63 protein-coding genes, 1 tRNA gene, 1 pseudogene and 1 riboswitch (2 of these 66 running past the window's edge) are annotated in these 53616 nt (G+C 66.7%); of the genes and pseudogenes, 43 read left to right on the top strand and 22 right to left on the bottom strand.

Annotation, left to right across the window (positions count from 1 at the left end; genetic code table 11):
- The 3 genes from fdnG to JCM7685_RS01115 form a co-directional block, all read right to left on the bottom strand.
- On the bottom strand, positions 1-449 hold the beginning of the coding sequence (fdnG, locus tag JCM7685_RS01130) for a formate dehydrogenase-N subunit alpha (RefSeq protein WP_139218096.1). 2635 nt of this gene lie to the left of the window's left edge; 449 of the gene's 3084 nt are visible here — the first part of the coding sequence; it begins with the start codon at positions 447-449; its stop codon lies off the left edge, out of view.
- Between the two features lie 154 nt (positions 450-603).
- Positions 604-1680, bottom strand: a complete 1077-nt coding sequence (locus JCM7685_RS01120) for a hybrid-cluster NAD(P)-dependent oxidoreductase (RefSeq protein WP_074968568.1) — start codon at positions 1678-1680, stop codon at positions 604-606.
- Positions 1680-2918 (bottom strand): aromatic ring-hydroxylating oxygenase subunit alpha, encoded by a 1239-nt coding sequence (locus JCM7685_RS01115; protein WP_074968566.1) that lies wholly within the window; start codon positions 2916-2918, stop codon positions 1680-1682. The genes JCM7685_RS01120 and JCM7685_RS01115 overlap by 1 nt, the downstream gene beginning before the upstream one ends.
- A gap of 217 nt (positions 2919-3135) precedes the next feature.
- Between JCM7685_RS01115 and JCM7685_RS01110 the strand changes: the two are divergent.
- The 8 genes and pseudogenes from JCM7685_RS01110 (at position 3136) to JCM7685_RS01075 (ending at position 11763) form a co-directional block, all read left to right on the top strand.
- Positions 3136-4151, top strand: a pseudogene (locus tag JCM7685_RS01110) (TAXI family TRAP transporter solute-binding subunit).
- A 396-nt stretch (positions 4152-4547) separates the two neighbouring features.
- On the top strand, positions 4548-4994 hold the full coding sequence (locus JCM7685_RS01105; protein WP_074968564.1) for a CopD family protein: 447 nt from the start codon (positions 4548-4550) through the stop codon (positions 4992-4994).
- A gap of 121 nt (positions 4995-5115) precedes the next feature.
- Positions 5116-6387, top strand: a complete 1272-nt coding sequence (gene rho, locus JCM7685_RS01100) for a transcription termination factor Rho (RefSeq protein WP_074968562.1) — start codon at positions 5116-5118, stop codon at positions 6385-6387.
- Positions 6388-6403: 16 nt separating this feature from the next.
- Positions 6404-7663, top strand: coding sequence for a tRNA uridine-5-carboxymethylaminomethyl(34) synthesis GTPase MnmE (gene mnmE / locus JCM7685_RS01095; RefSeq protein ID WP_074968560.1), 1260 nt, complete (start codon positions 6404-6406; stop codon positions 7661-7663).
- A gap of 8 nt (positions 7664-7671) precedes the next feature.
- Positions 7672-9531 carry a tRNA uridine-5-carboxymethylaminomethyl(34) synthesis enzyme MnmG gene (mnmG, locus tag JCM7685_RS01090; protein ID WP_074968558.1) on the top strand — a complete coding sequence of 620 codons (1860 nt, stop codon included), beginning with the start codon at positions 7672-7674 and terminating at the stop codon, positions 9529-9531.
- On the top strand, positions 9531-10109 hold the full coding sequence (rsmG, locus tag JCM7685_RS01085) for a 16S rRNA (guanine(527)-N(7))-methyltransferase RsmG (protein ID WP_074968556.1): 579 nt from the start codon (positions 9531-9533) through the stop codon (positions 10107-10109). The genes mnmG and rsmG overlap by 1 nt, the downstream gene beginning before the upstream one ends.
- The gene (locus JCM7685_RS01080) at positions 10102-10878 is read left to right on the top strand and encodes a ParA family protein (RefSeq protein ID WP_074968554.1); all 777 of its coding nucleotides are present in this window, start codon (positions 10102-10104) and stop codon (positions 10876-10878) included. Before rsmG ends, JCM7685_RS01080 begins: the two co-directional genes overlap by 8 nt.
- Positions 10879-10887: 9 nt before the next feature.
- Positions 10888-11763, top strand: a complete 876-nt coding sequence (locus JCM7685_RS01075; RefSeq protein WP_074968552.1) for a ParB/RepB/Spo0J family partition protein — start codon at positions 10888-10890, stop codon at positions 11761-11763.
- A 94-nt stretch (positions 11764-11857) separates the two neighbouring features.
- Here JCM7685_RS01075 and JCM7685_RS01070 read toward each other — a convergent pair whose 3' ends face one another.
- Together JCM7685_RS01070 and hrcA are read right to left on the bottom strand one after the other, a co-directional pair.
- Complete coding sequence (locus JCM7685_RS01070; protein WP_074968550.1) at positions 11858-12400, bottom strand: nucleotide exchange factor GrpE; 543 nt, start codon at positions 12398-12400, stop codon at positions 11858-11860.
- 7 nt (positions 12401-12407) lie between these two features.
- Positions 12408-13463: a heat-inducible transcriptional repressor HrcA gene (hrcA, locus tag JCM7685_RS01065; RefSeq protein ID WP_074968548.1), complete on the bottom strand. Its 1056-nt coding sequence runs from the start codon at positions 13461-13463 to the stop codon at positions 12408-12410.
- Between the two features lie 83 nt (positions 13464-13546).
- Here hrcA and rph point away from each other — a divergent pair, with 83 nt between their 5' ends.
- From rph to JCM7685_RS00995, 14 genes are all read left to right on the top strand, one after another.
- On the top strand, positions 13547-14260 hold the full coding sequence (gene rph / locus JCM7685_RS01060; RefSeq protein ID WP_074968546.1) for a ribonuclease PH: 714 nt from the start codon (positions 13547-13549) through the stop codon (positions 14258-14260).
- The gene (gene rdgB / locus JCM7685_RS01055; protein ID WP_074968544.1) at positions 14257-14862 is read left to right on the top strand and encodes an RdgB/HAM1 family non-canonical purine NTP pyrophosphatase; all 606 of its coding nucleotides are present in this window, start codon (positions 14257-14259) and stop codon (positions 14860-14862) included. The genes rph and rdgB overlap by 4 nt, the downstream gene beginning before the upstream one ends.
- Positions 14855-15229: a RidA family protein gene (locus JCM7685_RS01050; RefSeq protein WP_074968542.1), complete on the top strand. Its 375-nt coding sequence runs from the start codon at positions 14855-14857 to the stop codon at positions 15227-15229. Before rdgB ends, JCM7685_RS01050 begins: the two co-directional genes overlap by 8 nt.
- On the top strand, positions 15226-16419 hold the full coding sequence (gene hemW, locus JCM7685_RS01045; RefSeq protein ID WP_074968541.1) for a radical SAM family heme chaperone HemW: 1194 nt from the start codon (positions 15226-15228) through the stop codon (positions 16417-16419). The genes JCM7685_RS01050 and hemW overlap by 4 nt, the downstream gene beginning before the upstream one ends.
- A gap of 1 nt (position 16420) precedes the next feature.
- Positions 16421-16774 carry a YbaN family protein gene (locus JCM7685_RS01040; protein WP_074968539.1) on the top strand — a complete coding sequence of 118 codons (354 nt, stop codon included), beginning with the start codon at positions 16421-16423 and terminating at the stop codon, positions 16772-16774.
- A gap of 92 nt (positions 16775-16866) precedes the next feature.
- Positions 16867-17451 (top strand): S-(hydroxymethyl)glutathione synthase, encoded by a 585-nt coding sequence (gene gfa, locus JCM7685_RS01035; protein WP_074968538.1) that lies wholly within the window; start codon positions 16867-16869, stop codon positions 17449-17451.
- Between the two features lie 101 nt (positions 17452-17552).
- Positions 17553-18680: an S-(hydroxymethyl)glutathione dehydrogenase/class III alcohol dehydrogenase gene (locus JCM7685_RS01030; protein ID WP_074968537.1), complete on the top strand. Its 1128-nt coding sequence runs from the start codon at positions 17553-17555 to the stop codon at positions 18678-18680.
- Positions 18681-18755: 75 nt separating this feature from the next.
- Positions 18756-19385 carry an ATP-dependent Clp protease proteolytic subunit gene (locus tag JCM7685_RS01025; RefSeq protein ID WP_074968536.1) on the top strand — a complete coding sequence of 210 codons (630 nt, stop codon included), beginning with the start codon at positions 18756-18758 and terminating at the stop codon, positions 19383-19385.
- Positions 19382-19894, top strand: coding sequence for a GNAT family N-acetyltransferase (locus JCM7685_RS01020; protein ID WP_074968535.1), 513 nt, complete (start codon positions 19382-19384; stop codon positions 19892-19894). The genes JCM7685_RS01025 and JCM7685_RS01020 overlap by 4 nt, the downstream gene beginning before the upstream one ends.
- The gene (gene fghA, locus JCM7685_RS01015) at positions 19891-20730 is read left to right on the top strand and encodes an S-formylglutathione hydrolase (RefSeq protein ID WP_074968534.1); all 840 of its coding nucleotides are present in this window, start codon (positions 19891-19893) and stop codon (positions 20728-20730) included. Before JCM7685_RS01020 ends, fghA begins: the two co-directional genes overlap by 4 nt.
- A gap of 176 nt (positions 20731-20906) precedes the next feature.
- Positions 20907-22709, top strand: coding sequence for a methanol/ethanol family PQQ-dependent dehydrogenase (locus JCM7685_RS01010; RefSeq protein WP_074968533.1), 1803 nt, complete (start codon positions 20907-20909; stop codon positions 22707-22709).
- Positions 22710-22812: 103 nt separating this feature from the next.
- A complete protein-coding gene (locus JCM7685_RS20130) occupies positions 22813-23505 on the top strand; it encodes a c-type cytochrome, methanol metabolism-related (RefSeq protein WP_074968532.1) in 693 nt (230 codons plus the stop codon).
- On the top strand, positions 23502-24314 hold the full coding sequence (locus JCM7685_RS01000; RefSeq protein ID WP_074968531.1) for a substrate-binding domain-containing protein: 813 nt from the start codon (positions 23502-23504) through the stop codon (positions 24312-24314). Before JCM7685_RS20130 ends, JCM7685_RS01000 begins: the two co-directional genes overlap by 4 nt.
- Complete coding sequence (locus tag JCM7685_RS00995) at positions 24311-24847, top strand: PQQ-dependent catabolism-associated CXXCW motif protein (RefSeq protein WP_231964670.1); 537 nt, start codon at positions 24311-24313, stop codon at positions 24845-24847. Before JCM7685_RS01000 ends, JCM7685_RS00995 begins: the two co-directional genes overlap by 4 nt.
- Here the strand turns inward: JCM7685_RS00995 and JCM7685_RS00990 are convergent.
- Positions 24828-25742 (bottom strand): YncE family protein, encoded by a 915-nt coding sequence (locus JCM7685_RS00990; protein ID WP_074968530.1) that lies wholly within the window; start codon positions 25740-25742, stop codon positions 24828-24830. The two genes, JCM7685_RS00995 and JCM7685_RS00990, sit on opposite strands and share 20 nt — an antisense overlap.
- On the bottom strand, positions 25739-26290 hold the full coding sequence (locus tag JCM7685_RS00985; RefSeq protein ID WP_074968529.1) for an SRPBCC family protein: 552 nt from the start codon (positions 26288-26290) through the stop codon (positions 25739-25741). The genes JCM7685_RS00990 and JCM7685_RS00985 overlap by 4 nt, the downstream gene beginning before the upstream one ends.
- A 191-nt stretch (positions 26291-26481) precedes the next feature.
- On the opposite strand from JCM7685_RS00985, the gene JCM7685_RS00980 reads away from it, so the two are divergent.
- Genes JCM7685_RS00980 through mobA form a run of 8 tightly spaced genes read left to right on the top strand, consistent with a single transcriptional unit; the run spans position 26482 to position 32299 of the window.
- Positions 26482-27675 (top strand): ABC transporter substrate-binding protein, encoded by a 1194-nt coding sequence (locus JCM7685_RS00980; RefSeq protein ID WP_074968521.1) that lies wholly within the window; start codon positions 26482-26484, stop codon positions 27673-27675.
- Positions 27676-27683: 8 nt separating this feature from the next.
- On the top strand, positions 27684-28655 hold the full coding sequence (locus tag JCM7685_RS00975) for a YVTN family beta-propeller repeat protein (protein ID WP_074968518.1): 972 nt from the start codon (positions 27684-27686) through the stop codon (positions 28653-28655).
- Between the two features lie 23 nt (positions 28656-28678).
- Positions 28679-29248, top strand: coding sequence for a cupredoxin domain-containing protein (locus JCM7685_RS00970; protein WP_074968517.1), 570 nt, complete (start codon positions 28679-28681; stop codon positions 29246-29248).
- Between the two features lie 9 nt (positions 29249-29257).
- On the top strand, positions 29258-29524 hold the full coding sequence (locus JCM7685_RS00965) for a hypothetical protein (RefSeq protein WP_074968515.1): 267 nt from the start codon (positions 29258-29260) through the stop codon (positions 29522-29524).
- A gap of 39 nt (positions 29525-29563) precedes the next feature.
- Complete coding sequence (locus JCM7685_RS00960) at positions 29564-30280, top strand: ABC transporter ATP-binding protein (RefSeq protein ID WP_074968513.1); 717 nt, start codon at positions 29564-29566, stop codon at positions 30278-30280.
- Positions 30277-31113 (top strand): ABC transporter permease, encoded by an 837-nt coding sequence (locus tag JCM7685_RS00955; RefSeq protein WP_074968511.1) that lies wholly within the window; start codon positions 30277-30279, stop codon positions 31111-31113. Before JCM7685_RS00960 ends, JCM7685_RS00955 begins: the two co-directional genes overlap by 4 nt.
- The gene (locus tag JCM7685_RS00950) at positions 31110-31700 is read left to right on the top strand and encodes a hypothetical protein (RefSeq protein WP_074968509.1); all 591 of its coding nucleotides are present in this window, start codon (positions 31110-31112) and stop codon (positions 31698-31700) included. Before JCM7685_RS00955 ends, JCM7685_RS00950 begins: the two co-directional genes overlap by 4 nt.
- Positions 31697-32299 carry a molybdenum cofactor guanylyltransferase MobA gene (gene mobA, locus JCM7685_RS00945; RefSeq protein ID WP_074968505.1) on the top strand — a complete coding sequence of 201 codons (603 nt, stop codon included), beginning with the start codon at positions 31697-31699 and terminating at the stop codon, positions 32297-32299. The genes JCM7685_RS00950 and mobA overlap by 4 nt, the downstream gene beginning before the upstream one ends.
- Here the strand turns inward: mobA and JCM7685_RS00940 are convergent.
- The 11 genes from JCM7685_RS00940 to JCM7685_RS00890 form a co-directional block, all read right to left on the bottom strand.
- Entirely contained in the window at positions 32296-33027 is a 732-nt protein-coding gene (locus tag JCM7685_RS00940; RefSeq protein ID WP_074968504.1) for an ABC transporter permease, read from the bottom strand. The two genes, mobA and JCM7685_RS00940, sit on opposite strands and share 4 nt — an antisense overlap.
- Positions 33024-33809, bottom strand: coding sequence for an ABC transporter ATP-binding protein (locus tag JCM7685_RS00935; protein WP_074968503.1), 786 nt, complete (start codon positions 33807-33809; stop codon positions 33024-33026). Before JCM7685_RS00935 ends, JCM7685_RS00940 begins: the two co-directional genes overlap by 4 nt.
- Positions 33806-34474 carry a TenA family protein gene (locus JCM7685_RS00930; protein ID WP_074968502.1) on the bottom strand — a complete coding sequence of 223 codons (669 nt, stop codon included), beginning with the start codon at positions 34472-34474 and terminating at the stop codon, positions 33806-33808. The genes JCM7685_RS00935 and JCM7685_RS00930 overlap by 4 nt, the downstream gene beginning before the upstream one ends.
- Positions 34471-35412 carry an ABC transporter substrate-binding protein gene (locus JCM7685_RS00925; RefSeq protein WP_074968501.1) on the bottom strand — a complete coding sequence of 314 codons (942 nt, stop codon included), beginning with the start codon at positions 35410-35412 and terminating at the stop codon, positions 34471-34473. The genes JCM7685_RS00930 and JCM7685_RS00925 overlap by 4 nt, the downstream gene beginning before the upstream one ends.
- Complete coding sequence (locus tag JCM7685_RS00920; protein ID WP_074968500.1) at positions 35412-36386, bottom strand: HesA/MoeB/ThiF family protein; 975 nt, start codon at positions 36384-36386, stop codon at positions 35412-35414. Before JCM7685_RS00920 ends, JCM7685_RS00925 begins: the two co-directional genes overlap by 1 nt.
- Positions 36383-36979: a thiamine phosphate synthase gene (locus JCM7685_RS00915; protein WP_074968493.1), complete on the bottom strand. Its 597-nt coding sequence runs from the start codon at positions 36977-36979 to the stop codon at positions 36383-36385. The genes JCM7685_RS00920 and JCM7685_RS00915 overlap by 4 nt, the downstream gene beginning before the upstream one ends.
- Positions 36976-37740 carry a thiazole synthase gene (locus JCM7685_RS00910; RefSeq protein WP_074968491.1) on the bottom strand — a complete coding sequence of 255 codons (765 nt, stop codon included), beginning with the start codon at positions 37738-37740 and terminating at the stop codon, positions 36976-36978. Before JCM7685_RS00910 ends, JCM7685_RS00915 begins: the two co-directional genes overlap by 4 nt.
- A gap of 1 nt (position 37741) precedes the next feature.
- On the bottom strand, positions 37742-37939 hold the full coding sequence (thiS, locus tag JCM7685_RS00905) for a sulfur carrier protein ThiS (protein ID WP_074968490.1): 198 nt from the start codon (positions 37937-37939) through the stop codon (positions 37742-37744).
- Positions 37923-38900, bottom strand: a complete 978-nt coding sequence (locus JCM7685_RS00900) for an FAD-dependent oxidoreductase (RefSeq protein ID WP_074968489.1) — start codon at positions 38898-38900, stop codon at positions 37923-37925. Before JCM7685_RS00900 ends, thiS begins: the two co-directional genes overlap by 17 nt.
- On the bottom strand, positions 38897-39718 hold the full coding sequence (gene thiD, locus JCM7685_RS00895; RefSeq protein WP_074968488.1) for a bifunctional hydroxymethylpyrimidine kinase/phosphomethylpyrimidine kinase: 822 nt from the start codon (positions 39716-39718) through the stop codon (positions 38897-38899). The genes JCM7685_RS00900 and thiD overlap by 4 nt, the downstream gene beginning before the upstream one ends.
- A gap of 70 nt (positions 39719-39788) precedes the next feature.
- Positions 39789-39892: riboswitch (TPP riboswitch) on the bottom strand.
- Between the two features lie 46 nt (positions 39893-39938).
- Entirely contained in the window at positions 39939-41105 is a 1167-nt protein-coding gene (locus JCM7685_RS00890) for a nucleotide sugar dehydrogenase (protein ID WP_074968487.1), read from the bottom strand.
- 159 nt (positions 41106-41264) lie between these two features.
- On the opposite strand from JCM7685_RS00890, the gene JCM7685_RS00885 reads away from it, so the two are divergent.
- Positions 41265-41867 (top strand): HAD family hydrolase, encoded by a 603-nt coding sequence (locus tag JCM7685_RS00885; RefSeq protein ID WP_074968486.1) that lies wholly within the window; start codon positions 41265-41267, stop codon positions 41865-41867.
- A 146-nt stretch (positions 41868-42013) separates the two neighbouring features.
- Complete coding sequence (locus JCM7685_RS00880) at positions 42014-42817, top strand: hypothetical protein (protein ID WP_083412780.1); 804 nt, start codon at positions 42014-42016, stop codon at positions 42815-42817.
- On the opposite strand, the gene aroQ is transcribed toward JCM7685_RS00880, so the two are convergent.
- Positions 42814-43248 carry a type II 3-dehydroquinate dehydratase gene (gene aroQ, locus JCM7685_RS00875; RefSeq protein ID WP_074968481.1) on the bottom strand — a complete coding sequence of 145 codons (435 nt, stop codon included), beginning with the start codon at positions 43246-43248 and terminating at the stop codon, positions 42814-42816. The genes JCM7685_RS00880 and aroQ overlap by 4 nt on opposite strands.
- Before the next feature lie 58 nt (positions 43249-43306).
- Here aroQ and JCM7685_RS19765 point away from each other — a divergent pair, with 58 nt between their 5' ends.
- Genes JCM7685_RS19765 through JCM7685_RS00865 form a run of 3 tightly spaced genes read left to right on the top strand, consistent with a single transcriptional unit; the run spans position 43307 to position 45725 of the window.
- The gene (locus JCM7685_RS19765) at positions 43307-43540 is read left to right on the top strand and encodes a hypothetical protein (protein ID WP_172413067.1); all 234 of its coding nucleotides are present in this window, start codon (positions 43307-43309) and stop codon (positions 43538-43540) included.
- Complete coding sequence (locus JCM7685_RS00870; RefSeq protein WP_074968479.1) at positions 43522-45261, top strand: peptidoglycan-binding protein; 1740 nt, start codon at positions 43522-43524, stop codon at positions 45259-45261. The genes JCM7685_RS19765 and JCM7685_RS00870 overlap by 19 nt, the downstream gene beginning before the upstream one ends.
- 20 nt (positions 45262-45281) lie before the next feature.
- Positions 45282-45725 (top strand): DMT family transporter, encoded by a 444-nt coding sequence (locus tag JCM7685_RS00865; protein WP_074968477.1) that lies wholly within the window; start codon positions 45282-45284, stop codon positions 45723-45725.
- A 136-nt stretch (positions 45726-45861) separates the two neighbouring features.
- Here JCM7685_RS00865 and ykgO read toward each other — a convergent pair whose 3' ends face one another.
- Complete coding sequence (gene ykgO / locus JCM7685_RS00860; RefSeq protein ID WP_011746405.1) at positions 45862-45987, bottom strand: type B 50S ribosomal protein L36; 126 nt, start codon at positions 45985-45987, stop codon at positions 45862-45864.
- Positions 45988-46071: 84 nt separating this feature from the next.
- A tRNA-Val gene (locus JCM7685_RS00855) sits at positions 46072-46146 on the bottom strand.
- A 180-nt stretch (positions 46147-46326) separates the two neighbouring features.
- On the opposite strand from JCM7685_RS00855, the gene JCM7685_RS00850 reads away from it, so the two are divergent.
- From JCM7685_RS00850 to JCM7685_RS00830, 6 genes are all read left to right on the top strand, one after another.
- Positions 46327-47190, top strand: a complete 864-nt coding sequence (locus tag JCM7685_RS00850; RefSeq protein ID WP_074968475.1) for an N-formylglutamate amidohydrolase — start codon at positions 46327-46329, stop codon at positions 47188-47190.
- Positions 47191-47204: 14 nt separating this feature from the next.
- Entirely contained in the window at positions 47205-48095 is an 891-nt protein-coding gene (locus JCM7685_RS00845; protein WP_074968473.1) for an SPFH domain-containing protein, read from the top strand.
- Positions 48092-48358 carry a hypothetical protein gene (locus JCM7685_RS00840; protein ID WP_074968471.1) on the top strand — a complete coding sequence of 89 codons (267 nt, stop codon included), beginning with the start codon at positions 48092-48094 and terminating at the stop codon, positions 48356-48358. The genes JCM7685_RS00845 and JCM7685_RS00840 overlap by 4 nt, the downstream gene beginning before the upstream one ends.
- Positions 48359-48378: 20 nt before the next feature.
- A complete protein-coding gene (locus JCM7685_RS00835; RefSeq protein WP_083412776.1) occupies positions 48379-48774 on the top strand; it encodes an NUDIX hydrolase in 396 nt (131 codons plus the stop codon).
- Positions 48775-48838: 64 nt separating this feature from the next.
- Positions 48839-48979: a hypothetical protein gene (locus tag JCM7685_RS20125; RefSeq protein WP_231964669.1), complete on the top strand. Its 141-nt coding sequence runs from the start codon at positions 48839-48841 to the stop codon at positions 48977-48979.
- 55 nt (positions 48980-49034) lie between these two features.
- Positions 49035-49556: a glutathione S-transferase family protein gene (locus JCM7685_RS00830; protein ID WP_231964668.1), complete on the top strand. Its 522-nt coding sequence runs from the start codon at positions 49035-49037 to the stop codon at positions 49554-49556.
- On the opposite strand, the gene pyrF is transcribed toward JCM7685_RS00830, so the two are convergent.
- Positions 49469-50161: an orotidine-5'-phosphate decarboxylase gene (pyrF, locus tag JCM7685_RS00825; protein WP_074968470.1), complete on the bottom strand. Its 693-nt coding sequence runs from the start codon at positions 50159-50161 to the stop codon at positions 49469-49471. The genes JCM7685_RS00830 and pyrF overlap by 88 nt on opposite strands.
- A gap of 152 nt (positions 50162-50313) precedes the next feature.
- Between pyrF and clpB the strand changes: the two genes are divergently transcribed.
- Together clpB and msrP are read left to right on the top strand one after the other, a co-directional pair.
- The gene (gene clpB / locus JCM7685_RS00820; RefSeq protein ID WP_074968468.1) at positions 50314-52941 is read left to right on the top strand and encodes an ATP-dependent chaperone ClpB; all 2628 of its coding nucleotides are present in this window, start codon (positions 50314-50316) and stop codon (positions 52939-52941) included.
- Positions 52942-53052: 111 nt separating this feature from the next.
- A protein-coding gene (msrP, locus tag JCM7685_RS00815; RefSeq protein WP_074968467.1) for a protein-methionine-sulfoxide reductase catalytic subunit MsrP crosses the window boundary here: on the top strand, positions 53053-53616 show its 5' portion. The gene runs 333 nt beyond the window's last position; 564 of the gene's 897 nt are visible here — the first part of the coding sequence; it begins with the start codon at positions 53053-53055; the stop codon falls past the right edge of the window.

Below are 53616 nucleotides of genomic sequence, written 5' to 3'. Positions count from 1 at the left end.
ACCATGTTGGCGTCGCGGTCATCCTTCAGCGCGCGGGCGATCTTGTCCAGCGCCTCGTCCCAGCCGATGTCCTGGAAGCCGTCGGCGCCGGGGCGGCGGATGCGCGGCGTGGTCAGGCGGGTCTCGGAATGGACGATGTCCTTCAGCGCCGCGCCTTTCGGGCACAGCGTACCGCGGTTGGTCGGGTGGTCGGCGTCGCCCTCGATATGGATGATCTCGGCCTGTTCGCCGGCGGCCACGTCGCCCTTGGAATAGATCAGGATGCCGCAGGCGACCGAGCAATAGGTGCAGGTGTTCCGGGTCTCGGTCATCGAGGCCAGCTTGAAGGCGCGCACATGCGCCTGCTCTGCCGCCTCGGCCTCGCCGAAGCCCATGGCCCCCAGCGACGTTGCCGCGACACCCGCGCCCGCCAGCTTCAGGAAGCCGCGCCGCGAGAGGTCGATGTTCATCGTTCCCTCCTGTTGCCTGTCGAATGGATAGGTACGCAAACAGGATCACCCCGTATGGTAGCTATGTCAAGCGCACGACAGAAGGCGCGCCCCGCAGGGAGCGCGCCTTTGAGAGGGTATCGTTCGTTATGTATATCCGAACACAACGGTCCTGTCAAACCTCGACGGCGACAGCCCCGATCGGATGCGAGCAGCAGGCGAGGATATAGCCTTCGGCGATGTCGTCTTCGGTGATGCCGCCGTTGTGGACCATGTGCACCTCGCCCGAGGTCTTGCGGACCTTGCAGGTGCCGCACAGGCCGAAGGTGCAGCCCGAGGGGATGTTCAGCCCGTTGGCCTTGGCCACTGCCAGCACGGTGTCGGTCTCGTGGCAGTTCGCGGTGATGCCCGAGGATTCGAAGGTGATCTGCGCCCCGGATTGCTCGTCCGGAATCACGTCATGCAGGACCGGCGCATCGGCTTCGGTCTTGACCGGCGCACCGAAGCTTTCCTGATGGTAATGATCCATGTCGTAGCCGAGCGCGATCAGCATGTCGCGCACGGCCTGCATGAAGGGCTCGGGACCGCAGCAGAACACCTCGCGTTCCAGATAGTCCGGCGCCATCAGGCCCAGCATGATCTGGTTCAGCCGGCCGCGATAGCCGTGCCAGGTGCGGAAGGGGTCATCCTGTTCGACCGTGAAGCGCAGCTGCAGGCCGGGCACGCGGTCGGCCATGTTCTCCAGCTGCTGGCGGAAGATAATCTCGCTGGGCGCGCGGGCGGCATGCACGAACACGATGTCCGGCATCTCGCCCGAATCCCAGGCCCAGGTGGTCATCGACATCACCGGGGTGATGCCCGAGCCGGCCGAAATGAACAGGTACTTCGGCGCCTCATGGTTGATGAAGGTAAAGATGCCGTTCGCACCATAGGCCTTGAGCTTCATCCCGGGCCGCAGGTGGTCCAGCATCCAGCGCGTGCCGATGCTGTCCGGACCCGCCTTGACCGTGACCGAGATCGACAGCGGCCGCGACGGCGAGGACGAGATCGTATAGGTCCGCTGCACGTTGCCGCCGGGGACCGGCAGATCGAGCGTCAGGAACTGGCCGGGCTTGAAGTCGAAGAACGCCCCGGACGGCGCCCGGAAGGTGAAGGTGGCGGTGTCCGAGACCTCGGGCACCACCATCACGCATTCCAGCAACTCGTCGTCCTTCCACGACTTGTCGCCGAAGTTCTTGACCAGAACCGCCATTATTCGGCCGCCATCGCCGGGGTGGGCGAAAGCCGGTCGATCATCGTGCCGGCATACCAGTCGATGAACTGCACCACGCCTTCTTCCTGGATCGAGGAATAGGGGCCGGGCTCATAGGCGGGCGACAGGATGCCCTTCTGGTTTTCCTCGACCACCTGGCGGTCCTCGTCGTTGGTGTTCAGCCAGACGCGGGTCAGGGTCTCGATGTCGTAGTCCACGCCTTCCACGGCGTCCTTGTGCACCAGCCAGTTGGTCGTCACCTGGGTTTCGGTGGGGCTGATCGGCAGGGTGCGGAACACGATGGCGTGGTCGGCCAGGAAGTGGTTCCAGGTGTTCGGATAGTGGAAGAACAGCAGGCTCCCGGCGTCGTTGAAGGGCATGCTGCCCATCCGCTTGGCGACCGCGGCCTTGGTCGAAAGCGTGTAGCTTTCGGCGTTGTTCAGCAGCGGGATGCGGGCCAGGCGCCATTGCATCTTGGGGTGGTTCACGAAGCGCGAGGGCAGGCCGGCCTCTTCGCAACGCTTCCAATGGGCCAGGATGTCGGGGCTGGCGCTGTCGGGGCCTTCCATCGCGGTCATGCGCGGGTTGTCGGAATAGGTCCGGCACAGCGAGGGGTGCGCACCGCCGCAGTGATAGCACTCGCGGTTGTTCTCGATCACCAGCTTCCAGTTGCCGTTCTCGATGATGGTCGAGCTGAAGGCCACTTTCGCGTCGTTCAGCGCGCCGGGGGCCAGGTAGCCGGCCAGCTGCTTGGCCAGGTCGCCGATCGCCGGCGGCACTTCTGCCAGGCAGACGAAGACCATGCCGTTCAGCTCGACGCAATGCACCGTCTTCAGGCCGAATTTCGAGGCGTCGAAATCGTCGCCCATGTCGCGGGCATAGAGCAGCTTGCCGTCCAGCTCATAGGTCCACTGGTGATAGGGGCAGACCAGTTTCGGGGTCGAGCCGTTCGGCTTGGAGCACAGGCGCTGGCCGCGGTGGCGGCAGACGTTGTGGAAGGCGCGGATCTTGCCGTCGCCGCCGCGCACGATCAGAAGCGGATAGGCGCCGACCTGCATGGTGGCATAGTTGCCGGTCTTGGGGACTTCGCAGGCCGGGATGGCGTACAGCCATTCCTTGTACCAGATGTTCTCGAGATCGGCCTGAAACACGCCTTGGTCGCAATACAGATCGCGGGGCAGCGCGAAGTTTTTCTTGCGATTGACGAGCTGGTTCAGAATTTCGGCCGTATTCAGCATGGCTGGGCTCCGCTGGCTGTGGGGGTCGTGCTGTGTTCAGGAATGCACCTGTTTTCACGGGCGGCGTTCTTCAAATGCGACGCATGAATGACGGAAACGAACCTCACCGGCGGCGTTTTCCGCAGCCTGCCCGGAAATCCGCAAGAAAGGCGGTTGTCAGGGCGATCCAGCCGTCGCTAGCTGTGAATCAGGATCACCAGCGAAAACCGGAGGCGCCATGCTTTTCCGACGCATTCTTGCCGCCGCTGCGGCGGCGCTGATCCTGGGCGGAGCGGCCCTCGCGCAGGATGGCCAGGATGCGGGTCCGCGGTTCTTTCGCATCGGCACCGGCAGCACCGCCGGAACCTATTATCCCATAGGCAGCCTGCTGGCCGATGCGATCTCGGCCCCGCCCGGGGCGCGGGCCTGCAAGACCGGCCAAGCCTGCGGGGTGCCGGGGCTGGTGGCCTCGGCCCAGGCCACCAACGGTTCGGTGGCCAATGCGGTCGCGATCCAGGCGGGCGCCCTGGAATCGGGCTTCGTCCAGGGCGACATCGCCGCCTGGGCCTATTCCGGCACCGGCATCTGGCAGGACCGGCCCCCGGCCGACAAGCTGCGCGCCATCGCCAATCTCTATCCCGAATCGATCCATCTGGTCGCGCGCAGGCCGCCGGCATCGCCTCGGTCGCCGATCTTAGAGGCAAGCGGGTGTCGCTGGACGAGCCGGGCTCGGGCACGCTGGTCGATACGCAGATCATCCTGGCCGGCGCCGGACTGTCCGAACAGGACATCCTCGCCCAGTATCTGCCCCTGAGCCGTGCCGTCGAGGAAATGGGTCAGGGCCGGTTGGATGCGCTGTTTTTCGTCGGCGGGTATCCCGCCGGCGCCATCGCGGAACTGGCCAGCCAGCAGGACCTGGCGATCCTGCCCATCGACGGCGCCCTGGCCGAGGCGCTGATCGCCCGGCACGGGTTCCTTGCCCGCAGCATCATCCCTGCCGGCACCTACCAGGGTCAGGAGGCCGAGGTGCATACGATCTCGGTCGGGGCGGAATGGGTCACTTCGGCCGACCAGCCCGAGGCGCTGATCCACGACATTACCCGGGCGCTGTGGAACGACCGCACCCGCCGCCTGCTGGAAGCCGGACATGCCCGCGGCCGCGACATCTTGGCCGAACGCGCGCTGGAGGGCCTTGCCATCCCGCTGCACCCGGGCGCCGCGCGATATTACCGCGAGGCGGGGCTGCTGAAATAGGCCGACTTGGCACAAGTCTGTGGATAAGACCCTACGACTCGGCGGGCATGGGCTGTGGAGAGCGTCGCCCGGTCTTGCGCCCTGTGCATGGACGGGCCGAAGGCAGCGTGAACGAACCGTGTTTCTCCACATGTCCAGAACTGGCGGCAAGCGATCAACAGGCTGTGGAAAAGAAAAATTTTCACAAACTTATCCACAGAGGCTTCGTCTTTATTTCTTTGTTCTAAAATGAAAAAATTATTAACGAATGATTAACGCCCAAGTTTTCCCCAGAGGCCTGCGGCTGGGGGTTTCCGTCCCGGACCCAGGATTTCCCGCTGTCCACAGGCCCAACAACTACATCATCTTCTTTATCTTCTTCTTCTTTTGATAGAGGAGAAGACGCGGAGGTGACCGATGACCGATCTGCTGGCTCTTGCTTATCCCTGGACCAAAGCGCTGCATGTGATGGCGGTGATTTCCTGGATGGCGGGGCTGTTCTACCTGCCGCGGCTGTTCGTCTATCATGCCGAACGCGGCCAGCAGGGGCCGGAGCCGGTGCAATCCTTCCGGATCATGGAAGAGAAACTTCTGCGCATGATCATGAACCCGGCCATGGTGGTCAGCTGGGTCGCCGGACTGGCGCTGGTGCTGACGCCGGGGATCGTCGATTGGACGATGGTCTGGCCCTGGACCAAGGCGGCGGGGGTGCTGGGCATGACCTGGTTTCACATGTGGCTGGCCGGCCAGCGCAAGGCGCTGCTGGCCGGGCACGGGCTGACCGGGCGGCGCTATCGGATGATGAACGAACTGCCGACGCTGCTCATGGCGCTGATCGTGCTCTCGGTGATCGTGAAGTTCTGAAGAATTGACTCGCCGCCACATTGTGCCTATGTGACGCCTGTCCGCCGTCCGGCGGAATCTTTCCAGATACAGTTTTCCGCGCGGACCGATTCCTGTCGGTCATGGCGCATATAGGCGAGCGATGACCGAAGAACGTCTTAACCTGTCCGATCTCAAGGCCAAGAGTCCGGCCGACCTGCTGTCCATGGCCGAGGAATGGGAGATCGAGAACGCCTCGACCATGCGCAAGGGCGAGATGATGTTCTCGCTGCTCAAGGAACATGCCGAGGACGGTTGGGACATCGGCGGCGACGGCGTGCTCGAGGTGGTGCAGGACGGTTTCGGTTTCCTGCGCTCGACCGAGGCGAACTACCTGCCCGGCCCGGACGACATCTATGTCAGCCCCGAGATGATCCGGCAGCACAGCCTGCGCACCGGCGATACCGTCGAAGGCGTGATTCGCGCCCCGGGCGAGAACGAGCGCTATTTCGCCCTGACCAAGGTCGAGCGGATCAATTTCGAGCATCCCGAGAAGGCGCGCCACAAGGTTGCCTTCGACAACCTGACGCCGCTTTATCCGAACGATCGGCTGAAAATGGAGATCGAGGACCCGACGATCAAGGACCGCTCGGCCCGGATCATCGATCTGGTCGCGCCCATCGGCAAGGGCCAGCGTTCGCTGATCGTGGCACCGCCGCGCACCGGCAAGACCGTGCTGCTGCAGAACATTGCCCATTCTATCGCCAACAACCATCCTGAATGCTACCTGATCGTGCTGCTGATCGACGAGCGACCGGAAGAGGTGACGGACATGCAGCGCTCGGTCAAGGGAGAGGTGGTATCGTCAACCTTTGATGAACCGGCCAGCCGGCATGTCGCCGTTTCGGAAATGGTCATCGAAAAGGCAAAACGTTTGGTCGAACACAAACGAGATGTTGTGATTCTGTTAGATTCGATAACAAGGCTTGGTAGGGCATTCAATACTGTGGTGCCGAGCTCGGGCAAGGTCCTGACCGGCGGTGTGGACGCGAACGCGTTGCAGCGTCCGAAACGCTTCTTCGGCGCCGCCCGGAATATCGAGGAAGGCGGCTCGCTGACCATTATCGCCACGGCCCTGATCGACACCGGCTCGCGCATGGATGAAGTGATTTTCGAGGAATTCAAGGGTACCGGCAACAGCGAGATCGTCCTGGATCGCAAAGTGGCGGACAAGCGGGTCTTCCCGGCGATGGACATCCTGAAATCCGGTACCCGCAAGGAAGAGCTGCTGGTCGATGCCAAGGATCTGCAAAAGACCTATCTGCTGCGGCGCATCCTGAACCCGATGGGCACCACGGACGCGATCGAATTCCTGATCTCGAAGCTGAAGCAGACCAAGACCAACGGCGAATTCTTCGATTCGATGAACGCCTGACGGCGCGGAGGATGCGGTGGACACGATCTTTGCCGAGGCGACGCCTCCCGGTCGGGGGGGCGTTTCCGTCGTTCGCCTGAGCGGGCCGCTGGCGCGGACCACGCTGGAATCGCTTGCCGGACCCCTGCCGGAACCCCGCCGAACCACGCTTCGGGCGTTGCGGGACGGTGGCGATCTGATCGACCGCGCCTTGGTGGTCTGGTTCGAGGAAGGCGGCAGCTTCACCGGCGAAGAAACCGCCGAATTGCATCTGCATGGTGCCCCGGTCATTGCCAATCGACTGTCTCATGCTCTCCTGGCGCGGGGATTGCGCCGGGCCGAGGCCGGAGAGTTCAGTCGACGGGCCTTCCTGAACGGCCGCATGGATTTGGCCGAAGCGGAAGGGCTGGCGGATCTGCTCTCAGCCGAGACCGAAGCGCAACGGCGCCTGGCCATGCGCGCTGCCGAGGGCGAATTGGGTGAAAAGTCCGATGCCTTGCGCGTCAAACTGATCCGCGCCGGCGCCTTGGTCGAGGCGAGCATCGATTTTGCCGATGAAGACGTTCCTGAAGACGTTCCTGCCGAGGTTTTCGCGCTTATCGAAGGGGTGAAAAACGATATCCGGCAGTTGCTTGCGGCTTATCCTGCCACCGAGCGCTTGCGGCAGGGCTACGAGGTTGCCATTATCGGACCACCGAATGCCGGAAAGTCGACACTTCTGAATCGTATCGGCCAACGTGAGATCGCGCTAGTGTCGGACATTGCCGGTACGACGCGCGATACTCTGGAATTGCGCACCGATCTGCGAGGCCTGCCTGTCACTTTCCTTGACACGGCGGGATTGCGCGAGAGTCGAGATCCAGTCGAAGCAATGGGCATTGCCCGGGCGCGCAAGCGTGCAGCAGAAGCCGATCTGCGGATCTATCTCTCGGAAGACGGCCGCCCTGTCGAAGTCCAGGACGATGAAGATATTTCATTGCGTTCCAAGGCTGATCTGGGAAACGCGACTGGTCCGGCTATTTCGGCCTTGACCGGGGAAGGGGTCGCGGAACTTCTCGATCTGGTCTATGATCGACTGCGAGTTAGGGCCGCTGATTCCGGCTTGGTCGGCCATAAGCGTCAGGCTGAGGCATTAGAGCGAGTGTTGCGGGCGTTGGAGATCGACAACAGCTTGGCGCCGGAGTTTCTGGCCGAATCGCTGCGGCACGCCTCGCATGCCCTCGCGATGATGGTGGGCCGGGTCGGAGCAGAGGATTATCTGGACGAAATCTTCAGCTCGTTTTGCATCGGAAAGTAAGGTTTCACGTGAAACAATTCGACGTAATCGTGGTGGGCGGGGGTCATGCAGGCGTTGAGGCTGCAATGGCTGCGGCCCGGATGGGCGGAGATACCGCCTTGGTCACGTTGACCGAACAGGATCTGGGGACAATGTCCTGCAATCCTGCGATCGGCGGACTGGGAAAAGGCCACTTGGTGCGAGAAATCGATGCCCTGGACGGGGTAATGGGGCGAATGGCAGACGCCGCTGGGATACAGTTCCGGCTGCTGAATCGGCGCAAGGGCCCGGCAGTTCAAGGACCCCGCGCGCAGGCAGATCGCAGCCTCTACCGCGCAGCGACTACAGCGGCGGTGAAGGCGCAGGAAGGCTTGCAACTCATCTTAGGCGAGGCCGCCGCGATTTTGCATGAGAAGGGCCGGGTGACAGGCCTGCGGCTGGCCGATGGCGAAGAGTTCGCAACAGAGCAATTGGTGCTGACGACAGGCACCTTTCTGAACGGCCTTATCCATATCGGAGAAGTAACACGGCAAGCGGGTCGCTGGGGCGGAACCGCCTCCCGATCCTTGGCGGCTTCACTGCAGCCGCTGGGTCTGCCGCTGGGCCGGCTGAAAACCGGTACCCCGCCGCGGATCGAGCGCGCAAGCATTGACTGGGACAGTCTGGACCAGCAGCCGGGCGACGACGACCCGGCGATGTTTTCCTATCTCAATTCCGTGCCTTGCGTGCCGCAGATCAGCTGTGCCATCACCCATACAAATGCTCAAACGCATCGCATTATCCGTGATAATCTTTCTCGTTCTGCCATGTATAGTGGCAGGATCGACGGGGTGGGGCCGCGCTATTGTCCCTCCATCGAGGATAAGATCTTGCGTTTTTCCGAGAAGGAATCTCACCAGATCTTTTTGGAACCGGAAGGATTGGATAGCCCGCTGGTTTATCCGAACGGGATTTCGACTTCGCTCCCGGAAGAGGTCCAACTTGCCTATGTGCACTCGATCCTCGGTCTTGAGCATGCCCGGATCGTTCAGCCGGGTTATGCCGTCGAATATGACTATGTCGACCCGCGCGCACTGACCCCCTCTCTGGAGGTGAAGACCCTGTCGGGTCTTTTCCTAGCAGGGCAGATCAATGGTACGACCGGATATGAAGAGGCCGCTGCGCAAGGTCTGGTGGCCGGTCTGAACGCTGCTTTGAAGGCTCAGCGCCGTGCTCCAATTCATTTCAGCCGCTCGGAAAGCTATATTGGCGTGATGATAGACGATTTGGTAAGCCGCGGTGTGAGTGAGCCCTATCGCATGTTTACGTCCAGGGCAGAGTTCCGCTTGTCGCTTCGTGCGGACAATGCGGATCAAAGGCTGACACCGCTGGGCATCGAAATCGGTTGTGTCAGCACTGCGCGCAGGAATAGCTTCAACGAGAAGATCCGTCGATACTCCACTGCCCGGACGCGTGCGGAAAGCATCAGTTTTACGCCGACCGAATTGTCGCGGCTCGGAATCGACGTGCGGCAGGACGGAACAAGGCGAAGTTTGTTCGCTTTGCTGGCGCAACAGGATATTGAATTGGAACAAGTGCTTGCTTTGGATTCGGAACTGGCTGGATACGATGCGCGGACGGTTCGGCAACTGGCGATCGACGCGCTTTATCGGCAGTATACGGATCGGCAGGAGAGAGATGCCGAATTGCTTCGGAAGGAAGAAGCGGTCAGCATTCCGCAACATTTCGATTATGCGGTGATTTCCGGTCTGTCGAATGAATTGAAAGCAAAGCTGACCCAGCTTCGTCCAGCTAGCCTAGCCGCTGCGGCGCAGATCGAGGGGATGACGCCAGCGGCGCTTACCTTGATCTTGGCTGTTCTCCGCTCTGGCCAGCGCCGAAGCGCATGATGACTGTTTCACGTGAAACACAGTTGCAGGCTTATGCCGCATTGTTGCGCAAGTGGAATTCTGCAATCAATCTGATCGCGCCCAGCACGATTGACCATGTCGAATCCCGACATATCGCCGATTCGCTGCAGCTTGCCCAGCTCTCCTTCGGCGCCGAAGGACGGTGGGTTGATCTTGGCAGCGGTGGTGGTTTGCCGGGTATGGTGGTCGCGATTGCAAGGCCGGATTTGGCTGTCGAATTGGTGGAAAGCGATCAGCGTAAAGCTGCTTTCCTCCGCAACTGTATCCGCAACCTATCGCTCCCTAATGTCACGGTGCTTTGCAAGCGGATCGAGGAGCTTGATCGACTCGATGCGATGAATATCAGCGCAAGGGCGCTTGCCCCGTTACCTCAGCTTATGGCATATGTGGGGCAGCATCTTGCTCCGCAGGGGACAGGCTGGCTCATGAAAGGGCGGAACTGGCAAAAAGAGGTCGCTGAGGCGCGGAAGAACTGGTTATTCGACCTGAAGACGCATCCCAGCCGCACTGAACCTGATGCGGCCATTCTGGAGATCACGGGAATTCGACATGCCTGATACACGCATCATTGCCGTTGCAAACCAGAAGGGCGGGGTGGGAAAAACCACGACGGCAATCAATCTGGGCGCTGCCTTGGCTGAACAGGGCAATAAAGTGGTCATCATTGACCTGGACCCACAGGGAAATGCATCGACCGGCTTGGGTGTGCCGGTGGAAGAGCGCAACACGACCTCTTATGATCTTCTTGCCGGAGAGCAGGTTCTGAGCCAGACTCTTCAGGACACCGACATCACGAATTTGCGCATCGTGCCGTCGAATCGAGATCTGGCCTCGGCCGATTTCGACCTTTCAAATCGTCCAGGACGAACCCAGCTTTTGCGCCGAAAGCTGTCCCAGCCATCGGAATTCGACTATATCTTGATCGATTGTCCGCCCGCATTGGGTCTGTTGACGGTCAATGCGATGGTGGCTGCCGACAGCGTTCTGGTGCCCCTGCAGGCCGAATTCTATGCGCTGGAAGGATTGTCGCAGCTGCTGATGACGGTGCGCGAGGTGCGCCAGACCGCCAATCCGGACCTGCGGATCGAAGGCGTGCTGCTGACCATGTCCGACAGCCGGAACAACCTTTCGCAACAGGTCGAGGCAGATGCACGCAGTACGCTCTCTGGGCTGGTCTATCGAACCGTGATTCCGCGGAATGTCCGGCTGTCCGAGGCGCCTTCGCATGCGATGCCGGTCTTGCAATACGATCCGAACTCCAAGGGAACCGCCGCCTATCGCGAGTTGGCCAAGGAGTTTCTCTCCCGTCAGCTCGCCACCGTCTAGTGAGGAAGAATGTCCGATAACAAGCTTGAAAAGCGCGGGTTGGGCCGTGGTCTTTCGGCGCTCATGGCAGATGTCGATCTGATCCCTTCCGAGCGGCCGGCACCGCGGCAGGTGCTGCCGGTCGAACAGCTGACACCGAATCCGGACCAGCCGCGGCGCAGTTTTGCGGTTGAAGCCCTTCAGGAATTGGCGGAGTCGTTGAAGACGCGCGGCATGCTGCAGCCGCTGATCGTGCGCCCGCACCCCAGCGACCGTGGGCTTTACCAGATCGTGGCCGGTGAGCGGCGTTGGCGCGCAGCACAGATCGCGCAATTGCACGAGGTTCCGGTCATCGTTCGCGATTTCACCGATACCGAGGTGTTGGAAGTTGCCATCGTCGAGAATATCCAGCGGGCGGATCTGAATGCGATCGAAGAGGCGGCTTCCTATCGGCAACTCATGGACCGCTTCGGTCATACGCAAGAGAAGCTGGCCGAGGCCTTGAACAAAAGTCGCAGCCATATCGCGAACCTGCTTCGGCTTCTCAACCTGCCGGAGCAGGTGCAATCCTGGCTCAAGGAAGGCAAGCTGAGCGCCGGTCATGCCCGGGCCTTGATCACGGCGCCGAATGCCGTCGAACTAGCGCGCAAGATCATCGAGAAGAATCTTTCCGTCCGCGAGACCGAGGAACTGGTCCGCCGCCAAGCCGAAGGGGCAGCCGCCAAGCCACGGGCCGTGAAGCCCGAGAAGGACGCCGACACCCGGGTTCTGGAGGGGGATCTTTCCGCACATCTCAAGATGAAGGTGGCGATCAATCATCGCGGGGCAGAGGGAGGCCAGCTGGTGATCACCTATCGCGACCTGGATCAGCTGGATCGGCTGTGTCAGGCCCTTGCGGGCGATTGAACCACATTTTGTAGTTCAACAGATACAGAAATACAAATTCTATGAAGAAACCCCGGAGAAATCCGGGGTTTTCTATGTGCAGCTGTGGCGGAATTCAGTTCGCAGGCGTCGAACTGACCCCAACCTTTGCAGGGCGCAACAGCCGATCATGTAACATGAAGCCGTTGTCCATCACCTGGATGATGGTGCCGGCCAAGGTGCCAGGCACCGGAGCCTCGAACATCGCTTCATGCTGTTGCGGATCGAACTTGTCACCCAGCGCCGGGGTGATGACGCGGATGCCGTGCTTGGCAAAGACGTTGTTCAACTCGCGCAGGGTCAGCTCCACGCCCTCGATCAAGGCCGCCGCCGCAGTCCGCTGTTCGTCACCGGCGGCATCCAGCGCCCGGCTCAGCGCGTCATGCACCGGCAGCAGGTCGCGCGCCAGGCGCGAGCCGCCATATTGCTCGGCATCGCGGCGCTCTTTGTCGGCGCGCTTGCGGGCGTTCTCGGCATCGGCCAGCGCGCGCATGAAACGGTCGCGATATTCGTCCCGCTCGGCGACCAGCGCCTCGACATCGGGCGAGGGCGCCTCATCGGCCAGCGGATCAATGAAATCCTCGTCCAGCGGGCTGCCGTTCGGGTTTTCCTTCGTCATATCCTCATCATCCTTTCCGGCCAGAGATCATCCGGCCGACAAGTTGCGCAGTGTAATCCACGATCGGCACGATGCGACCATAATTCAGCCGCGTCGGACCGATGACGCCGACCGCGCCAACAATCTTTCGGTCGGCATTCATATAGGGTGAAACCACCAGAGAGGAACCGGAAAGTGAAAAAAGCTTGTTCTCGGAACCGATGAAAATCCGCACGCCCTCGCCATGTTCGGCCAGTTCCAGGAAATCGGCGATGTCGCGCTTGCGTTCCAGGTCGTCGAAGAGCGAGCGGATGCGGTCCAGGTCCGACGCCTCGTCGGCCAGAAGATTGGCGCGGCCCCGCACGATCAGCCGTGCGTCCGAGCCCTCGCCGTCCCACATCGCCAGGCCCGAGGCGATCAGCGCCGCCGCCATCTGGTCCAGCTTCTGCCGGCTCGCCTCGATCTCGCGGCTGATGCCGCGGCGCAGGTCGGCCAGGGTGCGGCCCTCGGCCACGGCGTTCAGGAAATTCGCCGCCTCGCGCATGGAACTGGCGGTATGGCCGGCGGGCGGCGTAAAGACCCGGTTCTCGACCCGGCCGTCGGCAAAGACCAGCACCACCAGCGCCCGGTCCGGCGCCAGGCTGACGAATTCGATATGCCGCACCGGCGCCTCTTGCCGGGGCATCAGCACCAGCGAGGCGCCATGCGTCAGCGCCGACAGCGCCGTGCTGACCCGGTCCAGCATGGCGCCGGTATCGCCGCTGTCGTTGTCCAGCGTCTCCTCGATCATCTCGCGGTCGGTGGCGGACACCGGCCCGGCCTCCATCAGCCCGTCCACGAACAGCCGCAGCCCCAGCTGCGTCGGCAGCCGCCCGGCCGAGACATGCGGATGATCCAGAAGGCCCAGGTGTTCGAGGTCCTGCATGACGTTGCGGACGGTGGCGGCGCTGACCTTTTCGGTCATGTCGCGGGTCAGCGTGCGCGAGCCGACGGGCTCGCCGGTCGCCAGGTAGGATTCCACCACGCGGCGGAACACCTCGCGGGAGCGGTCGTTCAGGTCGGTCAGGATGGCTTTTTCGTGCATGGCGGCGGGTCGGGCGTTCTCGGGTTGCGGTCGGGGGGCCTGGACCTGTATTTGAACGGCAAAACCCCCGAAAGGAATGACAGATGCGCCCCTCAGGCCGGAATTTAAGCGATATGCGCCCGATTTCAATCGAAACGGGGATCATGCGTCATGCCGAGGGCTCTTGCATGATCTCTTGCGGCAACACCCGCGTGCTGTGCTCGGCCAGCATCGAGGAAAAGGCGCCGCCCTTCCTGAAAGGTTCGGGGCAGGGCTGGGTGACGGCCGAATACGGCATGCTGCCGCGCGCCACCAACACCCGCAACCGGCGCGAGGCGGCCGCGGGCAAGCAATCCGGCCGCACCCAGGAGATCCAGCGCCTGATCGGCCGCGCCCTGCGCGCCGGCGTGGACCGGCGCGCCCTGGGCGAGCGGCAGATCGTCATCGACTGCGACGTGATCCAGGCCGACGGCGGCACCCGCTGCGCCTCGATCACCGGCGGCTGGGTGGCGCTGCGGCTGGCGGTGAACAAGCTGCTCAAGGCCAATATCATCTCGACCGACCCGATCATGGACCATGTCGCGGCGGTGTCCTGCGGCATCTACGCCGGCCAGCCGGTGCTGGACCTCGACTATGCCGAGGACAGCGAGGCCGGCACCGACGGCAATTTCATCATCACCGGCGCCGGCCGGCTGATCGAGGTGCAGATGTCGGCCGAGGGCGCCACCTTCTCGCGCCCCGAGATGAACCAGTTGCTGGACCTGGCCGAGGCCGGCGTCTCCGAACTGGTCGCCGCCCAGAAAGCCGCCGTGGCATGAGGTCCTTTGCCGAGAAGAAGCTGCTGGTCGCCACCCACAACGCCGGCAAGCTGGACGAAATCCGCGCCATGATGGCGCCGCATGGCATCGCGGTCACCAGCGCCGGCGAGATGGGTCTGCCCGAGCCGGCCGAGACCGAGTCGAGCTTCATCGGCAACGCCCGCATCAAGGCCCGCGCCGCGATGCAGGCGACCGGGCTGCCGGTGCTGGCCGACGACAGCGGCATCACCGTGGACGGGCTGGACGGGGCGCCCGGCGTCTATACCGCCGATTGGGCAGAGACGCCGAGCGGCCGCGATTTCCTGCAGGCCATGACCCGGACCTGGAACGAACTCGACGCCCGCAACGTCCCCGAGCCGCGCACCGCCCAGTTCCGGGCCACGCTGATCCTGTTGTGGCCGGACGGGCATGAGGAGATCTTCGAGGGCGTCGCCCCCGGCCGGCTGGTCTGGCCGCCGCGCGGCGTGCAGGGCCATGGCTACGACCCGATCTTCGTCCCCGACGGCCACGACATCACCTATGCCGAGATGACCGCCGAGGAAAAGAACCACATCAGCCATCGCGCCGATGCCTTCCGCAAGCTGGAGGCGGCCTTTGCGTAGGATCTCGACCGGCTCGCCCTTCGAGACCGCGCTCGGCTACAGCCGTGCCGTCGTGAAAGGCCCGTGGTGCTTCGTCTCGGGCACCACGGGTTACGATTACGCCGCCATGGCGATGCCCGACGGCGCCGCCGACCAGGCCCGCAACGCCTTGGCCACCATCTTTGCCACCCTGGCCGAGGCCGGCTTCGCGCCCGGGGACATCGCGCGGGTGCAATACACGCTGACCGACGCCGCGCTGCTGGACGAGATCGCGCCGGTGCTGGGCGAGGCGATGAAAGATGCGTTACCCGCCGCGACCATGGTTGTCGCCGGGCTGATCCGACCCGAAATGAAGGTCGAGATCGAAGTGACCGCCTTCAGGGAATGACAGCCGCGCCCGCAGCCCTTGCCACGGACGACCCTCTTGCCGACGACTGGCGGGCAGGGGGCTTTGCGCTTTACGTCCATTGGCCCTTCTGCGCCGCGAAATGCCCCTATTGCGATTTCAACAGCCATGTGACGGCCGGGATCGACCAGCCGCGCTGGCTGGCCGCCTATCGGGCCGAGATCGCCCGGCTGGGCCGCGAAACCCCGGGTCGGGTGCTGAACAGCATCTTCTTCGGCGGCGGCACCCCCAGCCTGATGGCGCCCGAGACCGTGGCCGGGGTGATCGAATCTGCCCGCGCCGCCTGGCCCTTCGCCAATGACATCGAGATCACGCTGGAGGCCAACCCGACCAGCGTCGAGACCGGGCGCTTCCGCGCCTATGCCGATGCGGGGGTCAACCGTGTCTCGATGGGCATTCAGGCGCTGAACGACGGCGACCTGCGCCGGCTGGGCCGGATGCATTCGGTGGCCGAGGCCCGCGCCGCCTTCGACATTGCCCGCGACTGTTTCACGCGGGTCAGCTTCGACCTGATCTATGCCCGCCAGGACCAGGACCGCGCGCATTGGCGCCGCGAACTGGCCGAGGCGCTGTCGATGGCGGTCGATCACCTCTCGGCCTATCAACTGACCATCGAGCCGGGCACCGCCTTCGGCGCCCGTCACGCCAAGGGCGGGTTGAAGGGCCTGCCCGACGACGACCTGTCCGCCGACATGTATCTCGACACGCAAGAGATCTGCGCGGCGGCGGGGATGCCGGCCTATGAGATCTCGAACCACGCCCGGCCGGGGTCGGAAAGCCGGCACAACCTGGTTTATTGGCGGCAGGGCGACTGGGCGGCGGTCGGCCCCGGCGCGCATGGCCGGCTGACGCTGCCCGGGACCCGCTGGGCGACCGAGGCGCATCGCGCCCCCGGCGCCTGGCTGGATGCGGTGCAGGCTCAGGGCAGCGGCGACAGCCTGCGCGACCGATTGACGCTGTCCGACCGCGGGCTGGAATATCTGCTGATGTCGATGCGGCTGGCCGAGGGGATGCAGGTCTCGCGCTACCACGCCCATGGCGGGCGGCTGCCGCAACGGCAGCTTGCGGATCTGATCGGGCTCGGGCTCGTTACCCATCGGGGCGAACGGCTGGCTGCGACTGCGGCCGGCCGCCCCGTCCTGAATGCAATCCTGCGCGAACTGGCGGAGTAAGATGCGTTTGCTGTTTCTTGGCCTCGGGTGGCTGTCGCTGGGCCTGGGCGTGATCGGAGCCTTCCTGCCCGTGCTGCCGACGGTGCCCTTCCTGCTGGTCGCGGTCTGGGCCTTTGCGCAATCCTCGCCCCGGCTGTCGGCGCGCATCCTGCGCCATCCGACCTTCGGCCCGCCGATCCGGGCCTGGCGCAAGAACGGCACCGTCGGCCGCAAGGCCAAGATCTGGGCCGTCGCCGCCATGGCCTGCGGCGTCGGCTGGGCGCTGTGGCTGGGCCTCGATTCGCGCATCGTCGCGGTTCAGGCGCTGACCTGCGCCGCCGTCGGCGCCTGGCTGGTCACCCGGCCCGAGCCATAAGCTGCTGGCGGTTACAACCTTTTGCCCACTTGCCGGCGATACCCCGCCGGCGCGAACCTGCTTGCGAACAAGGTTCATCGGAGGGGAGAACCATGGCAGACACTTCGGGAGTGAAGATTCACCCGGCCGTCGACAACGGCATCAAGCCCGCCAAGCCGGGATTTTCCGGCGGCAGCCTGCACTGCAAATGCGCCTCGAACCCCGTGCGCGTCGCCGTCAAGGCGCAGACCGCGCATAACCACGTCTGCGGCTGCACCAAATGCTGGAAGCCCGAGGGCGCGATCTTCTCGCAGGTGGCCGTGGTCGGCCGCGACGCCGTCGAGGTGCTGGAAGGCGCCGAAAAGCTGGAGATCGTCAACAAGGACGCGCCGATCCAGCGCCACCGCTGCAAGGATTGCGGCGTCCACATGTACGGCCGGATCGAGAACAAGGACCACCCGTTCTATGGCCTCGACTTCGTCCATACCGAACTCTCGGACGAGGACGGCTGGGCCGAGCCGCAATTCGCGGCCTTCGTCAGCTCGGTGATCGAATCGGGCGTCGATCCCTCGCGCATGGACGGCATCCGCGCCCGGCTGCGGGAACTGGGCCTGGAACCCTATGACGCGCTGTCGCCGCCGCTGATGGATGCCATCGCGACGCATATCGCCAAGCGATCGGGCGCATTGCCGGCTTGACCGCAGCCACCAGACGGGAAACATCCCTGGGGCCGGTTCTCCGGCCCCTATGACATGAAAAGACCAGAGGCCCGCCCGGCCGAACGCAAGGAGAGCAAGTCATGAGAACACGCGCCGCCGTCGCCCTTGAGGCCGGGAAGCCGCTGGAAGTCATGGAGGTCAACCTCGAAGGCCCGAAGCCCGGCGAGGTCCTGGTCGAGATCAAGGCCACCGGCATCTGCCACACCGACGAATTCACCCTGTCGGGCGCCGACCCCGAGGGCGTCTTCCCCGCCATCCTGGGCCATGAAGGCGCGGGCGTGGTGCTGGAAGTCGGCGCCGGCGTGACCTCGGTCAAGCCCGGCGATCACGTCATCCCGCTCTATACGCCCGAGTGCCGGCAATGCGCGTCCTGCCTGTCGGGCAAGACCAACATGTGCCACGCCATCCGCGCCACCCAGGGCCAGGGGCTGATGCCCGACGGCACCACCCGCTTCTCGATGCTGGACGGCACCCCGATCCGGCACTACATGGGCTGCTCGACCTTCGCCAACCATACCGTGCTGCCGGAAATCTCGGTCGCCAAGGTGCGCGAGGACGCGCCCTTCGACAAGATCTGCTACATCGGCTGCGGCGTCACCACCGGCATCGGCGCGGTGATCTATACCGCCAAGGTGGAAATCGGTGCCAAGGCGGTGGTCTTTGGCCTGGGCGGCATCGGGTTGAACGTGATCCAGGGCCTGCGCCTGGCCGGCGCCGACATGATCATCGGCGTCGACCTGAACGACGGCAAGAAGGAAATGGCCGAGCGCTTCGGCATGACCCATTTCATCAACCCCAAGAACGTCGAGAACGTGGTCCAGGAAATCGTCAACATGACGAAGACGCCCTTCGACCAGATCGGCGGCGCCGACTACAGCTTCGACTGCACCGGCAACGTGAACGTCATGCGCCAGGCGCTGGAATGCACCCATCGCGGCTGGGGCCAGTCGATCATCATCGGCGTGGCGCCGGCGGGCGCGGAAATCAGCACCCGCCCGTTCCAGCTGGTCACCGGGCGGGTCTGGAAGGGCTCGGCCTTCGGCGGCGCCCGCGGCCGGACCGACGTGCCGAAGATCGTGGACTGGTACATGGACGGCAAGATCGAGATCGACCCGATGATCACCCACACGCTGAAGCTCGAGGACATCAACAAGGGCTTCGACCTGATGCATGCCGGAGAATCCATCCGCTCGGTCGTCCTTTACTGATCGGTAACGGCTGCTTAGTTACAAGGACGGCGGGGACGGGCGACCTTTCCCGCCGTCAACATGAAAGGACCGATCATGGCTCAGCACTTCCATCTGGACGACGAAGAAGAAGACGACCGCCCGCAAGAAGGCCAGAAGGACGAAGGGCTGGGCCTGCCGGAAGGCGACAAGATCGGCAAGCTGTATTTCAAGTCGCGCACGGTGATCGTCGCCGGGCCGATCAACGACAAGCTGGCGCAGCGCACCGTGGCGCATCTGCTGGCCCTGGCCGAGGACAGCGACAAGCCGATCAACATGCTGATCAGTTCGCCCGGCGGCCATGTCGAATCGGGCGACATGATCCATGACGTGATCAAGTTCATCCGCCCCACCGTGCGCACCATCGGCTCGGGCTGGGTCGCCAGCGCCGGCGCGCTGATCTTTGTCGCGGCGAAGAAGGAAAACCGCTTCTGCCTGCCGAACACCCGCTTCCTGATCCACCAGCCCTCGGGCGGGATCGGCGGCACGTCCTCGGACATGATGATCCAGGCCGAGCAGGTGCGGCTGATGCGCGACCGCCTGAACCAGATCTTCGCCGAGGCGACCGGCCAGCCGATCGAGCGCATCGAGAAGGACACCCAGCGCGACTTCTGGCTGAACACGCAAGAGGCGCTGGACTATGGCCTGCTGGGCAAGGTGATCCGTTCGGTGGACGAACTGGAATGACCGGCGGCGGGACCGCGATCCGTCCCGCCACGCCCGAGGATCACGAGGCGATCTGGCGGATCCTGAAGCCGGTCTATCGCGCGGGCGAGACCTATTGCATCCCGCCCGACATCACCCGGGACGAGGCGCTGGCGGATTGGTTCGCCGCGCCCTTCACCGTCTTCGTGGCCGAAGCGGACGGGCTGGTGCTGGGCACCAGCCATGTCGGCCGCAATCGGCCCGGCCCGGCGGCCCATGTCGCCAACGCCAGCTTCGCGACCCATCCCTCGGCCCGCGACCGCGGCATCGCCCGCGCGCTGGTCGCCCATGCCAAGGACTGGGCGCGAAACCAGGGGTTCCGGGCGATGCAGTTCAATTTCGTCGTCGCGACCAATGCCGATGCCGTTCATTCGTGGCAAAAGGCCGGCTTCGATATTGTCGGCCGCTTGCCGGGCGCGTTTCTTCATCCGCAACATGGCTATGTCGATGCGCTGGTCATGTTCCACGACCTGACAGGAGGACAGCCATGACCCTGGCTTACGAAACCGTTTCCGAGAACCGCAGCTTCGGCGGCACGCAGGGCGTCTATCGCCACAAGTCGCAGGCCACGGGCACCGACATGACCTTCGCCATCTACCTGCCGCCGCAGGCCGAACACGGCCGCGTGCCGGTGCTGTGGTATCTGTCGGGCCTGACCTGCACGCATGAGAATGCGATGACCAAGGCCGGGGCGCAGGAATGGGCGGCGGAATACGGCATCGCGGTGATCTTTCCCGACACCTCGCCGCGCGGCGAGGGCGTGGCCAACGACGAGGCCTATGACCTGGGCCAGGGCGCCGGCTTCTATGTCGATGCCACGCAAGCGCCCTGGGCGCCGCATTTCCGCATGTGGCACTATGTCACCCACGAACTGCCGGAACTGGTCTTCGACAATTTCGCGCTGGACCGCGACGCGCAGGGCATCACCGGCCATTCCATGGGCGGCCATGGTGCGCTGACCATCGCCATGACCTTCCCCGAACGCTACCGCTCGGTCTCGGCCTTCGCGCCGATCGCGAATCCCTCGGAAAGCGACTGGGGCCGCAAGCAGTTCACCGCCTATCTGGGCGAGGACAAGACCGCCTGGTCCCGGCACGATTCGACGCTGCTGATGCGCGAGCGCGGCTATCCCGGCGAGGTGCTGATCGACCAGGGCGCCAGCGACCAGTTCCTGGACCTGCTCAAGCCCGAAGCCCTGGCCCATGCGATGATGGAGCGCCGCCAGCCCGGCGCGTTCCGCATGCAGGAAGGTTATGATCACAGCTATTTCTTCGTGCAGACCTTCATGGGCGACCACATCCGCTGGCATGCCGAGCGGCTGGGCTGACCCCGGAGAGGAGCGGCGGCAGGCACCAGGGTCGTTTGACCCCATACCTATTGCCGAATTTCCCTAATACTTTGGTTTCAGGTTCCGGCCGCCCGCGTTGACGCATGGTCGGCCGGAGCCGAACCTTCCATACAGGTGCTGCGCTGGAGGGCGCGATCCACCATGGGAGGGAAATCATGAAAAATCTGCTGAACGGCGCCTGCCTTGCGCTGCTCATGTCCGGCTCGGCGGCGTTTGCCAACGACAGCGTGCTGGCCGAGATCGCCAAGCCCGAGCAATGGGCGCTCCAGACCGGCGACTATGCCAACACCCGCTATTCGACGCTGGACCAGATCAACAAGGACAACGTCAAGGATCTGCGCGTCGCCTGGACCTTCTCGACCGGGGTGCTGCGCGGGCATGAGGGCGCGCCCCTGGTGATCGGCGACGTGATGTATGTGCATACGCCGTTTCCGAACAACGTCTTTGCGTTGGACCTGAACGACAACGGCAAGATCCTGTGGCGCTATGAGCCGCAGCAGGATCCGAACGTGATCGCGGTGATGTGCTGCGACACTGTGAACCGCGGTCTCGGCTATGCCGACGGCATGATCCTGCTGGGCCAGGCCGACACGACGGTGGTGGCGCTGGACGCCAAGACCGGCGAGGTGAAATGGTCCACCAAGGTCGGCGACCCCGCCATCGGCGAGACCCTGACCGCCACCGTCGTCCCGGTCAAGGACAAGGCCATGGTCGGCATCTCGGGCGGCGAATATGGCGTGCGCGGGCGCATGACGGCGCTGAACCTCAAGGACGGCAGCGTGGCCTGGAAGGCCTATTCCACCGGCCCCGACGACGAGATGCTGGTCGATCCCGAAAAGACCACCGCGCTGGGCAAGCCGATCGGCAAGGACAGCTCGCTGAACAGTTGGGAAGGCGACCAGTGGAAGATCGGCGGCGGCACGATCTGGGGCTGGTTCTCGTATGATCCGGACCTGAACCTGATCTATTACGGCACCGGCAACCCCTCGACCTGGAACCCGTCGCAGCGTCCGGGCGACAACAAGTGGTCGATGACCATCATGGCCCGCGATCCCGACACCGGCATGGCGAAATGGTTCTACCAGATGACGCCCCACGACGAATGGGACTATGACGGCGTCAACGAGATGATCCTGACCAACCAGCAGATCGACGGCAAGGACCGCAAGCTGCTGACCCATTTCGACCGCAACGGCCTTGGCTATACCATGGACCGCGAGACGGGCGAACTTCTGGTGGCCGAGAAATTCGACCCGGCGGTGAACTGGACCACCGGCGTCGACATGGACCCGAACTCGGAAACCTATGGCCGGCCGGCGGTGGTGGCACAATATTCGACCGACCAGAACGGCGAGGACGAGAACTCCACCGGCATCTGCCCGGCGGCGCTGGGCAGCAAGGACATGCAGCCGGCGGCCTTCTCGCCCAAGACCAACCTGTTCTATGTGCCGACCAACCACGTCTGCATGGACTATGAACCGTTCCGCGTCGCCTATACCGCCGGCCAGCCCTATGTCGGGGCCACGCTGTCGATGTATCCGGCGCCGAACAGCCACGGCGGCATGGGCAACTTCATCGCCTGGGACAACACCAAGGGCGAGATCAAGTGGTCGCTGCCGGAACAGTTCTCGGTCTGGTCGGGCGCCCTGGCCACCGCGGGCGACGTGGTCTTCTACGGCACGCTGGAAGGCTATCTGAAAGCCGTGGACTCCGAGACCGGCAAGGAACTCTACAAGTTCAAGACCCCGTCGGGCATCATCGGCAACGTCATGACCTATGAGCATGGCGGCAAGCAGTATATCGGCATCCTCTCGGGCGTCGGCGGCTGGGCCGGCATCGGCCTGGCGGCGGGTCTGACCAACCCGAACGAGGGCCTGGGTGCGGTCGGCGGCTATGCCTCGCTGTCGCAATACACCGAACTGGGCGGTCAGCTGACCGTGTTCGAGCTGCCCGGCTAATACTTTGGTGCAGAAACGCGAACTGTGACTCGTCAGGCTCCGCCCGGGGAAAATACCCTTGGGCGGAGCAGCCATTCAACGGGTGCCAGTCAGGGAGGAATTCATGACCAGCAAGACCACCGCCAGTCTGATGGCGATGTGCATCGCCTGCGCCGCGGGCGCCATCGCCTCGACCGCCATCGCCCAGGACGCGCCGCAGGATCCGGCACAGTCGGGCGCGGGGGCCGCCGCCGCCGTCTCGGGCGATGCCCAGCAGCAAGCCCAGCAACCGGCCGCCAGCGACGACGCCGCTCCTGCCGCCGAAGAGGGGCTGGAGGTCAAGCAGGAGGACGGCAAGCTCGTCCTGCCCAATGGTCAGGACATGACCCCCGACCACATGGAGAACGGCCGCTGGTACACCGCCGATGACATCCCGACCTTCAAGATCGCCGAGGACGGCACCATCGACTACGCCACCTTCTCGGGCTACCGGCGCTATTCGGCGGAATGCCACGTTTGCCACGGCCCGGACGGCGAAGGTTCGACCTATGCGCCGGCGCTGAAGAATTCGGTTCTGAAGCTGGACTATTACGATTTCCAGGAAATCGTCGCCTCGGGCAAGCAAGAGGTGAACAAGGCCGCCAACCTGGTGATGCCGGCCTTCGGGACCAACAAGAACGTCTGGTGCTACGTGGACGACATCTATGTCTATCTGGTGGCGCGGGGCGCCGGAGACCTGCCGCGCGGCCGTCCGGCGAAGAAGGAAAGCAAGTCCGACGAATTCACGGCGCAGGAAGATTCCTGCATGAACGGATGAAACGCGCCCTCGCCCTTGCCGGGTTTCTGACCTGCGTCGCAGTCGCGGCTTCGGCGCAGGTCGCCGACCTGCGCTCCAAGACCGAGCTTCGGGTCTGCGCCGATCCGGCCGCCGTGCCGATGTCGGTGCAGGACGGCTCGGGGTTCGAGAACCGGATCGCCCAGCTTCTGGGCGAAAAGCTGGGCCAGCCGGTGGTCTATACCTGGTTCCCGCAGGGTCCGGGCTTCATCCGTCATACCCTGCGCGCCGGGATTTGCGACCTGGTCATCGGCTATGCCCAGGGCGACGAGATGGTGCTGAACACCAACCATTACTACACCTCGGCCTATGGCATCGTGACCCGTCGCGACAGCCCGCTGGCGGCGGTCGAGACGCTTGAGGATCCGGCGCTGAAGGACCATCCGATCGGCGTGGTCGCCGGCACGCCGCCCGCCACCAACCTGGCCAAGGCGGGGCTGGCCAAGGACATGCGCGGCTGGGACCTGTTCGTGGACCGCCGCACCGAGGACCCGGTGGGCGAGATGCTGGCACAGGTGAAATCGGGCGAACTGGCGGCCGCCGTGATCTGGGGGCCGTTGGCCGGCCCTCTGGTCAAGCAGGACCCCGAGCTGCAATTCACGCCGCTGCTCAAGGAAACCTCGGGGCCGCGCATGTTCTATCGCATCACCATGGGCGTGCGGCTGGGCGAGGACGCCTGGAAGCGGCAGCTGAACAGCCTGATCCGCCGACACCAGGATGAGATCGACGCCATCCTGCGCGATGCCGGGGTGCCGATCCTGGACGATTACGGCAAGGGGGAAAAACCGTGACGCCCCGGCTGCCGGTCCTGGTCCTGGCCTTGGCGCTGACCGCCGGCGCCGCCCTGGCCCAGGTGCCCGAGCCCGAGGGTTTCCGCGGCGAGCCCTATCGCGCGCCGCTGCCGGCCACGCTGGCCGGCGCCCATGTCATCGACGACGCCGAGGCCAAGGCGCTGCACGACAAGGGCGTGCCTTTCCTCGACATGCTGCCGCGCCAGCAGCGGCCGGACAATCTGCCCGAGGGCACGCTCTGGAACGCGCCGCCGCACCGGACCATTCCCGGCGCGGTCTGGCTTTACGACACCGGCTATCAGCAGCTGGCCCCGGCCGAGACGGCGCGGCTGGCCGACGGGCTGGCTCTGGCTACCCGGGGCGACAAGACGGCACCGGTGGTCATCTTCTGCAAGGCCGATTGCTGGATGAGCTGGAATGCCGCCAAGCGCGCCGTCGGCCTGGGCTATACGGCGGTGAACTGGTATCCCCGGGGCATCGACGGCTGGCAGGACATGGGCGGCGAGCTGGTGGTCACTCCTGCCGGCCCGTGAAGGCGCCGAAGGCACGCGGACCATCCGGCAATTCGATCTCGCGGGTGATCTGCAGGCGGGCGGCGTCGATCCAGACCAGCGTGTTGCTGTCCCAATGCGCCACCACCACGCCCGAGCCGTCGGGCAGGGCGGCGATCCCTTCGGGATAATCGCCGGTTTCCAGGGTTGCTGTCACCCCCAGCGTCTCGGGGTCGAAGACCGTGACCGTGCCGGCATATTGGTCGGTGACGAAGCCGCGCCCGCCGGCGAAGGCGACGCCATAGGGATGGCTGCCGGTCGGGACCTGCCCGATCATCCGTCCCGCCTGCGGGTCGATCACGCTGACGGTGTCGCTTTGCACATCCGCCGTCCACAGCCGCCCGGCGTGAAAGGCCACCGCATAGGGGTGCCGGCCGACCGCGACGCGGGCCCTGACCGCCCCGGTCGCGGCATCGTAGATCGAGACCCGGTCGTCGTCGCGGTCCGCCGTGGCGACCAGGATCCCGTCCGTGGCCACGCCGGCAGGCGCGCGCCCGGTCGGCACCGACCACAGCTCGCGCAGCTCTGCATCCAGCCGGATCAGCCGACCCTGATACCATTCGGTGATGAAAACCCCGCCGTCGGCTGCCGCAGCGATGCCGAAGGCGCCCTCGGGCAGGTCCCGCCCGCCGATCTCCAGGCCGTCCTCGTCCAGCACGGTAAGCCGACCGGTCTGGGCCGCGACGACATAGGCGCGGCCATGGCCGGGATCATAGGCGACGGGCGCCGGGGCGCCGGGCAGGGCCACCTTGGCCCGCACCACGCCGGAGCCCAGGTCGATCACCGACACCGCCCCGGCGTTCTGCGACGTGATAAAGGCCAGGTCGGCGGCCCCCGCCGGCCCGGCCAGCAACAGCAGGGCCAGCCAGCGGATCATTCCGCCTTGCCGAACCTTTCCGCCAGCGCGTCGAGGCCGCCCTGATACACCCCGGTCACCGCCTTGATCGCCGCTTCGTCGTTCTGGTCGGCGGGCGGGTTGTTGTTGGGATAGCCGCGATAGAAGCCGCCCTTCCAACTGACCAGCGCCTTGCCGCCCTCGTCCTTCACGCACAGGGTCGAGGCGTAATTCGTCACCGGCAGCACCGAGACCTCGACCTTTTCGATGCGATAGGCGTAGCAGCGCTTCTCGGGCTGCCATTTCGCCAGAACCTCGGTGATGGTCGGATCGCCGCTGTCGGCTTTCAGATGCAGCACCCGTTCGGATTTCTCGGGCTGGTCGGTCGAGCCGTCGCCGGCGATCTCGGTGCTGGCGATGGCGGGATGCCAGCTCATGTCGTCGAACTTGCCGATCACCGCCCAGACCTCGTCCGGGGTCGCATCCAGCTTCTGATCCAGTTCCAGCTTCAGCCGGACCGGCCCATGGGCCTCGGCCGCCGTCGCCAGCGCCATGGCGGCGCCAAGGGTAAGGGCCAGAACTCGGTTCATGCTTTCCTCCTTGCCATGCGCGGCCCGCCAGCCTCGTCACTGGCCGGGCGCCTGGTTGCGACCATGCGCCCGCCCGCCCGGCGCCGTCCATAAGACAAACGTATCGGGTCATTTTCCCTGGGCGGAAACAGGGCAATTGTCGGGTTGGCGGGGGCGGATTACCCCGGCATGATAAGACCGGGAGGATCGCCATGAAAGGCAGAATCATCATACTTTCGGCTGGGTTGGCCCTGGCAGGCCCGGCGCTTGCGCAGGATTCCGCGTCTCCGCAGCCGCAAACCGTTCATGCCGCCGTCCTGCGTGTGGACATGCCGCGGCTGCCGCCGATCTCGCGGCTGGACACGCTGCCGGGAGATCTGGGCTTTGCCGGCGCCCGGCTGGCGATCGAGGATAATGACACCACCGGCCGCTTCATGGGCCAGGATTTCGAGGCGGCAGAGGTGACCGCCACGCCCGAGACCGCCGCGGCCGAGATGGACAAGCTGCTGGACCAGGGCGTGCCCTTCATCGTCACGCTAGCCGACGACGCGACGACGCTGGCGCTGGCCGACCAGGCCGGCGACAAGGCGCTGGTGCTGAACGCCCGGGCGCGGGGCGACACCCTGCGCGGCAAGGATTGCCGGGCCAATGTCATCCATACCGCGCCCAGCCAGGCCATGCTGACCGATGCGCTGGCGCAGTTCCTGGTCTGGAAGAAATGGCCGAACTGGTTCCTGGTCGCCGGCAGCCATCCCGACGACATCGCGCTGGCCGACGCCTATCGCCGCGCCGCGACCAAGTTCGGCGCCAAGATCGTCGAGGAACGCACCTATGAGGACACCGGCGGCAGCCGGCGCAGCGACAGCGGCCATGTCCAGGTCCAGCAGCAGATGCCGGTCTTTACCCAGCGCGCGCCAGCCTATGACGTGCTGATCGCGGCCGATGAAAACGATGTTTTCGCCAACTGGCTGCCCTATGAGACCTGGGACGCGCGCCCGGTCGCGGGCTCGGCCGGGCTGGTGCCGCGCAGCTGGGCGCCCTCGCTGGAGGCCTGGGGCGCGATGCAGTTCCAGAACCGCTTCGAGAAGCTGGCAAACCGCCCGATCCGCGAGGAGGACTATCAGACCTGGGTCGCCCTGCGCATGATCGGCGAGGCCGCGACAAGGACGCAAAGCACCGACGCGACCGCGATCAGGGAATTCATGCTCTCGGACAAGTTCGAGGTCGCGGGCTTCAAGGGCCAGAAACTGACCGTGCGCGACTGGGACCACCAGCTGCGCCAGCCGATCCTGCTGGCGACGCCCGCGGTCACCGCCTCGGTCAGCCCGCAGGACCAGTATCTGCACCAGACCTCGGCGCTGGACACGCTGGGCATCGACCGTCCCGAAACCGAATGCAAGTTCTGAGGTGAACGATGAAAGCCGCAACCGCCATCCTGACCTCGGCCCTGTGCCTGGGTTTCGCCCTGCCGGCCGCCGCGAACCGGGTCTTCGTCAGTAACGAAAAGGGCAATGACGTCACCGTGCTCGACAGCGACACGCTGGAGGTGATCGGCACCTATCCGGTCGGCGCCCGCCCGCGCGGCATCACCATCAGCCCCGACGGGAAAGAGCTTTACGTCTGCGCCTCGGACGACGACCTGGTGCGGGTCTTCGACCCCGAGACCATGCAGGAGCTGCACACGCTGCCCTCGGGTCCCGATCCCGAACTGTTCGTGCTGCACCCCTCGGGCAATCCGCTTTACATCGCCAACGAGGACGACAACCTGGTCACCGTGGTCGATACCCAGACCCACAAGGTGCTGGCCGAGATCCCGGTCGGCGTCGAGCCCGAGGGCATGGGCGTCAGCCCCGACGGCAAGGTGGTGATCAACACCTCGGAAACCACCAACATGGCGCATTTCATCAATTCCGAGACCTTCGAGATCTTCGGCAACGTGCTGGTGGATTCGCGCCCGCGCTTTGCGCAATACAACGACCAGGGCACCAAGCTTTACGTGAGCGCCGAGATCGGCGGCACGGTCAGCGTGATCCACCCGGAGAACCAGACCATCGAGAAGAAGATCAGCTTCGAGATCCCGGGCGTCCTGCCCGAGGCGATCCAGCCGGTCGGCATCCGCGTGACCAAGGACGGCAAGAAGGTCTTTGTCGCGCTGGGCCCGGCGAACCGCGTCGCCGTCATCGACGGCGAAACCGACGAGGTTCAGGATTACCTGCTGGTCGGCCAGCGCGTCTGGCAGCTGGCCTTCACCCCCGACGAGAAATACCTGTTCACCACCAACGGCAATTCCAACGACGTGTCGGTGATCGACGTGGCCGCGATGAAGGTCGTCAAGTCCATTCCCGTCGGCCAGCAGCCCTGGGGCGTGGTCGTGGCGCCGAACTGATGAAAACCAACGGAGGAAACCCCATGACCCGTCTGCTGACCATCCTTCTGATCTCGCTGGGCCTTGCCGCTCCGGTCGCCGCGCAGGAGCAGAAGCCCGCGCCCAAGCCCGAGGCCGCCGCCGGCGCCGAGGCTGCCGCCCCGGCAGCCGAGGATGACGATGACGACGACGATGGCGAAGAAGCCGCGACCGAGGAGGGCGCGCATGAGGCCGGCGCCAAGTTCGACTATGGTTTCTCGGGCATGCTGGCGCGGGACAACCGCACCCAGCTGGCGCCGCTGACGCTGGCCTCGGGCAAGCCGGTGGCGACGGCGGAATACAAGCTGAAATCAGGCGGCTATTACCGCATCGACGTCACCGCCGACGGCAGCCAGGAACTGGCCCTGTCCGGCGGCGACTTCTTCCGCGCCGTCTGGATCAACGAAGTGGTGATCAACGACATCGAAATCCGGCCGATGGGCGTTCACTCCCTGGAATTCGACGACGCCGGCACCGCGACGATCAGCTTCATCGCCATCGTTCCGGGCCGCTATACGCTGTCGATTCCCGGCTCGCATGGCGAAACCCAGCAGGCCGTCTTCAACATCCAGTAGGAGCATCCCATGCTGAAACCCATTCTTTGCGCCGCTGCCCTGGCCTGGGCCGTGACCCCGGCGCTGGCGGCCGACGAACAGGACATGGCCTCGGCCGAAGAGACCGCCAAGGTCGCCGAGGCCATCGCCAGGATCGGCTGCAAGCCCGATCCCCAGGCGGGGGTCGAAAAGGAACGCGACGATCTTTACGAGGTCGACGACGCGCAATGCGAGATCGGCCAATACGACATCAAGCTGAACGCCGATTTCGTGATCACAAGCATGACGCTCGACTGAGCGCAGCCGGGCGCGGGCCGGTCCCGCGCCCCGTTTCCCATGAGCGATGCGCTTTCGATCCAGAATGTCAGCCACGCCTTCGGCCGCTTCCAGGCGCTGAAGGACGTGTCGCTGACGGTGCCGCGCGGTGGTTTCACCGCGCTTCTGGGCGTCAACGGCGCCGGCAAGACGACGCTGTTTTCCCTGATCACCCGGCTTTACGACAACAACTCGGGCCGGATCGCGGTCGCGGGCCACGACCTGCGCCGCGAACCGGGGGCGGCGCTGGCCCGGCTGGGGGTGGTGTTCCAGTCCCGGGCGCTGGACGCCGACCTGACCGTGGCGCAGAACCTGGACTATCACGCCGCCCTGCACGGCATCCCCCGGCGCGAGGCGCGGGCCCGCGCCGCCGAGGTGCTGGCCCAGGTCGGCCTGTCGGATCGGCTGGACAGCAAGGTCTCGGCCCTGTCGGGCGGCCAGCAACGCCGGGCCGAGATCGCCCGCGCCCTGATCCACCGCCCCGAGATCCTGCTTCTGGACGAGCCGACCGTGGGCCTGGACGTGAAATCCCGGGCCGAGGTGGTGGCGCTGACCCGCGCCCTGACCCGCGGCGGGGTCTCGGCGCTTTGGGCCACGCATATCCTCGACGAGATCCGGCCCGAGGACGGGCTGGTCATCCTGCACCAGGGCCAGGTCCTGGCCCATGGCAATGCCGGGGACATCGGCGGCGAGGACCTGACCGCCGCCTTCCTGCGCCTGACCGGAGAGCAGGCATGAGCGCGCCGCCTCCGACCGGGCCGCGCCTGACCCCGCGCATGTGGCTGACCGCCTTCCTGGGCATCGCCCGGCGCGAGACTCTGCGCTTCGTCAACCAGCGCGGCCGTTTCCTGGCCGCGCTGGTGCGGCCGCTGGTCTGGCTCTTCATCTTTGCCGCCGGCTTCCGCGCGGTGCTGGGCCTGTCGATCACGCCGCCCTACCAGACCTATGTGCTTTACGAGGTCTACGTGACCCCCGGGCTTTGCGCGATGATCCAGCTCTTCAACGGCATGCAGTCGTCGCTGTCGATGGTCTACGACCGCGAGACCGGGGCGATGCGGACCCTGCTGGTCAGCCCGTTCCCGCGCTGGTTCCTTTTGGCCAGCAAGCTGGTGGCGGGGGTGATCGTCTCGATCATCCAGGTCTATACGTTCCTGGCCATCGCCTGGTTCTGGGGCATCGAGCCGCCGCCCATCGGCTATCTGGCGGTGCTGCCGGCGCTTCTGCTGTCGGGGCTGATGCTGGGGGCGATGGGGCTGTTCCTGTCCTCGGCCATCCGGCAGTTGGAAAACTTCGCCGGGGTGATGAATTTCGTCATCTTCCCGATGTTCTTCGCCTCGACGGCGCTCTATCCGCTGTGGCGGATGAACGAAAGCTCGACGCTGCTGCACGACATCTGCGCGGCCAATCCCTTCACCCATGCGGTTGAGTTGATCCGTTTTGCCCTTTACGCGCGCTTCGATCTTCTGTCCTTCTCGGTGGTGTCGGGTTGCCTGATCCTGTTCTTTGCGGGGGCCGTGTTCATGTATGATCCGGCCAAGGGGCTCTGGGCCCGGCGAAAGGGGGGAGCATGAGATACCTGGTTCTGGCGCTTTGTCTTGCCGCGACGGCGGCGCAGGCCGAAACCGGCACCGATCCCGACTGGCCCTGCGTCCAGCGCAAGCAGCCGCATCTGTCGCTGGGCCAGATGTGGACCGGGCCCGAGCCGGACGAGGCGGTGCGGGACCTGGCCCGCACGCCCGAGATCGCCGCCCTGGCCGAGCGGCTGGAACAGCGCCGCCTGCCGCTGGACCAGGCCCAGGCCGAGATCGCCGAATTTGCCGCGGCGGCGGACGACCGGCAGCTGACGGCGCTGATGGTCGCGGTCTTCGACCGCATCGACCCGCATCGCGCCGCGCTGATCGGTGGGATCGCGCGCTATGGCCACAAGCAGGTCGGCCTCGCGCAGCGGATCCAGGACCATCGCGACAAGATGGAGGCGATGCAAAAGGCCGAGAAGCCCGATTTCGATGCCATCGACGCCGAGGAAGAGCAGCTCGACTGGGACAGCCGCATCTTCCAGGACCGCCAGCAGTCGCTGACCTACGTCTGCGAGACGCCGGTGATCCTGGAACAGCGCCTCTTCGCCCTGGCCCGCGCCATCGCGGCCCAGCTGAAATGACCTCGCCGCCCGCCGTCATCCTGGCCGGAGGGCTTTCGACCCGCATGGGCGGCGGCAACAAGGGCTTGCGGCTGCTGGGCGGCGAGACGCTGCTGTCGCGGGTCATCGCCCGGCTGGCGCCGCAATGCGGACGGCTGGCGATCAACGCCAATGGCGATGCCGAGGCCTTCGCGGATTACGGCTTGCCGGTGATCGCCGACAGTTTCGGCGGCTTCGCCGGGCCGCTGGCCGGGGTGCTGGCCGGCATGGAATGGGCGGCGGCCGAGGGCGCGGATTGCGTGGTCAGCGTCTCGGTCGACACGCCTTTCCTGCCCACCGATCTGGTGCATCGCCTGGCCGAGGCGCGCGGTCGCAGCGGCGTCGCCGTGGCCGCCAGTTCGGATGAGTCGGGGCGGCTGCGCGACCATCCGACCTGCGCGCTGTGGCCGGTGGCGCTGGCCGGCGATCTGCGGGCAGCGCTGGAATCGGGGCTGCACCGGATCGGCCAGTTCGCGGCCGCCTACGATCCCGGCCGGGCGGTCTTCGACAGCCGGCCGCTGGACCCGTTCCTGAACCTGAACACGCCCGAGGACCTGGCCCGCGCCGCCCGGCTGGTCTAGGCGCCGTAGCGCCGCCACAGCCGGTGCAGCGCCAGGGCGACCGCCTTGGCGAAGATCACCGTCATCACCGACAACACCAGCAGCGCGGCAAAGACCAGGTCGGTCTTCATCCTGCCGTTGGCATGGATCATCAGCGCGCCCAGGCCGCGGGCGCCGCCGACCCATTCGCCGATCACCGCGCCGATCGGCGCGTAGACCGCTGCCAGCCGCAGCCCGGTGGCAAGGCTGGGCAGTGCCGCCGGGACGCGCAGGTGGCGCATGATGCGAAGGCGCGAGGCGCCCATCACCTGCGCCAAGTCCAGTGCCGCCTGCGGCGTGCGCATCAGCCCGTCCAGGAAGGCGCTGGCGACCGGGAAGAACACGATCAGCACGGTCACGGCGATCTTGGGCGCCATGCCGAAGCCCAGCCACAGCGTCAGGATCGGCGCCAGGGCAAAGACCGGGATGGTCTGGCTGAAGGTCAGGATCGGCCGCAAGACGCCGGCCAGCCGCTGCGAAAACCCCATCGCCACCGCCAGCGCCGCGCCAAGCGCCGCGCCGAGCGCGAAGCCCAGCACCACCTCGGCCAGGGTGAAGCCGGCATGGCGGGCGATCTCGGCCCGGTTGATCCATAGCGCGTCCGCCACCGCGACAGGCGAGGGCAGCAGGAAGGGCGGCATCTGCGCCAGCCAGATGATTCCCTGCCACAGGGCGAGCACGGTGACGATCAGGGCGGCGACGGTTCTCATGCCATCATTCCCCGCATCAGCCCGGCCTGGGATTGCAGCACTTCGGGGGCGTCATAGGGGCGGGCGGCGCCTTTCGGGCGCGGGCCGGGGACGGGCCATTCGCTGAGCCCGTCCTCGCGCAACAGCAGGATGCGGTCGCCGAGCCGCGCCGCCTCGGCCGGGTCATGGGTGACCAGCAGCACCGTGCGCCCGTCCAGCAGCCGCGCGGACAGGTCCTGCATCTGGGCCCGGGTGCGGGCGTCGAGCGCCGAGAAGGGTTCGTCGAGCAGCACCAGCGGCCGATCCTCGAACAGTGTGCGGGCCAGGGCGACGCGCTGGCGCTGGCCGCCCGAAAGCCTGGCCGGCAGGTGATGGGAGCGGTCCGCGAGGCCCACCGCCTCGATGAGATGCGCTGCGCGGGCGGCGGGGTCCGAGGGGGGCTCTGCCCCCCGCGAGGCCGACCCCTCGACGGGGTCGGCCTCGCGCCCCCCGGGATATTTCGGCACAAAAGAAGCGCGCGAGGTCCCGCGCAGGCGGGCGCCCAGCGTGACGTTGCCGGTCACGTCGAGCCAGGGGATCAGGCCTGGGTCCTGCGCCATCAGCGCCACGGGCTGGTCCCGGTTCACCTCGCCCTGGAAGCGGGCGCCGGTTTCCAGCCCGGCGATCAGCCGCAGGATCGTCGACTTGCCCACGCCCGAGGGGCCCAGCAGGCAGGTCCAGCTGTCGGGTGCGAGCGTCAGGTCGATCGGCGCGAAGAGCGGCGCCTGTTCGACCCAGGCCTGGCCCCGGACCTGGGCCGTCATGCCGTGCCCAGGCTCCAGAAGCCGGCTTCGAGCCGGGTGGCGGTGGCGAAGCGGTCGGTCAGCACCGCCCAGCGGGGGCTTTCGTCGAAGCCCTCGCCCAGCCGCTTGCGCAGCGCGCCATCCACCAGCGCGCCGGCCTGGCGGCAGGCCTCCTGGTAGTCGGCGCCGGCATAGGTGTCGATCCAGTCCCGGTAAGGCGTGTCGGGCGCGGCCTCGCGGGCCAGGCGCAGCCCGATTTCGCCATAGCCCAGCACGCAGGGCATCAGTGCCGCCAGGAGGTCCAGGAAGTCGCCGGAAAGTCCGGCATCCAGCACATAGCGGGTATAGGCGATGTTGGTGATCGCCTCGGGCGTGCGCAGCATCGCGGCCGTGTCGATGCCGGCCTCGGCGCAGGTGCGGACATGCAGCGACATCTCGTGGTCCAGAAGCACATGCACCGTGGCGGCACAGGCCCGCATCTCGTCCAGATCGCCGGCCTTGACCACGGCCAGGGCCCAGGCGCGGCTGAACTGGATCAGGAACAGGTAGTCCTGCACCAGGTAGGTCAGGAACGCCGACCGGGGCAGGGTGCCGTCCTTGAGCCCTTCGACGAAGGCATGGCGGGCATAGGCGTCCCAGTCCGGCGCCGCCGCGCGCCACAGGGCGAATGCGCGGCCGTAGCTCATTGCGCCGCCCCCACGTCGATGGCGAGATCGCCGACCGGCAGCACCGCGTCGATCAGCCCGGCCTGATGCAGGAACTGCTCGAACCGCGCATAGCGGCCCTGGTCCAGCGCCGCCGGCGATTGCGAGAAGCGCGGCAGCGTCTCTTTCCACGCCTCGGCGTTCAGCTCGTCCTTGAGATCGGGCGCGGTGGCCGAGAACAATTCCCAGGCCTCGTCCGGGTGGTTGACCATATATTGCGCGCCGCGTTCGACCGCGTGCAGCAGGCGGCGGGTGCGGTCCGGGTCCATGCGTTCGGGATTGGCGATGAAGATCAGCTCGTCATAGGTCGGCACGCCCTGTTCCTCGACGAAGAAGCACCGGCCCTCGGCGCCCTCCAGCCGCATCTGCGTCAGCTCGAAATTGCGATAGCCGCCGATCGTGGCGTCGACCTGGCCGGCGATCAGCGCCGGCGACAGCGACCAGTTCACGTTGACCATCTCGACATCCTGCATGGTCAGGCCGGCGGTCTTGAGGATCTGGCCGACCAGCGCTTCCTCGACGCCCGAGACGGAATAGCCGATCTTCCTGCCCTTGAGGTCGGCGATCTCTTGCACCGGGCCGTCGGCCTTGACCATCAGGCAGTTCAGCGGCGTCGCGACCAGCGTGCCGACGCGCTTGAGCGGCAGCCCCTCATGCACCTGCAGATGCAGCTGGGGCTGGTAGCTGATGGCGTAATCGGCCTTGCCGGCGGCGACCAGCTTCGGCGGATCGGCGGGATCGGCGGGGGCGACGACCTCGACCTCCAGCCCCTCGTCCTTGAAGAAGCCTTTCTCCTGTGCGACGACGATCGGGGCGTGGTCGGGGTTCACGAACCAGTCCAGCATCAGCGTGACCTTGTCCTGAGCCAGCACGGGCTGGGCCAGCAGGACGAAGGCGGCGGCAAGGGGCAGATGTTTCATCAGGCGTCGTCTCCAAGGGCTAGAAGGGTGATCTCGCCGTCCCAGCGGCGGGACAGCGCGTCGGCGGCGCGCCAGGAGCGCAGGCCCGAGCGGCAGGCCAGCACCACGCGCCGGCCGGGTTCGGGCAGCGGTCCGGTGGCGCCGTAGCCGGGAATGCGCAGAGCCTGCGGGGTGGCCTTGCGCGGCGCCTCGTCCTCGGGGCGCAGGTCGATGACCAGATCGGCCGAGCCGATTTCCTCGCGCGCGACGAAGCGCGGGCCATAGGTCTCGGGCGCCGTGTCGAAGCGGAACTGGCTGAAGCGGGTGCTGTCCAGGCGGACGAACTCGCCCAGGGGCGAGGGTTCCGTGCCCAGGATCAGCCGCAACGCCATCTGCGCCTGGATGCAGCCGAGCATGCCGACCACCGGGCCCAGCACGCCCGCCGTGGCGCAGGTCTGACCGCTGTCGGGCGGGTCGGGAAACAGGGCGCGCAGGCTGGGGGCGCCTCCGTTCCGCCTGTCTCCGCAGAAGCCGCCGACATAGCCCGAAAGTCCCAGCGCCGAGGCCGAGATCAGCGGCTTGCCCGCCGCGAGGCAGGCGTCCGAGAGCGTGTAGCTGGCGGCATAGCTGTCGGCGCAATCCAGCACCACATCCGCCGCCGCGATCAGCGCCGGCGCATTCAGCGGCGTCAGGCGGTCCACCAGCGCCTCGATTTCCACCGCCGGGTTCAGCCGGGCCACGGCCAGCGCGGCGGCGCGGACCTTGGGCTGGCCGATGTCCTTCATCCGATACAGCGGCTGGCGGTGCAGGTTCGATTCCTCGACCGTGTCGGGGTCGACCAGGGTGATGCGGCCGATGCCGGCGCCGGCCAGATATTGCAGCACCGGCACGCCAAGCCCGCCCGCGCCGACGACCAGGACATGGGCGGCCGCGATGCGTTCCTGCCCTTCGGCACCGACTTCGGGCAGCACCATCTGGCGGGCATAGCGATTCATGCCGTCACCCGCAGCCATTCGCGGATGCGGCCCTCGGGGTCGGGGTTCAGCGTGATGTCGGTCACCGCCGAGGCCAGGTCGGCGCCGGCGGCAAAGGCTTCGCGCGCGCGGTCCGGGGTGACGCCGCCGATGGCGACCAGGGGCGTCGCGCCGACCAGCTTGCGCCATTCGCGGACCCGATCCAGCCCCTGCTGTTCCCATTTCATCTTCTTCAGGATCGTCGGCCAGACCGGTCCCAGGGCGATGTAATCCGGCCGCTGCGCCAGCGCCCGGTCCAGTTCCGCGTGGTCGTGGGTCGAGATGCCCAGCCGCAGCCCGGCCCGGCGGATCGCGGGCAGGTCGGCCGTATCCAGGTCCTCTTGCCCCAGGTGGATGAAGTCGCAGCCCAGGTCGATGGCCGCCTGCCAGTGATCGTTGACCACCAGCGTGGCGCCATGTTCGCGGCACAGTTCCTGGCACAGCGCCAGTTCGCCCAGCAGCCGCGGCGCGGGCTGGTCCTTGATGCGGATCTGCACCAGTTTCACGCCCAGCGGCAGGGCGCGGCGCAGCCAGTCGCTGCTGTCGAAGATCGGGTAGAAACGCGGCAATCTCATCCCAGCACCGCCATGCCGAACAGGGGGGTCGAGGGCGCGGCCATGTCGCGGGCCTCGATCGGGTTCGCGCCATGGGCCAACTGGCCGGCCTCGATCGCCAGCGCCATGGCCCGGGCCATCGCCACCGGATCGCCGGCCTTGGCGACGGCGGTGTTCAGCAGGACGGCGTCATAGCCCAGTTCCATCGCCTGCGCCGCGTGGCTGGGCAGGCCGATGCCGGCATCCACCACCAGCGGCACATCGGGGAAATGCGCCCGCAGGCTGCGCAGGCCATAGGGGTTGTTCAGCCCCCGGCCCGAGCCGATGGGCGCCCCCCAGGGCATCAGCACCTGGCAGCCCGCGTCCAGCAGCCGGCCGCAGACCGACAGGTCCTCGGTGCAATAGGGAAAGACCTGGAAGCCGTCGTCGGACAGGATTCGCGCCGCCTCGACCAGCGCGATCACGTCGGGGCAGAGCGTGTCGTCGTCGCGGATCACCTCCAGCTTGATCCAGGGCGTCCCGAACAGCTCGCGTGCCATCTGGGCGGTGGTCACCGCTTCGCGCACCGAATGGCAGCCGGCGGTGTTGGGCAGGACGGGAATGCCCAGCTCCTTGATCAGGCGGTGGAAATCCTGGCCGGCGCCGCCCTCGCGCCGCAAGCTGACGGTGGCGATGCCGGCGCGCGAGGCGCGGAACGCCTCGGCCATGATCGCGGGCGAGGGGTAAAGCGCCGTGCCCAGCATCAGCGGGCTTGCGACCTCGGTTCCGTAAAAGATCGGCATCTCAGCCCCCCTGCATCGGCGCCACGACTTCCAGCGCGTCGCCATCCTTCAGCGTGGTGCCGGGCCGGGCGGCGGCGGGCAGGAAGGCGCCGTTCAGCGCCGTCGCCACCTTGGCCTCGGCCAGCCCAATCTGGGTCAGCGCGTCCTGCACGGTCGGGCCGGCCAAGTCGTGCGGCGCTCCGTTAAGGGTGATCTTCATCCATGAACTCCGGTTTCCGGCCCTCGAGAAGATAGTCGGCGGCCATGCGGGCCACGGCGGGGGCCAGAAGATAGCCGTGGCGGTAAAGGCCGTTTGCGTAAAGCGTGCCGCCGCGCCGGCGCAGGCGGGGCAGGTTGTCGGGAAATGCCGGGCGGGCATCGGCGCCGAGTTCCAGGATCTCGGCCTCGGCAAAGCCGGGATGCAGGGCATAGGCGGCGGACAGCATTTCCACCGCCGAGCGGGCGGTGACGCGGTATTTGCCGCCGGTTTCCAGCATGGTGGCGCCGATCATGTAGATGCCATCCCCCCGCGGAACAAGATATAGGGGTATGCGCGGATGCAGCAGCCGGATGGTGCGGGTCAGGGCGACCTCGGGGCAGCGGATCACCAGCATCTCGCCGCGCACGCCGCGCAGGTCGGCAAGCTGGTCCCGCGCCGCGAGACCGCGCGCGTCTACGACCAAGCCCGTGGGCGTGCCCTCGGTTTCGATGGCGACGCCCTGCGCCCGAAGCCGGTCGCGCAGGGTCAGCAGCGCGGCGCGCGGGTCCAGATGCGCCTCGGTGGCGAAATGCAGCCCGCGCGGAAAGCGGCCGGCCAGGTCGGGCTCCAGCGCCGCAATTTCGTCGCCGTTCACGGCCCGATGCGCCTGGGTCAGGCGGGCGAAGCGGTCCAGCTCGGCCCGGTCGCGCGAGGGCGCCAACACCAGCGTGCCGCGCCGCGTGACCTCGGCGCCCTGCGCCTGCCACCAGTCGGCCGCATCGAGCCCCAGGCGCAGCACCGCCGGTTCGGCGCTTTCGGCCTCGCAATAGGGGGCCAGCATGCCGCCGGCGCGCCAGCTGCAAGCCTGCGCCCCGGGCTTGCCCGCCGGATCGATAAGTCGCGACGGCATCCCCCGCGCCGCCAGTTCCGAGGCGATGCAAAGACCCATGACGCCCGCACCAAGGATTGTTATTCGGGTCAATTTTCGTCCCACATCTTGTAGAAGTGATGCACCGGACCGTGGCCCAACCCCACGCAAAGCCCGTCGGCGCGGGCGATGGCGCCTTGCAGCCAACCATGGGCCTGCGCGACCGCATCGGGGACCGTCAGCCCCTGCGCCAGCCCCGCCGCAATGGCCGAGGACAGCGAGCATCCGGTGCCGTGGGTGTTTCGCGTCGCCTGACGCGGCGCGGTCAGGGTCAGGGGATCAGGACCGACCAGCAGGTCGGTGCAGCTGTCCCCGCTGCCATGGCCGCCCTTGATCAGCACGTTTGTCGCGCCAAGGGCTTGCAAGGCCTCGCCCTGGCGCAGCATCTCCTCGGGCGTGGTGGCAGGATTTTGGTCCAGAAGGCGCGCGGCCTCGGGCAGGTTCGGGGTCAGCACCGTCGCCAGGGGCAGCAGTTGCTCGCGCAGCGCCGAGACGGCCTCTTCCGCCAGCAGCGCATCGCCCGATTTCGCCACCATGACCGGATCCAGCACCACCGGCACCGGATTGTCCGCCAGCAGCGCCGCCAGACGGTCGGCGACGGCCGTGATCACATCCGCGCCGCCGACCATGCCGATCTTGACCGCCCGCACCTCCAGATCGCCGAAGACGGCGTCGATCTGCGCGGTGACCATGGCGGCGGACACGGGTTCGACCGCGGCGACGGTGCGGGTGTTCTGCGCGGTGATCGCTGTGATCACAGAGGCGCCATAGACCCCCAGCGCCGAGAAGGTCTTGAGGTCGGCCTGGATGCCGGCGCCGCCGCCGCTGTCCGAGCCGGCGATGGTCAAAGCGATGGGATGCGATCCCGGCATGGTCGGCCTTTCCAAGTGGCGGGCGGACCGGCGGGGGCGGGAACGGGCTGTCGGCGGGTCGATGATCCTGCCGCGGCACTCTACCCTTCCCTACGCCGGCATCACCCGGATCAGGTTCGATGGGTCGGCGCCCCGCGCCTCTCAGCCCCGTGCAGGGCCCCCCAAGTGTATGAGTCGTGGCCAGACACTAGGGTCCGCGCCGGGCTTTTGCAACCCCGGCTCAGTCCCGGCCGAACAGGTCGCGGGTATAGAGCTTGTCCTGAACGTCGGCCAGTTCGGGCGATTGGCGGTTGGCGATGATCAGGTCGGCCTGGGCCTTGAAGGTATCGAGGTCGCGCACCACCGGGCTGTTGAAGAAATCGTCCTGCGCCAGCACCGGCTCATAGACGATGCAGGGGATGCCCTTGGCCTTGATCCGCTTCATGATGCCCTGGATCGAGCTGTCGCGGTAATTGTCCGAACCGGCCTTCATCACCAGCCGATAGACGCCGACCAGCCGGGGTTTGCGGGCGATGATCTCCTCGGCGATGAAATCCTTGCGGGTGCGGTTGCTGTCCACCACCGCCGCGATCAGGCTTTGCGGCACCTGGTCGTAATTGGCCAGCAACTGCTTGGTGTCCTTGGGCAGGCAATAGCCGCCGTAGCCGAAGCTGGGATTGTTGTAATGGTCGCCGATGCGGGGATCGAGGCCCACGCCCTCGATGATCTCGCGCGGGTCGAGGCCGCGGGCCACGGCATAGCTGTCCAGCTCGTTGAAATAGGCGACGCGCATGGCGAGATAGGTGTTCGAGAACAGCTTGATCGCCTCGGCCTCGGTCGAGCCGGTGAAGAGGACCGGCATGTCCTTGCGGATCGCGCCCTCGACCAGCAGCCGGGCCAGGCGATGCGCCGCCGGGCCGTGGTCGCCGACGACGATGCGCGAGGGATGCAGGTTGTCGTGGAGCGCCCGGCCTTCGCGCAGGAACTCGGGCGAGAACAGGATGCCCGCATAGCCGGTCTCGTCCCGCATCCGCTGGGTGAAGCCGACGGGGACGGTGGACTTGACGACGATGGTGGCTTGCGGCGCATGGCGGCGGGCCAGCGCGATCACGCTTTCGACGCTGGAGGTGTCGAAGCGGTTCGAGCGTGGGTCGTAATTGGTCGGCGTGGCAACGATCACGAATTCCGCGCCGGCCAGCGCCTGGGCCGCATCGCCGGTCGCGTGCAGCCTCAGCGGCTTTTCGGCCAGCCAGGCCGAGATCTCGGAATCCTCGATGGGCGAGCGGCGGGCGTTGACCTGGGCGACGCGGGCCGCGTCCACGTCCAGCGCCATGACCTGGTGATGCTGTGCCAGCAACACCGCGATCGACATGCCCACATAGCCCAGTCCGGCAACCGCAATCGTCATCTGTTCCGCCTTCCTGCGTTCCGATCCGGCTTAGCACGGGTTTCGGCCTTGCAGAAGCGGCCGCTTGTCCGGGCGGCGCTTCGGCGCCTTTGCCATGGATCACGCGCCCTTTCGCGATTAGATGGCGGCAGAAGAGCCCGAGGCGATGTGAGGCAGGCCATGAAAAACGTGATCTTCGACCTTGGCGGGGTGCTGATCGAATGGGACCCGGCCCTGGCATTCGCCGATGTCTTCACCACGCGGCACCAGGCCGAGGCCTGGATGGACCGCATCGGCTTTGCCGCCTGGAACCGGCTGCAGGACGGCGGGCGCAGCTTCGCCGAAGGCCTGGCTGCCGCCCGCGCCGACCATGGCGACGACGCGCGCCATCTGGCCGGCTATCTGGCGGGCTTTCCGGTCACCATCGAAAAGACCGTCCCCGGCAGCTGGGAGATCGCCGAGGCGCTGCTGGCGCGGGACGTGCCGCTGTACGCGCTGACGAATTGGGCGGCCGAGACCTGGCCCCATGCGCTGGATCTGCATCCGCGGCTGGGCGATCTGTTCCGCGACATCCTGGTTTCGGGGCAGGTGGGGGCGCTGAAGCCCATGCCGGCGATCTATCGCCTGCTGATGGACCGCAACCGGCTGGAGGCCGGGGACTGCATCTTCATCGACGACAGCCCGGCCAATGTCGAGGGCGCCAGGGCGCTGGGCATGGATGCGATCCTGTTCACCGGGGCCGAGGCGCTGGGCGTGGAACTGGCGCGGCGCGGGCTGTTCTAGGGTGGTCCTGACAATTTCCTGACGGTGCGGGTCAGCCTGCTGTCAGCCGGCGCGGGATAGGCCGGCGGCACCGGGCGTCCCAGGCCCATGCCCGTTCGCGGGCGGGCCGCGGGCGACTGGGAAGCACCCCGATCAGGAAATCCCGTGTGAGACTCGTCGTAACCCTGTCCTCGATTCCCTCCCGCTTTGCCGCGCTGGGGCCGACGCTGCGCTCGGTGCTGGACCAGCAGGTGCCGCCCGACGAGGTGCGGCTTTACATTCCCCGGCGCTATCGCCGCTTTCCGGGTTGGGACGGCAGCCTGCCCGAGGTACCGCAAGGGGTAAGCCTCTGCCGCAGCGACGAGGATTACGGCCCCGCGACCAAGATCCTGCCGGCCGTGCGCGATTGCGCCGGCCAGGATTGCGCGTTGCTGCTGTGCGACGACGACCGCATCTATGATCGGGGCTGGACCGCGCGCTTCCTGGCGGCGCAGCGCGCGCATCCCGATTGCGTCATCGCCGAGGCGGGCGGCTTCGTTCCCGGCTATGGCGGCACCGCCACGCCCCGCGCCCTGCCGCGCCGCAAGGGCTGGGGATACCGGCTGTTGCGGCTGGCAACGCTGGGGCTGGCGAAGCCCTCGCCCTGGCTGCGATCGGGCCATGTCGATGTGTTCAAGGGCTATGGCGGCGCCTTGCTGCGCCCGGAATTCATGCCGGAAAGCGCCTTCGACATCCCCGACCTGCTCTGGACCGTGGACGATCCCTGGCTGTCGGGCAACCTGGCGCTGAACGGGGTCAGGATCTGGCTGAATGCCGAAGGCAGGGTGCCGGGCGAGCGCCGGGTGGCCCGCCGCGACGCGCTGCTGCAATTTTCCTGGCAGGGCAAGGGCCGGGGGCCGGCCAACGGCGCCTGTTACGAGTGGTTCCGCCGCGAGCGCGGCCTTTGGGAACCGCCCGGCGCGGCCTCCTAGCCCACCAGCTTCGCGACCTGACGCAGCGCCAGCAGATAGCCGTTGATGCCGAAGCCGGCGATCACGCCCTCGGCGCGCAGGCTGACATAGGAATGGTGGCGGAAGCTTTCGCGCTTGTGGACGTTCGAGATATGCACCTCGATCACCGGCCCGTCGAAGGTGTTCAGCGCATCCAGGATCGCGACCGAGGTATGGGTGAAGGCGGCGGGGTTGATGACGATGGCCTTGGCCTTCAGCCGGGCCTCGTGGATCTTGTCGATGATCGCGCCTTCGTGGTTCGACTGGAAGAAGTCGACGGTCAGCCCCAGCTCGACCCCCAGCGTCTTGCAGTCGCGCTCGACGTCGGCCAGCGTGGTGCTGCCATAGATTTCCGGCTGGCGCTGTCCCAGCAGGTTCAGGTTGGGGCCGTTCAGGACATAGACGGTGGTCATGGCGCTCTCCGCAAGGCTGGTGGCAATCTAGCCCAGTTCGGCGGGAAAGATAGAGCCGATGTCGCAGGCCGGGGTCTCGGCATCGCCGGCTTGCGGTGATACGGATGTGATGACGCCGCTTCTGGAAACCGGGGGCGGTGATGCGGCAAGATGGGCCGTGCTCGACACGTTGAAACTTTGCGGCCGGATCGAACCGGTTGCCCGGCATCGCCACGAACGGATGACCGGCGCACCCCTTCCCGATCCCGGCCGCCGCCGGAAGAGGTCGCCCGAATGCGCTTTGCCGCCGTGATGCTTGCCGTCCTGGCCGGGACCGCCCCCGCCTGGGCCGAGAACCGTGCCGTCATCATCGGCAATGCCAATTACGAAAGCGCGCCCGACCTTGCCGGATCGGACACGGCGGCGCTGGCCAAGGCGCTGCGGGCGGCGGGCTTTACCACTCAGGACGGGGTCGACCTGACTGGCGAGCCACTGCGCCGCACGCTCGAGGCGCTGGCCCGTGCCGACGACCGGCCCGGCGCGCGCATCGTGGCGCTGAACGGCCGCTTCCTGCATGACGCGGGCGAGACCTGGTTCATGGGCACCGATGTCGGCCGGCCCGGGCCGCTGAGCGCCGGAACCCAGGGCGTGCCGCTGTCGCTGGTGATGCGGCTGATGGCCGGCGGCGATCCCGGCGCGGTGCTGATCCTCGGCACGGACGCGCAGCAGTCGCCGCATGACCCGGGGTTGGCCAGCGGCATCGGCCTGACCGAGGCGCCCGAGGGGGTTTCGGTCCTGACCGGCACGCCCGAGGCCGGGGCCCTGGCGCTGGCCGAGCTGCTGCGCGGCGGCTCTCTGGCCCAGGCGGCGGCGCTGGACCGGGCGCTGACGCTGCTGCCGGGCAGCGCCGGCGACCTGGTGCCGCTGGGTCGCGCCGGCAGCCAAGCCGAGGATCCGCTGGCCGGGGACCGCGACGCCTGGGCCAGGGCCGCAGCCGCCGACAGCGCCGCCGCCTACCAGGCCTATCTGCGGGAATTTCCCCGCGGCCTTTATTCCGCAGCCGCCCAGGAACGCCTGGCGCAGGTCCGGGATGCCGCCGCGGGCCGGAACGCCGATCGCGATGCCTGGGCCGAGGCGGCGGCCGAAAACCGTGCGGCGGGCTACGAGGCCTATCTGAAACGCTTCCCCCAGGGCCGCTACGCGCAGGCGGCACGCGACCGGCTGGAGGCGCTGCACCCGCCCCGCCCCACGCCGCAGCCCCAGGTCTCGCCTGCCGCGGCGGCCGAACTGGCGCTGGACCTGGGCCCGGCCGAGCGCGCCACGCTCCAGCGCCGGCTGGCGCGGCTGGGGCACGCCTCTGGCAGCGCCGACGGGGTCTTCGGCAGCCGCAGCCGCAAGGCCATCGCCAGCTGGCAGCGCGCCAACGGCCTGGCCCCGACCGGCTATCTCAACCGGGCGCAGATCCAGAAGATCGCAAGCCAGAGCCAGCGCGCCGAGGACGAAGTCGCCGCCCGCGACCGCGCCTATTTGCAGCAGACCGGCGCCAAGGGCGATGCCGAGGGCCTGCGCGCCTATCTGAAGCGCTATCCGGACGGGCTGCATGCCGAGACCGCGCGCCGCCAACTCGCCGGCCTTCCCGGGCAGGGGACCCAGCCCGACACGCCCCGCGGCGAAGAGCCCACCTGGCAATGGGCCCGCCGGCAGGGCTCGGCCGCGGGCTATCAGACCTATCTGGACCGCTTCCCGCGCGGCCCGCATGCGGCCGAGGCGCGCGACCGGCTGGCCACCCTGCGCGCCGGCATTGAGGCCGCCCGCCGCGAAGAGGATTCGCTGCGCCTGAACCCCTCGACCCGGCGGCTGGTCGAGGAAAGGCTGCGCCTGGCCGGGATGCGGCCGGGGCCGGTCGACGGCCAGTTCACCGCCCAGACCCGCGACGCGCTCCGCCGCTACCAGGCCGCGCGCAACCTGCGGGTGACGGGCTACCTGACCCAGCAGACGGTCGCCAGCCTGTTGCAGGACGCGGTGCTGCGCTGAATTCCAGAGGGATAGATTCCATGCAATTTCCGATAATGGCCGCCGCGATGGTGACCTTCGCCGGCGTCTGCATCGCGGTGCAGGCGCCGATCAACGCGGCGCTGGGCCGCGGCTTGCAAAGCCCGCTGGCGGCGGCCGCGATTTCCTTCGGGGTCGGCTTCGCCATCCTGGCGCTGGCCGCCCTCGGCCTGGGGCAGGGACGGGCCTTCCTGCGCGCCGGTTCGATGGAATGGTGGATGTGGGCCGGCGGCATGCTGGGGGCATTCTACGTCTGGACCATGGTCTGGACGTTGCCGCGGCTCGGCGCGCTGACGGCGCTTTGCGCGCTGGCGCTGGGCCAGATCCTGGCGGCCATCGTCCTCGACCGCACCGGCGCCTTCGGCCTGCCGCTGCGCGAGATTTCGCTGCCGCGCGTGCTGGCGGCGCTGATGGTCGGCGGCGGCCTGATCCTGTCCCGCTTCTAGCGCTTCTTTTGTGTTCAAATATCCACGGGGGCGTGGGGGCAGTCGGCCCCCACCAGCGACCGTGCCAACCGGAACGGCAGAACGCCCGCCGCACAACCGCGCGACGGGCGTTCAGATTCGGCGATCAAGCCGCGGATCAGCCCTGGCGGGCCTTGAAACGCGGGTTGGTCTTGTTGATCACATAGATCCGGCCCTTGCGGCGCACGACCTGGCAATCGCGGTGACGGCTCTTGAGCGAGCGGAGCGAATTGCGAACCTTCATCGGTCTTCTCCTATCGCGGCGCATCGCTAGGTCGCGCCTTGAAAACGAAATACCGCCGGCAGGCACCGGCGGCGCGAAACAGAATGGTGGGCGGTACTGGGATCGAACCAGTGGCCACTACGATGTCAACGTAGTGCTCTACCGCTGAGCTAACCGCCCCCCGAACAGACGATCCCGCGGGAAAACCCGCCGCATCGCCTTGGTCCGCGTGTCTATAGCCACCTCTCCTGGGGGTTTCAAGCCCTCAATCGACGGTTATTCCCGCTTGCGGTTCGCAGGCGAATGGCTTTCAGTCTGTATGCCCGGAACGGGCGCCGGTTGCACGCGCGGAACCGCAGGATGAACAGCGAAGACAGCGTATTCGATCTGAGACGGCCAGACCATTGGCAGAGCGGGGTGATCTTTGCCTCGCCGCATTCCGGCTGCACCTATCCCGACTGGTTCCTGGCCGAATCGCGGCTGGATGCGCAGCAGCTGCGCTCGTCCGAGGACGCCTTCGTGGACCAGCTGATCCTGCCGGCGCTGGACCATGGCGCGGCGGTGCTGACCGCGCGGGTGCCGCGCTGCCTCGTGGACCTGAACCGCGGCCCCGAGGAGATCGACCCGCTGGTGGTCCAGGGCGCGCTGCCGCGGGCGATGAACCCGCGAATCATGGCCGGGCTGGGGGTGATTCCCCGCGTCGTCTCGCAGGGGCGCAGCATCCACGACCGGCCGATGCCGCGGGCCGAGGCCGAAAGCCGGCTGGACCGGTTCTGGCACCCCTATCACCGCGCGCTTGCCGGTCTGATCGACGAGGCGGTGGGCCGTTTCGGCGGCGCCGTGCTGATCGACATGCATTCCATGCCGCGCGATGCCCTGGCGCATCTGCCGCGGCCGCGCCCGGACATGGTGCTGGGCGACCGCAACGGCGTCTCGGCCGCGCCCCGGATCAGCGCCGCGGTGGCCGAGGCGGTGGCGGGCGAGGGGTTCCGGCTGCGCCGCAACTCGCCCTTCTCGGGCGCCTATATCACCGCGACCTACGGCCGGCCGCGCGGCAACGTCCATGTCGTGCAGCTGGAACTGGACCGCTCGCTCTACATGGATGAGGGCCGGATCGAACCGCGCGCCGATTTCGCCCTGTTCCGCGCCCGCTTCGCCCGGGTCCTGGCCCGGCTGGCGCAGCTGCGGCCGGATGCCGGCGACACGGCCATCGCCGCCGAATAACGAAAGGACCGCCGATGCCGCCCGAACTTTCCGACCTTCTCAGCCGCAATATCGCGCTGATCGTCCTGGCGGTGGTGATCTTCCTGGCCGTCAGCCGCGCCGTCCGCATCGTGCCGCAATCCGAGAAATACGTCGTCGAGCGCTTCGGCCGGCTGCATTCGGTGCTGGGGCCGGGGATCAACTTCATCGTGCCCTTCCTCGACCGGGTGGCGCACAAGATCTCGGTGCTGGAACGGCAGCTGCCGACCTCGCGCCAGGATGCGATCACCGCGGACAACGTGCTGGTGCAGGTCGAGACCAGCGTCTTCTATCGCATCATCGAGCCGGAAAAGACCGTCTATCGCATCCGCGACGTCGATGCGGCGATCACCACCACGGTCGCCGGCATCGTGCGGTCCGAGATCGGCACGATGGAGCTGGACCAGGTGCAGTCGAACCGCGCCCCGCTGATCGAGCGCATCCGCGAATCGCTGGCCAATATCGTCGACGATTGGGGCATCGAGGTGACGCGGGCCGAGATCCTGGACGTGAACCTGGACGAGGCGACCCGCGCCGCCATGCTGCAGCAGCTGAACGCCGAACGCGCCCGCCGCGCCCAGGTCACCGAAGCCGAGGGCCGCCGCCGCGCGGTCGAACTCGCCGCCGACGGCGATCTTTACGCGGCCGAGCAGCAGGCCAAGGCCAAGCGCATCCTGGCCGATGCCGAGGCCTATGCCACCAATGCCATCGCCGTCGCCATCCGCGACGGCGGCATCGAGGCCGCACAATATCAGGTGGCGATGAGACAGGTCGAGGTGCTGGCCGAGGTCGGCAAGGGCCAGGGCAAGCAGACCCTGATCGTGCCGGCCTCGGCCGTCGAGGCGCTGGGCGATGCCTTCAAGCTGTTCCGCGGCGCCAGGCCATGATGAACGGATGGATCTGGATCGTCGTCGCCCTGCTGCTGGCGGCGCTGGAGCTGGTGCTGCCGGGATGGTTCTTCCTGGGCGCCGCCCTTGCCGTGGCGCTGATGGGGCTGGCGCTGCTGATCGGGATCTGGACCGGCGGGCTGCCGCTGGCGCTGGTGGTGACGGCGCTGCTGACCGGGGCGATCTGGCTGGCCTTGCGCCGCATCTTCGGCACCAATCGCGGCGAGGTGCGGCGCTGGACCCGCGACATCAACGACAACTAGGCTTCATCGGCGCCAAGCTGGTGCTGACCCATGCCGGCTGCCTGTTGGCCTGCCTGCGCGACGATTTCGACCATATCCCCTTTCCGGCGCATTGGGACCTGCCCGGCGGCGGCGCCGAGCCGGGCGAGACGCCGGTGGATTGCGCGCTGCGCGAGCTGCAAGAGGAGTTCGGCCTGCGGCTTTCGCCCGACCGGCTGCAGGGCAGGGTTTTTGCTGCCTGGAACGACCCCGGCCGACAAAGCTGGATGTTCCACGGCGAGCTTTGCCCCGAGGAAATCGCCGCCATCCGGTTCGGTGACGAGGGGCAGGAATGGCGCATGATGCCTGTCCAGCAATTCATCGCCCATCCCCGTGCCGTGCCGCATTTCCGGCAGCGGGTGCGGATGATCCTTGCCGAGGCCGGTGCGGATATTTGAGAATCGGCGCCGGCCTTGCATGATCCGCCCCGTATCGTATGGGCAAGCCAGCATGGAGCATGTCATGTCCGGGATGCAGCTTTACCGGCGCGGCGGCTGGGGCTCGGCCATCGTCGAGATGCAACTGGCACATTACGGCATCGGCTTCGAGCCGGTCGAGGTCGCCGACCTGTTCATCGACCAGAAGGCGCGCGCGAGACGCTGATGCGCATCAGCCGGGCCGGCTGATCCCGGTTCTGGTGCTGCCGAACGGGCAGGTGATGTCCGAAAGCGCCGCGATCACGCTGCATCTGGCCGCGCTGACCGGGCGAGACGACCTGGTGGCCGGGCCGGATAAGCCCGAGCGGGCGGCGTTCCTGCGCCGGCTGATTTTCCTGGTGGCACAGGCCTATCCTTGCTTCACCTTCGGCGACGATCCGGCACGCTTTCTGTCCGAGGCCCCGGCGCAGGCGGAACTGGGCGAGGCGGTCGCGGCGCGGCTGCAAGAGCTGTGGACGGTGCTGGACGGCGTCGCCGGCGCGCCGTGGTTTCCGGGCGAGCGGTTCTCGGCGCTGGACAACTATGCGGCGGCGATCACGAACTGGAAGCCCGGCCCGAGTGGTTCCAGGCCAATGCCCCGAAGATCTGGTCCATCGCGCAGGCCGCGGCGGCGCGGCCGGCAATCACGCCGGCTTGGCGGCGCAATTTCGCCTGACTACAGCGCGGCGAGCTCCGCCTGGATCGCTTGCGCAGCGGCGCGCGGGTCGGCGGCCTGCCAGATCGGTCGGCCGACCACGATATGATCGGCGCCGTTCGCGATGGCGGTGGCGGGCGTCTCGATCCGTTTCTGGTCGCCCGCGTCCGCGCCCGCCGGCCGCACCCCGGGGGTGACGATCAGCCGGCCCGCCGATTCGGGCAGGGCGCGGATCAAAGCGGCCTCGCGCGGGCTGGCGATGACGCCGTCGGCGCCGGCCTCGAAGGCGCGGGCGGCGCGGGTGGCGACGATCTCGGCCACGTCGCCCGGCACCATCAGCCCGGCATCCAGGTCGACGCGGTCCAGCGAGGTCAGGATCGTCACGGCCAGGATTTTCAGCCCCGACCCGCTTGCGCCCTGTTTCGCGGCGCGCACCACATGCGGGTCGCCGTGCACGGTCAGGAAGTCGAGGTCGTATTGCGCGATGCCACGGACCGCCGCCTCGACCGTGGCGCCGATGTCGAAGAACTTCATGTCCAGAAAGATGCGCTTGCCGTGTTCCTGCTTCAGTTCGTTGGCCAGCGCGAGCCCGCCTCCGGTCAGCATCCCCAGCCCGATCTTGTAGAAGCTGGCGGCGTCGCCGATCTTCTCGGCCAGCTCCAGCCCGGCCAGCGCATTCGGCACGTCCAGCGCCACGATCAGACGGTCATCCATGTTTCACCCAAGGCTGCGACAAACGGCGCGGTTATAAGGGGGAACCGGCCGTCTTGAAACCCCGTTTGTCCTTGCCCATGTCACAGGCAGACCCGAGCCGGGCCGTGCCAATGCGGGCGGTCCAAAGCGGGGGCTGAGGAAAGGAATTTCATATGGATATGGAAAAATTCACGGAACGCTCGCGCGGCTTTCTGCAGGCCGCCCAGACCATCGCGATCCGCGAGGAAAACCAGCGCGTGATGCCCGAGCATCTGCTGAAGGCGCTGATGGACGACGACCAGGGTTTCGCCAGCAACCTGATCGCGCGCGCCGGCGGCGATGCCCAGGCGGTGCGCCAGGCCGTGGATATGGCGGTGGCGAAACAGCCCAAGGTCAGCGGCGGGCAGGGGCAGGTCTATGTGGACCCCTCGATGGTGCGCGTGCTGGACGAGGCCGAGAAGCTGGCCAAGAAGGCGGGCGACAGTTTCGTTCCGGCCGAGCGGGTGCTGACCGCGCTGGCCGTGGTCAACACCAATGCCCGCGATGCGCTGACCGCCGGTCACGTCACCGCGCAGGCGTTGAACGCCGCGATCAACGACATCCGCAAGGGCCGGACGGCCGACAGCGCCAGCGCCGAGGACAGCTATGAGGCGCTGTCGAAATACGCCCGCAACCTGACCGAGGCCGCGGCCGCCGGCAAGATCGACCCGATCATCGGCCGGGACGAGGAAATCCGCCGCGCCATGCAGGTGCTTTCCCGCCGGACCAAGAACAACCCGGTGCTGATCGGCGAGCCCGGCGTCGGCAAGACCGCCATCGCCGAGGGCCTCGCGCTGCGCATCATCGACGGCGACGTGCCCGAATCCCTGCGCAACAAGCAGCTTTGGGCCTTGGACATGGGCGCCTTGATCGCCGGCGCGAAATATCGCGGCGAGTTCGAGGAGCGGTTGAAGGCCGTCTTGAAAGAGATCGAGGATGCGGCGGGCGAGATCGTGCTCTTCATCGACGAGCTGCATGTGCTGGTCGGTGCCGGCAAGACCGACGGCGCCATGGATGCCGCGAACCTGATCAAGCCCGCGCTTGCGCGGGGCGAGCTGCATTGCGTCGGCGCCACCACGCTGGACGAATACCGCAAATATATCGAAAAGGACGCGGCCCTGGCCCGGCGCTTCCAGCCCGTGATGGTGCTGGAGCCGACGGTCGAGGATACGATCAGCATCCTGCGCGGCATCAAGGAAAAGTATGAACTGCACCACGGCGTGCGCATCAGCGATGCCGCGCTGGTGGCGGCCGCGACGCTGAGCCATCGCTACATCACCGACCGCTTCCTGCCCGACAAGGCCATCGACCTTGTCGATGAGGCCGCGAGCCGGCTGCGGATGGAGGTGGACAGCAAGCCCGAGGAACTCGATGCGCTGGACCGCCAGATCCTGCAAATGCAGATCGAGGCCGAGGCGCTGAAGAAAGAGGACGACACCGCCAGCAAGGATCGCCTTGAAAAGCTGGAAAAGCAGCTGTCCGAACTGCAGGAACGTTCGGCCACGATGACCGCCCGCTGGCAGGCGGAACGCGACAAGCTGGAAGGCTCGCGCAACCTGAAGGAGCAACTCGACAAGGCCCGGGCCGAACTGGACCAGGCCAAGCGCGAAGGCAACCTGGCCCGGGCCGGCGAGCTTTCCTATGGCATCATCCCCGGCCTGGAAAAGAAGCTGGCCGATTCGGAAGGCCCCGACGAGGGCCCGATGGTCGAGGAAGCCGTCCGCCCCGAGCAGATCGCCGAGGTGGTCGAGCGCTGGACCGGCATCCCCACCAGCAAGATGCTGGAGGGCGAGCGCGAGAAGCTGCTGAAGATGGAAGAAGTCCTTGGCAAGCGCGTCATCGGCCAGTCCGAGGCGGTAACGGCGGTCTCGAACGCCGTCCGTCGCGCGCGAGCTGGGCTGAACGATCCGAAACGGCCGCTGGGCAGCTTCCTGTTCCTGGGGCCGACCGGCGTCGGCAAGACCGAACTGACCAAGGCCATCGCCGAATACCTGTTCGACGACGACTCGGCCATGGTCCGCATAGACATGTCCGAATTCATGGAAAAGCATTCGGTCTCGCGGCTGATCGGCGCGCCTCCGGGCTATGTCGGCTATGACGAGGGCGGCGTGCTGACCGAGGCCGTGCGGCGGCGCCCCTATCAGGTGGTGCTGTTCGACGAGGTCGAAAAGGCGCATCCGGACGTGTTCAACGTGCTGTTGCAGGTGCTGGACGACGGTCAGCTGACCGACGGCCAGGGCCGGACGGTGGACTTCAAGCAGACGCTGATTATCCTGACCTCGAACCTGGGGGCGCAGGCGCTGTCGGCGCTGCCGGACGGCGCGGATTCGAGCCAGGCGCGGACGCAGGTGATGGACGCGGTGCGGGCGCATTTCCGCCCCGAGTTCCTGAACCGACTGGACGAGATCATCATCTTCCACCGGCTGACGCGCGAAAACATGGACGGCATCGTCAAGATCCAGCTCTGGGGCCTGGAAAACCGGCTGGCGCAGCGCAACATCCATCTGGACCTGGACGAGGATGCGATGAAATGGCTGGCGGACGAAGGCTATGACCCAGTATTCGGTGCCCGGCCGCTGAAGCGGGTGATCCAGCGCAGCCTGCAGAACCCGCTGGCCGAGATGATCCTGGGCGGCGAGGTGCTGGACGGCCAGACCGTGCATGTCGGCGCCGGGCCCGAGGGGCTGATCGTCGGCAACCGGGTGACCGGGGTGCATCTGGGCGAGGCGGGCGAAAACGGCCCGCGCGCGCCGCTGCACTGAACCCTGAAGGGCGGCCCCGGCGGCCGCCCTTTCCTTCGCTCACGCGGAATTTCATCGGTCCGGACCGCGTCCGGTGGCATCATGGCCGGGCTTTCCAGGAAAGGATGCGCGATGAAGCTGAGATGGTCCGACGTGACGCCCCAGGCGGATTTCCTGAACCGCCGGACTTTCCTCGGTGCTGGCCTGGCGATGCTGGCGACCCCGGCGCTGGGGCTCAGCGGCAAGCCTTCGGGCTTTTCGACCGACGAGAAGCCGAACAGCTTCGAGGACATCACCAATTACAACAATTTCTACGAATTCGGCACCGGCAAGACCGACCCGGCCGACTATGCCGGTAGCCTGAAGACCGCCGGCTGGCAGGTCGCGATCGACGGCATGGTGGACAAGCCCGGCAGCTACGGGGTCGAGGACCTGGCGCCCGACTCGGCGCTTGAGGAGCGGGTCTATCGCCTGCGCTGCGTCGAGGCCTGGTCGATGGTCATCCCCTGGCTGGGGGTGCCGCTGGCCTCGGTACTGGCCAAGGCCGGGGTGCAGCCGGGGGCGAAATACGTGGCCTTCCGCACGCTCGAGGATCCGGCGCAGATGCCGGGGCAGCGCAGCCGCATCCTCGACTGGCCCTATCGCGAGGGGTTGCGGCTGGACGAGGCAATGCATCCGCTGACCATCCTGGCGACC

It is taken from the genome of Paracoccus aminovorans (assembly GCF_900005615.1).
Taxonomy (GTDB): Bacteria; Pseudomonadota; Alphaproteobacteria; order Rhodobacterales; family Rhodobacteraceae; genus Paracoccus; species Paracoccus aminovorans.
Note: the sequence above shows the minus strand (reverse complement) of the source record. Positions and strands in the feature narration are given on the sequence as shown.

Coding starts and splice junctions, on each gene's coding strand:
- JCM7685_RS00850 (WP_074968475.1), top strand. CDS start 46,327: ATGAACAGCGAAGACAGCGTATTCGATCTGAGACGGCCAGACCATTGG.
- rdgB (WP_074968544.1), top strand. CDS start 14,257: ATGAGGTCCTTTGCCGAGAAGAAGCTGCTGGTCGCCACCCACAACGCC.
- JCM7685_RS01120 (WP_074968568.1), bottom strand. CDS start 1,680: ATGGCGGTTCTGGTCAAGAACTTCGGCGACAAGTCGTGGAAGGACGAC.
- thiD (WP_074968488.1), bottom strand. CDS start 39,718: ATGCCGGGATCGCATCCCATCGCTTTGACCATCGCCGGCTCGGACAGC.
- JCM7685_RS00965 (WP_074968515.1), top strand. CDS start 29,258: ATGCTGAAACCCATTCTTTGCGCCGCTGCCCTGGCCTGGGCCGTGACC.
- JCM7685_RS00830 (WP_231964668.1), top strand. CDS start 49,035: ATGTCCGAAAGCGCCGCGATCACGCTGCATCTGGCCGCGCTGACCGGG.
- rho (WP_074968562.1), top strand. CDS start 5,116: ATGACCGAAGAACGTCTTAACCTGTCCGATCTCAAGGCCAAGAGTCCG.
- thiS (WP_074968490.1), bottom strand. CDS start 37,939: ATGAAGATCACCCTTAACGGAGCGCCGCACGACTTGGCCGGCCCGACC.
- mobA (WP_074968505.1), top strand. CDS start 31,697: ATGACCTCGCCGCCCGCCGTCATCCTGGCCGGAGGGCTTTCGACCCGC.
- JCM7685_RS01025 (WP_074968536.1), top strand. CDS start 18,756: ATGGCTCAGCACTTCCATCTGGACGACGAAGAAGAAGACGACCGCCCG.
- JCM7685_RS00980 (WP_074968521.1), top strand. CDS start 26,482: ATGAAAGGCAGAATCATCATACTTTCGGCTGGGTTGGCCCTGGCAGGC.
- rsmG (WP_074968556.1), top strand. CDS start 9,531: ATGACTGTTTCACGTGAAACACAGTTGCAGGCTTATGCCGCATTGTTG.
- rph (WP_074968546.1), top strand. CDS start 13,547: ATGCGCCCCTCAGGCCGGAATTTAAGCGATATGCGCCCGATTTCAATC.
- JCM7685_RS00840 (WP_074968471.1), top strand. CDS start 48,092: ATGATGAACGGATGGATCTGGATCGTCGTCGCCCTGCTGCTGGCGGCG.
- JCM7685_RS00865 (WP_074968477.1), top strand. CDS start 45,282: ATGCAATTTCCGATAATGGCCGCCGCGATGGTGACCTTCGCCGGCGTC.
- JCM7685_RS00885 (WP_074968486.1), top strand. CDS start 41,265: ATGAAAAACGTGATCTTCGACCTTGGCGGGGTGCTGATCGAATGGGAC.
- JCM7685_RS01040 (WP_074968539.1), top strand. CDS start 16,421: ATGCGTTTGCTGTTTCTTGGCCTCGGGTGGCTGTCGCTGGGCCTGGGC.
- JCM7685_RS00915 (WP_074968493.1), bottom strand. CDS start 36,979: ATGAGATTGCCGCGTTTCTACCCGATCTTCGACAGCAGCGACTGGCTG.
- JCM7685_RS00985 (WP_074968529.1), bottom strand. CDS start 26,290: ATGAACCGAGTTCTGGCCCTTACCCTTGGCGCCGCCATGGCGCTGGCG.
- JCM7685_RS19765 (WP_172413067.1), top strand. CDS start 43,307: ATGTCGCAGGCCGGGGTCTCGGCATCGCCGGCTTGCGGTGATACGGAT.
- fghA (WP_074968534.1), top strand. CDS start 19,891: ATGACCCTGGCTTACGAAACCGTTTCCGAGAACCGCAGCTTCGGCGGC.
- hrcA (WP_074968548.1), bottom strand. CDS start 13,463: ATGCACGAAAAAGCCATCCTGACCGACCTGAACGACCGCTCCCGCGAG.
- JCM7685_RS00910 (WP_074968491.1), bottom strand. CDS start 37,740: ATGCCGATCTTTTACGGAACCGAGGTCGCAAGCCCGCTGATGCTGGGC.
- JCM7685_RS01000 (WP_074968531.1), top strand. CDS start 23,502: ATGAAACGCGCCCTCGCCCTTGCCGGGTTTCTGACCTGCGTCGCAGTC.
- JCM7685_RS00950 (WP_074968509.1), top strand. CDS start 31,110: ATGAGATACCTGGTTCTGGCGCTTTGTCTTGCCGCGACGGCGGCGCAG.
- JCM7685_RS01105 (WP_074968564.1), top strand. CDS start 4,548: ATGACCGATCTGCTGGCTCTTGCTTATCCCTGGACCAAAGCGCTGCAT.
- JCM7685_RS01075 (WP_074968552.1), top strand. CDS start 10,888: ATGTCCGATAACAAGCTTGAAAAGCGCGGGTTGGGCCGTGGTCTTTCG.
- JCM7685_RS20125 (WP_231964669.1), top strand. CDS start 48,839: ATGTCCGGGATGCAGCTTTACCGGCGCGGCGGCTGGGGCTCGGCCATC.
- pyrF (WP_074968470.1), bottom strand. CDS start 50,161: ATGGATGACCGTCTGATCGTGGCGCTGGACGTGCCGAATGCGCTGGCC.
- JCM7685_RS01020 (WP_074968535.1), top strand. CDS start 19,382: ATGACCGGCGGCGGGACCGCGATCCGTCCCGCCACGCCCGAGGATCAC.
- aroQ (WP_074968481.1), bottom strand. CDS start 43,248: ATGACCACCGTCTATGTCCTGAACGGCCCCAACCTGAACCTGCTGGGA.
- hemW (WP_074968541.1), top strand. CDS start 15,226: ATGACAGCCGCGCCCGCAGCCCTTGCCACGGACGACCCTCTTGCCGAC.
- JCM7685_RS00870 (WP_074968479.1), top strand. CDS start 43,522: ATGCGCTTTGCCGCCGTGATGCTTGCCGTCCTGGCCGGGACCGCCCCC.
- JCM7685_RS00940 (WP_074968504.1), bottom strand. CDS start 33,027: ATGAGAACCGTCGCCGCCCTGATCGTCACCGTGCTCGCCCTGTGGCAG.
- JCM7685_RS01030 (WP_074968537.1), top strand. CDS start 17,553: ATGAGAACACGCGCCGCCGTCGCCCTTGAGGCCGGGAAGCCGCTGGAA.
- JCM7685_RS00920 (WP_074968500.1), bottom strand. CDS start 36,386: ATGAATCGCTATGCCCGCCAGATGGTGCTGCCCGAAGTCGGTGCCGAA.
- JCM7685_RS00955 (WP_074968511.1), top strand. CDS start 30,277: ATGAGCGCGCCGCCTCCGACCGGGCCGCGCCTGACCCCGCGCATGTGG.
- gfa (WP_074968538.1), top strand. CDS start 16,867: ATGGCAGACACTTCGGGAGTGAAGATTCACCCGGCCGTCGACAACGGC.
- JCM7685_RS00930 (WP_074968502.1), bottom strand. CDS start 34,474: ATGAGCTACGGCCGCGCATTCGCCCTGTGGCGCGCGGCGGCGCCGGAC.
- JCM7685_RS00845 (WP_074968473.1), top strand. CDS start 47,205: ATGCCGCCCGAACTTTCCGACCTTCTCAGCCGCAATATCGCGCTGATC.
- JCM7685_RS20130 (WP_074968532.1), top strand. CDS start 22,813: ATGACCAGCAAGACCACCGCCAGTCTGATGGCGATGTGCATCGCCTGC.
- JCM7685_RS01070 (WP_074968550.1), bottom strand. CDS start 12,400: ATGACGAAGGAAAACCCGAACGGCAGCCCGCTGGACGAGGATTTCATT.
- JCM7685_RS00890 (WP_074968487.1), bottom strand. CDS start 41,105: ATGACGATTGCGGTTGCCGGACTGGGCTATGTGGGCATGTCGATCGCG.
- JCM7685_RS01010 (WP_074968533.1), top strand. CDS start 20,907: ATGAAAAATCTGCTGAACGGCGCCTGCCTTGCGCTGCTCATGTCCGGC.
- JCM7685_RS00935 (WP_074968503.1), bottom strand. CDS start 33,809: ATGACGGCCCAGGTCCGGGGCCAGGCCTGGGTCGAACAGGCGCCGCTC.
- JCM7685_RS00990 (WP_074968530.1), bottom strand. CDS start 25,742: ATGATCCGCTGGCTGGCCCTGCTGTTGCTGGCCGGGCCGGCGGGGGCC.
- JCM7685_RS00970 (WP_074968517.1), top strand. CDS start 28,679: ATGACCCGTCTGCTGACCATCCTTCTGATCTCGCTGGGCCTTGCCGCT.
- JCM7685_RS01115 (WP_074968566.1), bottom strand. CDS start 2,918: ATGCTGAATACGGCCGAAATTCTGAACCAGCTCGTCAATCGCAAGAAA.
- ykgO (WP_011746405.1), bottom strand. CDS start 45,987: ATGAAGGTTCGCAATTCGCTCCGCTCGCTCAAGAGCCGTCACCGCGAT.
- JCM7685_RS00925 (WP_074968501.1), bottom strand. CDS start 35,412: ATGAAACATCTGCCCCTTGCCGCCGCCTTCGTCCTGCTGGCCCAGCCC.
- JCM7685_RS01080 (WP_074968554.1), top strand. CDS start 10,102: ATGCCTGATACACGCATCATTGCCGTTGCAAACCAGAAGGGCGGGGTG.
- JCM7685_RS00975 (WP_074968518.1), top strand. CDS start 27,684: ATGAAAGCCGCAACCGCCATCCTGACCTCGGCCCTGTGCCTGGGTTTC.
- JCM7685_RS00960 (WP_074968513.1), top strand. CDS start 29,564: ATGAGCGATGCGCTTTCGATCCAGAATGTCAGCCACGCCTTCGGCCGC.
- clpB (WP_074968468.1), top strand. CDS start 50,314: ATGGATATGGAAAAATTCACGGAACGCTCGCGCGGCTTTCTGCAGGCC.